Annotated in this window: 43 protein-coding genes and 2 tRNA genes (2 of these 45 cut by a window edge); 26 read left to right on the top strand and 19 right to left on the bottom strand. The window is 45.3% G+C overall.

Annotation, left to right across the window (positions count from 1 at the left end; all coding sequences use genetic code 11):
• From OQJ86_RS03740 to OQJ86_RS03730, 3 genes are all read left to right on the top strand, one after another.
• A protein-coding gene (locus tag OQJ86_RS03740; RefSeq protein ID WP_038878931.1) for a Fe(3+) ABC transporter substrate-binding protein crosses the window boundary here: on the top strand, positions 1-305 show its end. Its footprint begins 709 nt before the window's first position; only the last 305 of its 1,014 coding nucleotides appear in the window; the start codon falls outside the window, past its left edge; its stop codon occupies positions 303-305.
• 99 nt (positions 306-404) lie between these two features.
• Positions 405-2,030, top strand: a complete 1,626-nt coding sequence (locus OQJ86_RS03735; protein WP_038865820.1) for an ABC transporter permease — start codon at positions 405-407, stop codon at positions 2,028-2,030.
• Entirely contained in the window at positions 2,030-3,061 is a 1,032-nt protein-coding gene (locus OQJ86_RS03730) for an ABC transporter ATP-binding protein (protein WP_042603147.1), read from the top strand. The genes OQJ86_RS03735 and OQJ86_RS03730 overlap by 1 nt, the downstream gene beginning before the upstream one ends.
• A 93-nt stretch (positions 3,062-3,154) precedes the next feature.
• On the opposite strand, the gene OQJ86_RS03725 is transcribed toward OQJ86_RS03730, so the two are convergent.
• From OQJ86_RS03725 to hemL, 14 genes are all read right to left on the bottom strand, one after another.
• Positions 3,155-4,567 (bottom strand): phosphoglucomutase/phosphomannomutase family protein, encoded by a 1,413-nt coding sequence (locus tag OQJ86_RS03725; protein ID WP_038878937.1) that lies wholly within the window; start codon positions 4,565-4,567, stop codon positions 3,155-3,157.
• A gap of 125 nt (positions 4,568-4,692) precedes the next feature.
• The gene (locus tag OQJ86_RS03720; protein ID WP_265986541.1) at positions 4,693-7,101 is read right to left on the bottom strand and encodes a GH36-type glycosyl hydrolase domain-containing protein; all 2,409 of its coding nucleotides are present in this window, start codon (positions 7,099-7,101) and stop codon (positions 4,693-4,695) included.
• A gap of 84 nt (positions 7,102-7,185) precedes the next feature.
• Complete coding sequence (locus OQJ86_RS03715) at positions 7,186-9,105, bottom strand: beta-N-acetylhexosaminidase (RefSeq protein WP_063344830.1); 1,920 nt, start codon at positions 9,103-9,105, stop codon at positions 7,186-7,188.
• Between the two features lie 8 nt (positions 9,106-9,113).
• Positions 9,114-10,004 (bottom strand): N-acetylglucosamine kinase, encoded by an 891-nt coding sequence (locus OQJ86_RS03710; RefSeq protein ID WP_038865831.1) that lies wholly within the window; start codon positions 10,002-10,004, stop codon positions 9,114-9,116.
• A 2-nt stretch (positions 10,005-10,006) separates the two neighbouring features.
• The gene (locus OQJ86_RS03705) at positions 10,007-11,746 is read right to left on the bottom strand and encodes a glycoside hydrolase family 9 protein (protein WP_063344829.1); all 1,740 of its coding nucleotides are present in this window, start codon (positions 11,744-11,746) and stop codon (positions 10,007-10,009) included.
• Positions 11,747-11,818: 72 nt separating this feature from the next.
• Complete coding sequence (locus tag OQJ86_RS03700) at positions 11,819-12,814, bottom strand: ABC transporter ATP-binding protein (RefSeq protein ID WP_038878947.1); 996 nt, start codon at positions 12,812-12,814, stop codon at positions 11,819-11,821.
• Between the two features lie 49 nt (positions 12,815-12,863).
• Entirely contained in the window at positions 12,864-13,847 is a 984-nt protein-coding gene (locus tag OQJ86_RS03695) for an ABC transporter ATP-binding protein (RefSeq protein WP_005386550.1), read from the bottom strand.
• A gap of 2 nt (positions 13,848-13,849) precedes the next feature.
• Positions 13,850-14,875 (bottom strand): ABC transporter permease, encoded by a 1,026-nt coding sequence (locus tag OQJ86_RS03690; RefSeq protein ID WP_039976207.1) that lies wholly within the window; start codon positions 14,873-14,875, stop codon positions 13,850-13,852.
• Positions 14,876-14,877: 2 nt separating this feature from the next.
• Positions 14,878-15,864: an ABC transporter permease gene (locus tag OQJ86_RS03685; RefSeq protein WP_038865841.1), complete on the bottom strand. Its 987-nt coding sequence runs from the start codon at positions 15,862-15,864 to the stop codon at positions 14,878-14,880.
• A gap of 170 nt (positions 15,865-16,034) precedes the next feature.
• Positions 16,035-17,717: an ABC transporter substrate-binding protein gene (locus OQJ86_RS03680; protein ID WP_038865843.1), complete on the bottom strand. Its 1,683-nt coding sequence runs from the start codon at positions 17,715-17,717 to the stop codon at positions 16,035-16,037.
• Positions 17,718-18,534: 817 nt separating this feature from the next.
• Positions 18,535-21,921, bottom strand: coding sequence for a response regulator (locus OQJ86_RS03675; RefSeq protein WP_265986535.1), 3,387 nt, complete (start codon positions 21,919-21,921; stop codon positions 18,535-18,537).
• A 229-nt stretch (positions 21,922-22,150) separates the two neighbouring features.
• Positions 22,151-23,176 (bottom strand): 16S rRNA (guanine(1207)-N(2))-methyltransferase RsmC, encoded by a 1,026-nt coding sequence (rsmC, locus tag OQJ86_RS03670; RefSeq protein WP_038865846.1) that lies wholly within the window; start codon positions 23,174-23,176, stop codon positions 22,151-22,153.
• Between the two features lie 76 nt (positions 23,177-23,252).
• Positions 23,253-24,338: an AI-2E family transporter gene (locus tag OQJ86_RS03665; RefSeq protein ID WP_038865847.1), complete on the bottom strand. Its 1,086-nt coding sequence runs from the start codon at positions 24,336-24,338 to the stop codon at positions 23,253-23,255.
• 359 nt (positions 24,339-24,697) lie between these two features.
• The gene (gene hemL / locus OQJ86_RS03660) at positions 24,698-25,993 is read right to left on the bottom strand and encodes a glutamate-1-semialdehyde 2,1-aminomutase (RefSeq protein WP_038865849.1); all 1,296 of its coding nucleotides are present in this window, start codon (positions 25,991-25,993) and stop codon (positions 24,698-24,700) included.
• Between the two features lie 246 nt (positions 25,994-26,239).
• Here hemL and erpA point away from each other — a divergent pair, with 246 nt between their 5' ends.
• From erpA to OQJ86_RS03645, 3 genes are all read left to right on the top strand, one after another.
• On the top strand, positions 26,240-26,581 hold the full coding sequence (gene erpA, locus OQJ86_RS03655) for an iron-sulfur cluster insertion protein ErpA (RefSeq protein ID WP_005439421.1): 342 nt from the start codon (positions 26,240-26,242) through the stop codon (positions 26,579-26,581).
• A 114-nt stretch (positions 26,582-26,695) separates the two neighbouring features.
• The gene (locus OQJ86_RS03650) at positions 26,696-27,811 is read left to right on the top strand and encodes an efflux RND transporter periplasmic adaptor subunit (RefSeq protein WP_038865850.1); all 1,116 of its coding nucleotides are present in this window, start codon (positions 26,696-26,698) and stop codon (positions 27,809-27,811) included.
• Positions 27,812-27,820: 9 nt separating this feature from the next.
• Positions 27,821-30,955, top strand: a complete 3,135-nt coding sequence (locus OQJ86_RS03645) for an efflux RND transporter permease subunit (protein ID WP_265986533.1) — start codon at positions 27,821-27,823, stop codon at positions 30,953-30,955.
• 42 nt (positions 30,956-30,997) lie between these two features.
• Here the strand turns inward: OQJ86_RS03645 and OQJ86_RS03640 are convergent, their stop codons facing one another.
• On the bottom strand, positions 30,998-32,287 hold the full coding sequence (locus OQJ86_RS03640; protein ID WP_042603158.1) for a peptidoglycan DD-metalloendopeptidase family protein: 1,290 nt from the start codon (positions 32,285-32,287) through the stop codon (positions 30,998-31,000).
• A 130-nt stretch (positions 32,288-32,417) separates the two neighbouring features.
• On the opposite strand from OQJ86_RS03640, the gene tyrS reads away from it, so the two are divergent.
• The gene (tyrS, locus tag OQJ86_RS03635; protein ID WP_038865855.1) at positions 32,418-33,605 is read left to right on the top strand and encodes a tyrosine--tRNA ligase; all 1,188 of its coding nucleotides are present in this window, start codon (positions 32,418-32,420) and stop codon (positions 33,603-33,605) included.
• Between the two features lie 421 nt (positions 33,606-34,026).
• Positions 34,027-34,872 carry a magnesium transporter gene (locus OQJ86_RS03630; protein ID WP_039976195.1) on the top strand — a complete coding sequence of 282 codons (846 nt, stop codon included), beginning with the start codon at positions 34,027-34,029 and terminating at the stop codon, positions 34,870-34,872.
• Here OQJ86_RS03630 and dacB read toward each other — a convergent pair.
• Together dacB and OQJ86_RS03620 are read right to left on the bottom strand one after the other, a co-directional pair.
• The gene (gene dacB / locus OQJ86_RS03625; RefSeq protein WP_265986529.1) at positions 34,851-36,275 is read right to left on the bottom strand and encodes a serine-type D-Ala-D-Ala carboxypeptidase; all 1,425 of its coding nucleotides are present in this window, start codon (positions 36,273-36,275) and stop codon (positions 34,851-34,853) included. The two genes, OQJ86_RS03630 and dacB, sit on opposite strands and share 22 nt — an antisense overlap.
• Positions 36,276-36,392: 117 nt before the next feature.
• Entirely contained in the window at positions 36,393-37,397 is a 1,005-nt protein-coding gene (locus OQJ86_RS03620) for a porin (RefSeq protein ID WP_038865862.1), read from the bottom strand.
• Positions 37,398-37,932: 535 nt separating this feature from the next.
• Between OQJ86_RS03620 and greA the strand changes: the two genes are divergently transcribed.
• The gene (gene greA, locus OQJ86_RS03615; RefSeq protein WP_038865864.1) at positions 37,933-38,406 is read left to right on the top strand and encodes a transcription elongation factor GreA; all 474 of its coding nucleotides are present in this window, start codon (positions 37,933-37,935) and stop codon (positions 38,404-38,406) included.
• Between the two features lie 79 nt (positions 38,407-38,485).
• Here greA and yhbY read toward each other — a convergent pair whose 3' ends face one another.
• The gene (gene yhbY / locus OQJ86_RS03610) at positions 38,486-38,782 is read right to left on the bottom strand and encodes a ribosome assembly RNA-binding protein YhbY (protein WP_005380066.1); all 297 of its coding nucleotides are present in this window, start codon (positions 38,780-38,782) and stop codon (positions 38,486-38,488) included.
• Between the two features lie 138 nt (positions 38,783-38,920).
• On the opposite strand from yhbY, the gene rlmE reads away from it, so the two are divergent.
• From rlmE to vmrA, 17 genes are all read left to right on the top strand, one after another.
• A complete protein-coding gene (gene rlmE, locus OQJ86_RS03605) occupies positions 38,921-39,550 on the top strand; it encodes a 23S rRNA (uridine(2552)-2'-O)-methyltransferase RlmE (RefSeq protein ID WP_038878958.1) in 630 nt (209 codons plus the stop codon).
• Between the two features lie 108 nt (positions 39,551-39,658).
• Positions 39,659-41,638 carry an ATP-dependent zinc metalloprotease FtsH gene (gene ftsH / locus OQJ86_RS03600; RefSeq protein ID WP_038865868.1) on the top strand — a complete coding sequence of 660 codons (1,980 nt, stop codon included), beginning with the start codon at positions 39,659-39,661 and terminating at the stop codon, positions 41,636-41,638.
• A 69-nt stretch (positions 41,639-41,707) separates the two neighbouring features.
• Positions 41,708-42,538: a dihydropteroate synthase gene (gene folP, locus OQJ86_RS03595; RefSeq protein WP_265986389.1), complete on the top strand. Its 831-nt coding sequence runs from the start codon at positions 41,708-41,710 to the stop codon at positions 42,536-42,538.
• A gap of 19 nt (positions 42,539-42,557) precedes the next feature.
• Positions 42,558-43,898 carry a phosphoglucosamine mutase gene (glmM, locus tag OQJ86_RS03590; RefSeq protein WP_045420981.1) on the top strand — a complete coding sequence of 447 codons (1,341 nt, stop codon included), beginning with the start codon at positions 42,558-42,560 and terminating at the stop codon, positions 43,896-43,898.
• A gap of 223 nt (positions 43,899-44,121) precedes the next feature.
• Positions 44,122-44,460 carry a preprotein translocase subunit SecG gene (secG, locus tag OQJ86_RS03585; protein WP_010649836.1) on the top strand — a complete coding sequence of 113 codons (339 nt, stop codon included), beginning with the start codon at positions 44,122-44,124 and terminating at the stop codon, positions 44,458-44,460.
• Between the two features lie 17 nt (positions 44,461-44,477).
• Positions 44,478-44,561 (top strand) — tRNA-Leu (locus OQJ86_RS03580).
• Between the two features lie 56 nt (positions 44,562-44,617).
• A tRNA-Met gene (locus OQJ86_RS03575) sits at positions 44,618-44,694 on the top strand.
• Positions 44,695-44,921: 227 nt separating this feature from the next.
• Complete coding sequence (rimP, locus tag OQJ86_RS03570; protein ID WP_038865875.1) at positions 44,922-45,377, top strand: ribosome maturation factor RimP; 456 nt, start codon at positions 44,922-44,924, stop codon at positions 45,375-45,377.
• Between the two features lie 36 nt (positions 45,378-45,413).
• Complete coding sequence (gene nusA, locus OQJ86_RS03565) at positions 45,414-46,901, top strand: transcription termination factor NusA (protein WP_038865878.1); 1,488 nt, start codon at positions 45,414-45,416, stop codon at positions 46,899-46,901.
• Between the two features lie 21 nt (positions 46,902-46,922).
• Positions 46,923-49,607, top strand: a complete 2,685-nt coding sequence (gene infB / locus OQJ86_RS03560) for a translation initiation factor IF-2 (RefSeq protein WP_038865880.1) — start codon at positions 46,923-46,925, stop codon at positions 49,605-49,607.
• Positions 49,608-49,716: 109 nt separating this feature from the next.
• Positions 49,717-50,124 (top strand): 30S ribosome-binding factor RbfA, encoded by a 408-nt coding sequence (gene rbfA / locus OQJ86_RS03555; protein ID WP_005449148.1) that lies wholly within the window; start codon positions 49,717-49,719, stop codon positions 50,122-50,124.
• Complete coding sequence (gene truB, locus OQJ86_RS03550) at positions 50,124-51,068, top strand: tRNA pseudouridine(55) synthase TruB (RefSeq protein ID WP_038865882.1); 945 nt, start codon at positions 50,124-50,126, stop codon at positions 51,066-51,068. The genes rbfA and truB overlap by 1 nt, the downstream gene beginning before the upstream one ends.
• Positions 51,069-51,218: 150 nt before the next feature.
• Positions 51,219-51,488, top strand: coding sequence for a 30S ribosomal protein S15 (gene rpsO / locus OQJ86_RS03545; RefSeq protein WP_005380094.1), 270 nt, complete (start codon positions 51,219-51,221; stop codon positions 51,486-51,488).
• A 319-nt stretch (positions 51,489-51,807) separates the two neighbouring features.
• Entirely contained in the window at positions 51,808-53,940 is a 2,133-nt protein-coding gene (pnp, locus tag OQJ86_RS03540) for a polyribonucleotide nucleotidyltransferase (protein WP_038865885.1), read from the top strand.
• 184 nt (positions 53,941-54,124) lie between these two features.
• A complete protein-coding gene (gene nlpI / locus OQJ86_RS03535) occupies positions 54,125-55,048 on the top strand; it encodes a lipoprotein NlpI (RefSeq protein WP_038878965.1) in 924 nt (307 codons plus the stop codon).
• A 97-nt stretch (positions 55,049-55,145) separates the two neighbouring features.
• Complete coding sequence (locus OQJ86_RS03530; RefSeq protein ID WP_038865889.1) at positions 55,146-55,559, top strand: MarR family winged helix-turn-helix transcriptional regulator; 414 nt, start codon at positions 55,146-55,148, stop codon at positions 55,557-55,559.
• Positions 55,560-55,616: 57 nt separating this feature from the next.
• Entirely contained in the window at positions 55,617-56,963 is a 1,347-nt protein-coding gene (gene vmrA / locus OQJ86_RS03525) for a sodium-coupled multidrug efflux MATE transporter VmrA (protein ID WP_038865891.1), read from the top strand.
• A 71-nt stretch (positions 56,964-57,034) separates the two neighbouring features.
• Here vmrA and OQJ86_RS03520 read toward each other — a convergent pair whose 3' ends face one another.
• Positions 57,035-57,671 carry the 3' portion of a U32 family peptidase gene (locus OQJ86_RS03520; protein WP_265986361.1) on the bottom strand. 242 nt of this gene lie beyond the right edge of the window, so only the last 637 of its 879 coding nucleotides appear in the window; its start codon lies off the right edge, out of view — the gene reads right to left on this strand; its stop codon occupies positions 57,035-57,037.

Below are 57,671 nucleotides of genomic sequence, written 5' to 3'. Positions count from 1 at the left end.
TATACATCAACTTCCCTAACCAAGAGACAACAGGTACGCACGTGAACATCTCTGGTATGGCGATGGCGAAGTTCTCTCCAAACAAAGACAACGCTGTGAAGCTTATGGAATTCCTAACGGGTGACAAAGCGCAGCAAATGTACGCAGAAGTAAACTACGAGTACCCAGTGAAGGAAGGTGTTAAGCGTTCTGAGCTTGTGGAATCTTGGGGTGACTACAAAGCAGATACGATTTCTCTAGATGATATTGCTTCTCACCATGAAGCAGCAATCAAGCTACTAGATGAAGTGAAATTTGACCTTTAATTCCATGTGGGGGTATAACTGTACCCCCATTTTATTAAAGGATATGAGATGTATTTGCAGCCGCATTTGTATTTCATAAAGCCTTGCAGTATTTAGGCAATGAAGAATAAACATTCTCTATGGAAAACCAGTAGTGGGGCTATCACCCTGTTACTGGTTTTGCCGATCTTAGCGATCTTCTATACCGCCATTGGCGAGACAGATGACTTGTTCACACACTTGATGTCGACGGTCATGCCTACCTATATCTATAACACCGTAGTTCTGACTGCAGGTGTGATGCTTCTTTCTTTGATTCTGGGTATTCCAAGTGCTTGGTTTATGGCGATGTGTAAATTGCCAACTGAGAAGTGGTTGCAGTGGGCCTTAGTTCTACCACTTGCGATGCCGGGTTATATCATTGGTTACATTTTTACGGATTGGTTTGATTTTGCTGGGCCAATTCAAATCTTCTTACGTGATATAACGGGATGGGGCCCAGGTGAGTATTGGTTCCCTGATATTCGGACCTTAGGTGGTGCGACCTTCGTTCTTTCTCTTGTTCTTTACCCATACGTTTACTTGCTTTGTCGTGCTGCATTTATGGAGCAGAACGTTTCTCTACTGCAGAGTGCTCGCTTGTTAAAATGTTCCCCTTGGGAAAGCTTTTGGCGTATCTCTTTACCGCTTGTAAGACCCTCTATCGCTGTTGGTTTGTCTCTGGTAGCGATGGAAACCATCGGTGACTTCGGAACCGTCAGCTATTTTGCTGTGAACACGCTTACTACGGCGGTTTACGATACTTGGCTTGGGTATTCGAACCTCAATGCAGCCGCGAAAATCTCAGCAATGATGTTGATGATTGTAGTGTTGTTATTGAGTGCAGAGCGCTACAGCCGTCGTAAGCAGAAGCTGTTCCAAAGTCAGTTTAATAGTCATGAAGACTTCCGTTATGAGCTACGAGGTTGGCGAAAGTGGGGCGCATTAATTTGGTGTTGGGGCTTGGTGGCAATCGCGTTTATCTTCCCATTGCTACAGTTAATTGATTACGCCATCACTTACTTTGCACAAAGTTGGACGCCGGAGTTTCGTGAATACGCATGGAACAGTTTGGTGGTGTCAGTCGTGGCTGCAATCATTGGTGTTGCGATTGCGTTGACTGTGAACTTCAGTCAACGCGTAAATGGCGGCCGCTCTAGCTTGGCGTTTATGCGTTTGTCTTCGTTGGGCTATGCCGTCCCCGGTACGGTACTGGCTATCGGTGTGATGGTTGCTGTGTTGTTTATGGATCACCGTGTTAACGATATTGCGAAAGCGATGGAATGGGGTAGACCTGGGCTTATTTTCTCTGGTTCTATGTTTGCGCTGATTTTCGCGATGGTGGTACGTTTCTCGGCTGTTGCAATTGGCAGTGTGGAAAGTAACTTAAATAAGATCTCTCCATCGTTGGATATGGCTTCCCGTACCATGGGCTGTACGCCAAATACCATGCTTTGGCGAGTGCATTTCCCGTTGGTTAAACGTGGTGCCCTAATTGCGGGTTTGTTGGTGTTTATTGAGTCAATGAAAGAGCTCAATGCTGCATTACTATTACGACCATTTAACTTTGAAACCTTAGCGACGTATGTATACAACTTCGCTTCGGATGAGCATTTAGAGCTTGCCGCACTTCCGGCTGTATTACTGGTTCTCGTTGGGTTGATCCCGCTTGTTGTTGTTAACCGTTCACTGGAGCAAAGTCACTGATGAGCTGCGCATTATCGATTAAAAACCTAACTTGTCAGTATGACGATCAAACCGTCCTTGAATCACTTTCTCTCGAAGTTGAGCAAGGTCAGATTGTCTGCCTACTTGGCGCGAGTGGCTGCGGTAAGACAACGCTTTTAAAAGCGATTGCTGGCCTGCTTCCTCTGAGTTCAGGTCAAATGAGTTTGAACTGTCTTACGATTGATGACGGTAAAAACTGGCTACCACCAGAGCAGCGTAATATCGGTATGATCTTCCAAGATTACGCTTTGTTCCCGCACCTGACAGTCGCTGAGAACATTGCTTTTGGTTTGAAGAACGAATCGGCGCAGCAAAAGCTGATTAAAGTCGAAGAAATGCTCGGCTTGGTTCACCTTAAAGGTTACGGTGACCGTTATCCTCACCAACTTTCTGGCGGCCAGCAGCAACGTGTGGCGATTGCTCGTTCATTGGCTTACAAACCAGACCTTCTGTTGTTGGATGAACCGTTTTCCAATATTGATACCCAAGTTCGTCATGAACTGATCCGTGAGATCCGTAAAATCTTCAAAGAACAGGGGGTTACCGCGATTTTTGTCACCCATAGCCGTGAAGAAGCGTTTGCTTTTGCCGATAAGATGGCCGTGATGAACCATGGTGTGATTGAGCAGTATGGCACGGCATCTGAACTTTACTACCAGCCTTCGAGCAAATTTGTTGCGGACTTCTTAGGTGGTGGTAGCTACCTTGTTGCGAAGAGAATTTCCGACAATGAATATCAAACCCACCTAGGTGTGGTGGAAGCCAATGCTCAGCAGGAAATCCAAGTAGATGATGAGTGTGCATTACTGCTTCGTCCTCAACATGTTCAAATTACTGCGGATGAAGAGAGTGCAATCAAAGTACTTGAACAGCACTTTATGGGGGATCACTGTCGCTACGTGATAGATGTCAATGGTGACCGACTGTTGGCTACTTCAGCTCAGGCGTTGAATGTCGGGGATAGTGTGATAGTAAAAGTTGAAACCCAAGGTGTATTAGCTTTCGCGTAATGTTTACATCTATAAAATAAAAAGGCCCGGCGCTGATGCCGGGCAAGTGTTCTTCACCTATAGGATTGTGCTCAAAGCGAGCACAAGGTTCAGTTATAAAGACAAGAAGTCCTTAAACTGTTGAAGAACACGTTCTGCAGTGTCCTTATCTTGCATTTCTGCAAAAATTCGTAGTAGTGGCTCAGTACCTGAGAAGCGAGCAATAATCCAACCGCCGTTCTTGAAGTACACTTTCGCACCGTCTTCGTAGCTGACTTTCTCGATTTCAAATTCAAACTCAGGCAACTGCTTCTCAACATAAATCTTGTTGAATAGCACTTCTTTTTGCGCAGGTTTGAACTTGCAATCGCCTTCTGCCATGTAGGCATATCCGTATTTGCCGTAGATTTCATCCAGTAACTCAGACAGTTTCTTACCAGTGACTGAAATCATTTCTACTAATAGGCTTGATGCAAATACACCATCTTTGCCTTTAATATGGCCACGAATAGTTAAGCCGCCAGAGCTTTCACCGCCAATTAGTGAGTCGTCAGCTTCCATTTGAGAGCTGATGTGCTTAAAGCCGACCGGAACCTCAAAGCATTTCTCGCCATGATCTTCTGCGACTTTATCTAGCAGGTGAGTGGTTGCGATGTTACGTACCACTGAGCCTGTCCAGCCTTTGTATTCAAGTAGGTAGTAGTAAAGCAGCAGTAGTACTTCATTTGGATGAATGAAGTTACCTTTCTCGTCGATAATACCAAGACGGTCTGCGTCGCCATCGGTACCAATACCGATGTCATAGCCTTCTTGCTCGACAAGATGCATCAAGCGGTAAAGGGTTGCTGCACTTGGTGATGGCATTAAGCCGCCAAAGTCAGGGTTCTTACCGTCGTTGATTACGTCTACTTCACAGCGGCCATTAATCAATACGGTTTGCAGCGCATTTTTAGCAACACCAAACATCGGGTCGACCAAAACGCGAAGGTTCGCTTTTTTGATGGCTTCAATGTCGATAAAGTCGATGATCGAATCGACGAACTCGTTCATTGGGTTAATAATATCAATCAGTTTGTCTTGCACTGCTTGATCAAAATCGACGCTTTTGACATCTTGTGCTGTAAGCGTTGCGATTTGAGACTCAATTTTTTCTGTGATGATTTCATCGGCATCACGACCACCTTCGATGAAGACTTTGATGCCGTTATAATCCGCAGGGTTGTGTGAGGCTGTAATACATGCAGAGTATGCACAGCCCATCTCTTTTGCTTTAAACATCACGATAGGCGTCGGCACGAACTTATCGATAAAGCTAACTACGATGCCATTTGCCGCCAAAACTTCAGCAAACCAGCGACCAGCTTTATCAGAAAGAAAACGGCGGTCATAACCGATAATAAAGCCGCGATCAGCAACGGACTCAGCGTTGGTAATGTTTGCGACTGCTTGAGCAACCAAACGTACATTATCTTTAGTGAACTCCTCACCGATAAATGCACGCCAGCCGCCTGTACCAAATTTGATCATGATTCGATCCTCGATAAGAGCGGCGTCCCACCGCTTCTTAAATCTTTGCTAGCGAACCGATGCACTTATCGAATTCAAGTGCATCGGATAAATCAAAAGGGGAGAAGCTCTCCCCGAAGAGATGATTAACCTAGAGTAACGATAACTTCGTTTACTGAACCTTCCGCTTGAACTGGTACAGAGGCACCATTTACTGCTTCACTGTTCACAGTAATCGACTTAACGCCTTTGCTTACTGAGTCTGGGTTAACGACTTTGATGTTGTACGTTGCACCTAGCCATTGGCGAGTCACTTCGAAGCCTGGCCAGTTCGTTGGGATACATGGATCGATAGTCAGACCATCAAAGCCTGTTCGCACACCAAGGATAAAGTTGGTAACTGCGAAGTATGCCCAGCCAGATGTACCTGTTAACCATGGGTGGTTTGCACGACCGTGGTCTTGGTGGTCACGACCCATGATGAACTGCACGTATGAGTAAGGTTCTGCAATACGTTTTTCGATGATGTCGTTCTGGTTGTATGGGTTAAGTGCATCGTAGAATTTCATTGCACGATCACCACGACCCAGTTTCGCTTCAGCTACCCAAGCCCATGGGTTTGGATGCGAGAAGATTGCACCGTTCTCTTTTACGCCTTGGTAAACACGAGTCACGAAACCGATGTCATCGTTCGGCGTTGCAAATGATGGTGAGTTTAGATGCAGGCCGTACTCAGAGAACAGGTTCTCATCGACTGCGTCCATCGCTTTTTCACCGCGCTCTTGAGAAACCGCACCAGAAAGTACTGCTAGCGTGTTTGACTCAAGGTGCACTCGGCCTTCCGCTTGTTGCGCTGTACCGATCTTGTCACCATTCTTCGTCAGACCACGGATGTACCAACCGCCTTCGTCGTCCCAAAGATGTGTTTCACACGCTTCACGTACGTTTGCTGCCATTTCCGTGTATTTCTCAACATCCGCTTCTTTGCCTAGGTATTTCGCTAGGTCGATAAACTCTTGCAGTGCCCAGAAGTGAAGGAACGATACCATTGAAGATTCGCCACCACCGAGGTTCAGACAGTCGTTCCAGTCTGCGCGCAGACCTTTACAGATACCCGTTTGGCCGACGTATTCAGCCGAGAAGTCTAGCGCTGCTTTCATGTGGTCATAAACGGTTGCATCACCGCCGTCTGCGTAAGGGATCACTTCGTCAAAGAAACTGTGCTCACCCGTTTCCATCACGTACTTACAGATGGTTGGAACTAGCCATAGGTGATCATCTGAACACGTGTCTTCGATGCCGTGGATCTTGTCTTCATCAGAAGGCGTTGGAACGACGGTTGGAGATTTAGATGGCTTAACATCAGCTTTCTCAGGATCGAACCAGTCTGGATCGAACAGGTGCAGACCGTAACCTGCTTTCACTTGGCCACGAAGTAGGTCAACAAGACGCTTGCGGGTCATTGCTGGGTTGGCGTGAGGAACAGAAATCGCATCTTGCGCTGTATCGCGGTAGCCAAGACCAGTACGACCACCCACTTCGATGAACGAAGCAAAGCGAGACCACACAACACAAGTTTCTGCTTGGTATAGGGTCCAAGCGTTGATCATGGTATCTAGACCTTCGTTTGGTGATTTCACTTGGAATTTATTACAACGCTCATCCCAGTGTGCTTTGATGCCCGCAAATGCATTGTCTACTTCAGCGAGATCTTGGTATTTAGCGCGAAGGCGGTCGCCGTTGCCTTTACCGATACCTAGGATGTATGCGAAACGAACTTCTTCACCTGGTTGGATAGTAAATTGCTTGTGTAGAGAGCCACAGTGGTTGTAACACGTTTGTGCGGTGTTAAAACATTTACCTTGTTCTACTGCTAGTGGGTTTGCTTCGTCGCGGTATAGACCTAGGAAGCTGTCACGTTGGCCGTCGTATGAATCTGGGTCAAACGTTGAAGCTAGGTAGTAGAAACCTTCGAAATCGTTGGTGTTATAGTACAAGTCGTATTCAATCACACCTTCATTGTAAGACGTGCCTGCAGAGTACAGAGACATCTGGTGGTTTTGGTTGTCTGATTGAATATGGCTGAACGAAAATTCTACAAACGAGAATGCACTGATTGTGCGCGGCTTGTCTGAAGTGTTCTTGATAACCACATCCCAAACTTCAGCGTCTTCGCCTTTTGGTACGAATAGGGTTTTCGTTGCTGTAATACCGTTGTATTCACATTTGAACTTAGAGTAAGACAAGCCATGGCGAACTTCGTAGTTTGCTTCATCTAGGCTTTTTGCAACTGGTTGCCAAGAGATTGACCAGTAATCACCTGTCTCATCATCACGTAAGTAAACGTAGTGCCCAGGACGATCGAATGTCGCGTTTGGACGGAATTTAGTAACACGGTTGTATTCTGGAGAGTTATAGAACGAGTAGCCGCCTGCGTTGTGCGAGATAACGGTACAGAACTTCTCAGTACCTAGGTAGTTAGTCCATGGCGCTGGTACGTCAGGGCGAGTGATGACGTATTCGCGATTCTCGTTATCGAAATAGCCGTATTTCATTTGTGTATTTCCTTTTTACAATACTGCGTTTGCAGTCAAATTTAATAATTCTTTAAGCAAGATGTATTGTCATCTAGCTTGGTATTACTTCCACGGTTTACGGTAATTCACTCCCTGCAAATCAAGCAGAGGAAGGTGCCCTTTCAAACGTGATAAATAGTCGGTCCAATCGCGGTGTTGTTTTTCAGTCCAACATGCTTCTGCCATGGCTGTTAAGCGAGGGAAAATCATGTAGTCCATACGCGATGGGTTGTTGATGATTTCGCACCACAAGGCAGTTTGAATGCCCCAAATGCGCTTTCTGATTGGGTCATCAGCAGGGACTTCTGCTAATGGCTCATAGTTGTATGCTTTCTCTAATGGCAATGGGTTTGCCCAGTCAACACCTGGCTCTTCTGGTGCATAGTCTTGGGTCATGTCGAGGTAGGTGGTTTGTGCTGGTTGCAGCACTACATCAAAACCTTGGCGAGCGCAGTTCAATGCAGCTTCTTCGCTTAGCCATGAGTAGATCACTGTATCTTTACTCACTTTGTTGCCGTGTTGGGCTTCTTCCCAACCTACCATTCGTTTGCCTAATTTTCGTAGCTTGTCTTCTGCATGACGTAAGAAGTGCCCTTGTAGCTCTTTGTAATCGGTATAACCCAATTGCTCCATAAGAGCTTGGCAAGAAGGGCTCTTAGACCACACGCCATTAGGAACTTCGTCTGCCCCAATATGGACATAAGGCGCTGGGAATAGAGCTGCTACTTCTTCAAGTACTTTGTCGATAAACTCGTAACTACCCGGCAGAGCAGGGTTGATGACATTATCGTTATAGTGCTGAATGCTGCGATATTCGGTTTTGTCTTCCGCTTCAACAAGTAGGTGTGGCAGAGATTTGATTGCTGCGCGGCAATGCCCAGGAACGTCAATCTCAGGGATGATAGTGATGCCACGCTGTGCTGCAAAAGCCACCACATCTTTAATTTGCTCTTGAGTGTAGAAACCGCCGTAACGCTGAGTTAAATGGGTGTATTGCGGTTCGATGGTTTCATCGATACCACGCCAAGCGCCAATGTCTGTTAGTTGAGGTAAGGACTTAATCTCGATACGCCAACCTTCATCGTCCGTTAGGTGCCAATGGAAGGTATTGAATTTGTAATGTGCCAACAAATTGATGAGGCGTTTTACTTGCTCTACCGAGTGGAAATGACGAGCGCAGTCCAACATCATGCCACGGTAGCGAAAGCGAGGACTGTCTTTAATTGTGCAACAGACAACATCCATGGTATTGGTATGTCCATCATGCTTCATTAATTGCAATAGAGTTGCACAAGCGTGAGTAAAGCCAGATGAAGAACCCGCTTCAATCTTGATCGACTCTTCAGATACTTTAAGTCTGTAAGTACCTTCGTCCAGTGTTGGGTTACTTTTGAATAAGATTTTCCCACTGTTAGAAGAAGACAATTTGAATTGGTGAATGCGTTCAAGCTCTTCCAGCAACCATGCTTTTGCTGAATTCGCTAAATCTGTGTATATCGCGACACCAACTTGCTCATCGAAGCTAAACGACAGGTCACTCACTTCAATATGGTTGGGCTTTGGTAATAAAGGCTGTGCATGCGTTAAGCTTGCTGGAATATCACTGCGTTCGCGATAAGGTGAGGCCAAAACGATAGGAGTAACATCAACTTGTGCGCGTTGTGGATTTCCGTCAACGACAAAGTCAATCATGGCTTCATTAAATCCATCCGAGTAATAACGGAATGGGTTTGAACCAATACTGAATTCACAGTAATAGTGATGGTTGGCAGCCAGTACCATACCTTCCGGTTTAAGTGTGCAAAAGCTACCAATTTGAGTCAGTTGACCATTTGAAACGCTGTCTGGAAGAATATAGCGGTCGAAAGCGAAAGTCAGGCTCCAATTGTTTAGGTCTTGGTCGCTCAAATTGTGAAAGGTGAGCCCAAAACGGCAGTTTTGTTTTTGCTCAGAAAGGACCACTAGATCAACACGATATTCCATGCTCACTCCTACTCAACACTCACGGCGTAAAGGTTATGCTCTGGTTTACCAGCAAACATAATAGCTCCTTCAATCGCATCAAATTGAGGCTCTACCACCCATTGTTGAACGGGCGGTGACAGCCAATGCAGGATGCGTTCAGCAATACTGCCCATTAAGCAAATACGAGTCGCCCCGCGTTTGTTTAACGCAACCAGAAACATCTCAATATCGGCAGCGGTCTGCTTAAGCATTTCAATCGCTAGTGCATCACCTTGTTCTGCATGTTGGAAAATTGCTGGAGAAAATTGACCGTAATCGCGAGGTAGAGCTTGTTTAGACCATGCCACTATGTTGTCGATGTCATTTTCAAAATGAGCCATGACATGCGCTGCTAGAGGTGTTTTTTCACGGATGCCATCTTCTGCTAGCAAGACTTGTTGAATCAGGCGTAATCCCATTACTGCGCCACCGCCTTGGTCGGAGATCGGGAACTCACGTCCACCAACAACGTGCTGCTCAAGGCCTTTCAGGAAAATACCGCAAGAACCGGTTCCAGCAATCATGATTGCGCCATCTTTACCGCTGTGCGCGCCAATACAAGCACCGTAAGCATCAGTGTTGAGTGTCATACTGGCAAATGGGTGTTCCAAAGCCATGAATGCTTGCCAAGAGGTTTTGTGTTCAGCTCCCGCAAGAGCTAAGCCAACGTGCATAGAGGCAAAGTCTTGCTGAGTTAGGCCGCCTTGCTGCGCTGCTGAAGCTATTGATTCAAGAATGGATGCCATTGCGACTTCCGCTCCCAGCATGATGTTTGCACTGCCGCTTTTCGCTTCACCAATAAAGTTACCTTGCGCGTCTTTGATACGGGCTCTGCATGAAGTGCCGCCGCCGTCAATACCTACAAAATACATCCCCATGGTTATTGCTCCTTAATTTCTTGAGAGTTCGCTAAAGTCGAGATGTGCTGAGCCTGACTCATTACTGCGAGTAGATACCAAGCACCATGCGGGATCCATTGTTCTCCCCAGCGCCAGTTTTGAAGCATGTCGTCTTTCTGTGCTGGTGGATTAAATGCAATGTCTTCCTCATCTTCGAAACCGCCGGTGATGCCGTTGCACACGCCACCTTTTGCATTGAAGAAACCATATTGAGGAAGGTAGTCCGGATTGTTACGACCATGACCGTCCAACATGCACATGTCGTACGGGTTCAGCCCCACAATCCAGTTGATAGAATCTTGTGCGAGTTTAGAAAGCTGTTGCTTTAGAATTTCTGACTCAATAAATGGTTGTGCCAAATACGCCATGGTTGCCAGTGAACCTAAGCGAGCATTCTCACCTTGCCACCAGTAACCCGATTCATTGTTGTGTGCCACAAAGAACGCATCACGCTTCGCTTCGTCTACGCCTTTTACATATTGGCGTGGGTAACCAAATGGGTTCTTCACTCTATTGGTGATAGAGACTTCAAACTCACAGGCTTGAGTTATGATTTGTTTTGCTACTGAAGCGCGCTCAGAGTCGTCTTCAATCGCCAAGTATTCACATAGTGCGATAACAGGAAGCCCTGCTTCTGCCGCATGGAAGTAAGGGCGGCTGCCATCATGATTGGCAGCCCAAAAATGTTGAATGTGCTCATCACTCATTTGACGAGCAGAAAGACGATTTGCCCATACGCGGCTGTCTTCTAGGTAGCGTGTTTCTTTGGTGGTCTTGAATAGCTCAACGGCTGCAAGCAATGCGCAGTATTCATCGATGATGTTCTCTTCACCATCGTTTAGATATTGGGTGTTGTGCTCTTTTAAGTGCCAGTAGCCGTTTTCTGCTGCATTACGGTATTTTTGTTGGTCGAACTCACCGTGAAACTCCAGACGTGCTGCTGAAGCTAATGCCGCAATGCTAACGCCAGCACCTTGTCGGTAACCGGCTTGGTAGTCATCAAACTTATGACCAAGTTGGGTTTCGTAGGCGCAGATTTCACGTTGAGCTGTGTCTTTACTCCACTTGTCGAACACGGTCATGTAGAAGAAGCCTTTTTCGTTTTGCATACGAACAAGGAAGTCTGCACCGAACAGGGCTTCTTCAATAAGGCGAGTAGAAGTGAATTTAGCCAGTTTGTCGTTGCCTTCAAGCAGAGACAAACCTTTCAATATGTTCCACACCACCATTGGTGTCTGCTGTGGGTTTAGGTAGTTTGCGTATGACAAATGACTCAGATATTTACTGACATCGCCTGAAGCGTCATACCAACCGCCGTGAACATCTGCGGTTTCGTCGGAATTTAGCAGTGGAACTTGACGATCTTGTTGATCAAAAATGCCACCACAACGTTGAGACTTAAAGTAGTGGACCACGTCAGATAGTGTTTGATCGAGAAGAATATGTTCACCAATTTCAAAGTGAGATGAACGCAAATGATCGAAACGAAGGTAGTAGTTACCGGGAGTATTAAATGAAGAAAAGTCTACAAGATAGAAATGACCTTGATGCCAGCTCGCTACTTTGCCTTGCTTTTCCACTGTTAGCGTAGCGACAGTTTGGTGGCTGTCCGCACAAACCAATAAAGCAGTATAAGAAGACAGACGTGGTTGGCTTGTCTGGATGATCGCTTTTTTAGGGCCCAGACGCTCGTAACCAATGTGGTTAGTCAGTAGCAGCATTCAAGTTTCTCCGGGAAACAATAAAATATAAAGGGAAAAAGGGGCCAGGTTTATACCTGACCCTCGTTATGATTAATCTTCAAATAAGTAACAACGAACAAAGTGGTTGTCAGATAGCTGAGTTACAGCAGGCAGTCGCTCACGACATTTGTCTGTGGCATGAACACAGCGTCCTGCGAATGGACAACCAACTGATTCTGGCGTCCAAAGTGGGATTTCGCCTTTGTTGCCTTTCAACTTCTCGTGGATTGACTTTGATGGATCAGGAACGGCAGAAACCAGTAGTTGCGTGTATGGGTGTTGAGGATCGTGAATGATTTCCTCTGTGTCACCCCACTCAACCATGTGGCCGACGTACATAACCGCAAGATCTTCAGCGATGTAACGCGCTGTCGCGATGTCGTGCGTGATGTAAAGCAGAGACATTTGTTTCTCAAATTTCATTTCTTCCATCAGGTTAAGAACACCGGCACGGATTGATACGTCAAGCATTGATGTTGGTTCGTCAGCCAGTACCACTTCTGCTCCAACCGCAATATTACGAGCCAAGTTCACGCGCTGACGTTGACCGCCAGAGAGTTGATGTGGGAACTTTTGCGCCGTTTCTTTTGGTGGAATCAGACCAACTTGTTCTAGTAGGTTGTACACGCGCTCTTCCAACTCTTTTTTGTTGCCCGGTGATACCTTCTTGTGGATCAGAAGTGGGCGAGCAATATGATGGAAGATGTTGTGTGTAGGGTTTAGCGAGCCAAACGGGTCTTGCCATACCATTTGCACACCTTCACGGTAAGTCATCAAATCGTGACGAGAGGTGATGTCTTGAATATCACGACCTTTGTACTCGATGATGCCATCGGTTGGTGCGTACATTTTAGCAATCATTTTTGCAGTAGTAGACTTACCTGAACCAGACTCACCTACCACTGACAAGCCGCGGCTCTTGTACATTTTGAAAGATACGTCGTTGATTGCACGCATCTTAGATTGTTTGATTGAGTTACTGTTTAAAGGGAAGTCCTTAACGACATTTTTACCTTCAATCAGCAGTTCGCCGAATTGTTTGCTCATAATTCTCTCCAGTGTAATTTTTGTTCTTAGCTAGCGTTATTTTTTGTTGTTAAACCTTAGCTTGAGCAATGGTGTCGCCGTACAAATGACAATTTGAGAGACGACCTGGTTCAATTTGACGTAGTTGCGTTGGTACTCGTGTACATGCTTCATGTACGCGGTCGCAACGAGCTTGGAATCGGCAACCTTGTGGCACTTCTAGCAAGTTCAGCGGGTTACCCGGAATACCAGTCAATTTGGTCTTTGGACCAGTTAGTGGAGGGAAAGAGCTACCCAAACCTTTGGTGTAAGGGTGGTAAGGACTCTCCAGAATCTGCTTAGAAGGTGCAACTTCAATTAATTCACCTGAGTACATGATGCCGATACGGTCAGAGAACTCGACCATCAAAGACAAATCATGCGTGATGAACAGGATTGAGAAACCAAACTCTTCTTTAAGCGCGTAAATCTTTTGTAGAATTTCACGTTGAACTACTACATCTAGTGCGGTAGTTGGTTCATCCATGATGATCATTTTTGGATTCAGAGCCAAAGCTATTGCGATTACTAAACGCTGACGCATACCACCAGAGAACTGGTGTGGGTAGTCGCTTAAGCGGCTTGGGTGGATATCAACGATTTCCAGCAGACCTTCAGCTCGTGTTTTTGCTTGAGCACGCGTCATATTGGTATGACGCATGATGACGTCGCAGAACTGTTCTTCCATAGTAAGAACAGGGTTCAAAGCGTTCATCGCACTCTGGAATACCATCGACATTTCGCTCCAACGGAACGCTTGCATACGGTCATCGCTGTACTGGAGGATATCTTCGCCATTGAAGATAACCTCACCACCAGTAATAAATGCTGGCGGCTTATGAAGGCGCATTAGCGAGAAGGCAACAGTCGATTTACCACAGCCTGATTCACCTGCTAGGCCGAATACTTCGCCGGGTGCGATGTCAAAGCTGACGTTGTTACAGGCGCGGACATCGCCCGCATCTGTAATGTAGTCTACGCATAGGTTACGGATAGAAATTAGTGGTGCAGTCATGATTATTTATCTCCGCTCCATAGTGCATTTTGTGGTGCCAGTTCAGGCTCACGCTCTTTCTTGTCTTTTGCTGCTAGTTTCTTCCAGCGCTTCATGCCTTTGTGAGAGCGAAGCTGCGGGTTCGCAATTTCATCAACGGCGAAGTTAAGTAGAGCAAGACCTGTAACCAGTAACGTTAGTGCAATACAAGGTGCTAGAACTTCCCACCATGCGCCAATTAGCATCGCCGATGAGGTTTGCACGTTGTACAGCATGATGCCCCAACTGATGGTGTTCGCATCGCCCAGACCTAGGAACGAGATTACAGCTTCCGTGTTGATTGCTAGCATTACTGAACCGATGAAGCTTGCACCTACGATTGGGATAAGGTTTGGTAGAATCTCAACGAAGATGATACGAAGAGATGACTCACCAAGAACCTCAGCCGCTTTAACAAATTCTTTTTCACGCAAGGCCATGGTTTGAGCTCGAACCACACGTGCACCCCAAGCCCAGGAGGTACCGGCAATGATTAATGCAATGGTGAGTGGCCCAGCCTCCCCGATAAAGGCGGCAAGTACGAACAGTAATGGCAGTTGTGGGATAACTAGCATGATGTTCATGGCAGCACTTAACACGTCATCAACACGACCACCAAAGTAACCAGCAGAGATACCGATAACCGTCGCTAGGAAACACACGATAACACCAGCGCCGAAACCAACACCTAGAGATACTCGCGCGCCGTATGCCACTTGAGACCAAATGTCACGACCCATGCGAGACGTACCTAGAACGTGGTCCGCTTTTTTCGACATGATAAGCGTACGACGGTCGTCGGCTAGATTTTTAGCCACCCAGCCATCAGGGTTGTTTTGCGCTTGTTTTACAACAAAGCCAGGGTATTCATGTGGGTTACCCGTGCGTTTGTCTGGAGCGTGTTGAGTAATTAAAGGAGCAGCCACTGCAACAAAGATAAACAAAGCGATAATGGCTAAACCAACACGTGCGAACGCGTTACCTAAAATCAGTTTAAATAGTTCTTTCATGATTATTTGCCTCCCTTACGTAGGCGAGGGTCTAGAATCATGTACAGCATGTCAGCCATTAAGTTGAAGCACAGCATGAACATCGTCATGATAATTAGCTGACCTTGAAGTACTTGGTAGTCACGTGCGTGAATTGCGTTTAGAAGCACTGTGCCTAGGCCTGGGTAGTTGAAGATCATCTCGATGATAAGCTGACCACCGATTGCCATACCTAGAGACATTGAAAGTGCTGTAACACTTGGTAGTAGCGCGTTACGTGCAGCGTAGTTAAATACAACACGGTTTTGGCTTAGACCCTTACCTTTTGCCATCGTGATGTAGTCTTCAGCAAGAAGGTTGATCATGTTGTTACGCATATTTACTAGGAAGCCACCAATCTGAACAATCGTTGCACAGAACAATGGAAGAACCGCGTGATAACCAACGTCCTTTATGAATTCCCAACTTGTCCAGTCAGGAATGGTACCCGGTGTGTAAGCGTAACCAGATGGGAACCATTTAAGACCGATTGCAAAAATAAACAGCGCTAGCATCGCGATAACCATTTGCGGGATTGCTTGGATAATCAGCGTTCCAGGCGTTACAAATGCATCGTATTTGCTACCACGTTTCCATGCTGCAAAGATACCCAGTACAGATGCAATAGAGAATGAAAGCACAACTGCCGTACCAGCTAGGAATAGTGACCAACCAAATGCACTGCCTAGTAGAGAGTTAACTGAAAGCGGGTAGAACTGGATAGAAGTACCTAGCTCCCAGCTTAGAATGTTTTTAATGTACGACAGGTATTGAACATAAATTGGACCATCTACGAAACCTAACAGCTCTTTCATTGCTGCGATTCGCTCTGGTGTTACCTGTACTGATGCGTTAGCAAACATCATGGTAACTGGGTCACCAGGCATTGCTCGCGGAATAATGAAGTTTAACGTCGCTGCAACCAAGAGCGCGACAAGATAGAACGACAAACGTCTTAAAAAATAACCCATAACTCACACCTTACTCACCCAGATTTTTTCCCTGTTTCTGGTTTCAGGTCGCTCCTAGCGAAATTTAGAGCGAAAAATCCCCTGACGACGAGCGCCATATGTTGGTTTGGTCACAAGGGGATTTTTATAGGCGGCACACGGGATGTGTGCCGCTAGAAATGAACTTCTACTTATTTAACTGGTTTTAGATCCAATACGTGAAGTAGACGCTCTGGGATACCAGCCCAAATGTTTGGACGGCCCTTAGGATTTTCTTCGTTCCACCAACCAGTGAAGCGAGTTGTGTTGTATTGGTACATGTAAGCACCAGACAATACAGGAATAGTCACTTGGTCTTGAGCGATGATTTGCTGGATACCGTGAGCGATTTCTAGCTGTTCTTGCTTATCAGCTGTTTTGTAGAAGCTGTTAAGTAGGCCATCTAGCTTATCGTTCTTGTAGAAGTGCATCGCGAAACGAGGCATACCGTCGCCAGACTGAAGTGCTGAGTTGTAAGCACTGTTCCAGTAAGTGTATGGGTCTGCACCGTGGAAGTAGTTGGTGTACGCAACATCGTAAGTACCTTCAAGCATTGCTTGGTTGTACACAGAGAAATCTGGTGTACGAGCACGTGCTTTGATACCTACTTCTGCAAGTTGCTCAACGGCAAGCTGTACAGTGTTGTTGAAGTCAGTCCAACCGTTTGGAGATTGGATTAGAAGCTCGAAAGACTTACCTGATGGAGTGTCAACAAAACCATCTTTGTTTACGTCTTTGAAGCCAGCTTTAGCTAGAAGCTTCTTAGCGCCTTCAGCGTTGTATGAGTTGTAAGCTTTGAACTTGTCATGAGTCTTTTCGTCAGACCAAGCTTCGAATGCGTAGCCAAGGCCAGATGCGAAGTCGTTCACAGTACCGCCGCCGTAGAAAGCGATATCAATGATAGTTTGACGGTCAAGAGCCATAGAGAATGCACGACGGAAGTCAACGTTAGTTAGTGCTTCGTTTTTCGCTGCATCTGGGTTCTTGAAGTTTACAACGAATGCCTGTGTACCTGCTGGCGGGTACCAGTAGTGGTGTTTAGGGCTCGCTGCTGCGTAAGTACGGTCGATATCTGGAACGAATGAAGAAGTCCAGTCCATCTCACCGTTTACAACTTTACCTAGGAATTGGTCGTTGTTTGCGATTTGTGGAACACGTAGACAGTCAACGTCTAGGTTCGCTGCATCCCAGTAGTTCGGGTTTTCACACTGGATGTACAGTTGAGGAGTGAAAGTGTCGATCACTGTGAATGGGCCAGAACCTACTGGATTTTCGTTAGTGAATGTTGATGGATCTTTCACTTTGCTCCATACGTGCTTAGGTACAACTGGTACTTTAGCAATTTCGTAAGGAACGTTTGAGTTTGCTTCGCTTAGACGGAACTTAACTTTGTAATCGTTAACTTTTTCTACGCCAGTTACCCAAGAGTTGATACCAGATTGGTCTAGCTCTGGCTTCTCTTTAACTAGGTTGAAAGAGTAAACAACGTCATCAGCGGTAAACGCTTCGCCGTCAGACCATTTTACGCCTTTACGGATATCGAAAGTTACGCTCATTAGGTCGTCAGACATTTGGAAGTTTTCTGCTAGACGGAATACCGGTGTGTTACCGTGCATTTCGTTGAAAACAACTAGAGGCTCGTAAATAAAGTCAGTAGTTGTGTGCAGGTTAGTTGCACCCAAGAAAGGGTTAAAGTTACGAACAAAAGTTGTAAACTCTTTAGGGTGGATAGTCAGTTCACTGCGCTCAGCGGCTGTAGCTACTGATGCAAAACCTGTAGTAGCCGTTGCAATAATTGCTGTTGCTAGTGCTGTTTTTTTAATATTGGCAAGCATAGCTGTTCCTTACTATTTGCTTTCATTTCACTAATGGAATTGAATGTCATCAATTGATAAACACTCTCCAAGGCCCACCTCTTCACTACACTTCAAATTGTGTCGCTCTAAGAGTGGCCTGTAGGCCTTAGGCAGGACTAAGAAAACACCTTATCCACAAAATAATCAAACTCGATTCCCGTTAAAAACGTTAAAAACTAAGTCAACTACGTTACAAACGTCATTTTGTTCGTTTTTAAGTCTCTGTAGGCTAAAAAACAAACGTTGATATGTGTCGCAGTTTATATCCGCAAAAATACTGAGTGTTAGTAGTTGCTTACGTCATGGGCCTTTTATTGTATGTTTATTTTGTGTTCTCTTTGCTTTGGCGATCTGGCTCACACACGAAAATTTTGTTAATTAACTAGGTGAAATTTAATCTGCCGTTCTGTTGTGATTGACTTCGCAATCTCCGTTAATTGTTGGTCAATTTTCCCTTTAAAAGTAAAAAATAGCCCATTTCGGCGATGAAATTTGGCGGCTGATTATGCTTTTTTTATAGGGGAAAGGAAGTGTTTTTTCTGCGTATTTGTTCGAAATGACACGATGCTATTTGCCGTCGCTCAACCTAGAAAAAACTTGGTTTAATCGTCTTTTAAAAATGATTCTGATATGTTGCTTCCAAGTCTTATAGGAAGGACTGAGGTGGGAAAGTGGTTCATTATTGAGTGGTGAATGAGGTGAGTACATTTGAGCATTGCTGTGGAAGCTAGGGTGGCTGCTTTTACTATCAAAAAAAGCCCTGCGCGAGGCAGGGCTTGAATTAAAATAGGCATGCTTAGCTCGTGAGGAGCCTTTGCAGTTTGTCCCGCTGTGCTTCGATGTAAGCACGTTCTGGGCTTTGTTCTTTACAGTGCTCAAGAATAAACTCTATCGAGTTTAAAACGGTTCTCCAGCGTGGTGTTTTTGGCAAAGTTTCGATGCGCATGTATTTATCAAGTGTTCGAGTCTGTAATGTACTGCGGTCTAGGTAAACACGCCAAAAGCCGCTTTGCTCAGCGAAAGCAAACTTGGTTTCTCCTGTAACGGACTCCCAGTATTCTAAAGCATGTGTCATCGCATCAACCAGTACTTCACGCATCAACTCTTGTTTATCTTTCTTATTGCCTAATGCTTTGTCGGCAAGACGAGTAAACTCTCCGCCCAGCTCTTTCAGTTTTTGTAGTTGATCTTTGTCTCCATCGAACGCATAGCATGAAAGAACTTCTACTGCGGTTTCCAGATTATGAATACGTGCTGCGTTTGCTCCACCACCAACGTTAAAGATGTACATAACGTCTAAACCAGAGCCTTCTGGCAGTTTGAGAATGTCTGCTTCAATGTTTTGACGAATATCTTCGATGTAGATATCAATCTTGCCACAGTAGTGTGGTTGCTTGACGGTTAAGAATTTTGGCGCAATGAGTTCATCAGCTGATGAGCGTTTTAACTGTTCTAGGCTGCGTTTGAAGAGTTTACAAGCCGCCTCGTTGGCAAAGCGAATTCGTTGGTCTTCTCGCAAACAGATGATGGCCTCTGGAGCAGATTCAAGTTGCTCTAACAAACGTCCTTGTGTTTCAAGTAAACTGGCTTCGACTTCTGCGCGTTGACGCAGCTCAGATTCAAGCAACTTGTTTTCCATGTGACGCATTTCGGCTTTGCTTGCTGTCAAATGCGCTTGGATTCGAGCGGCTAGTTCTTGTTTATTAAATGGTTTGGACAAGTAATCATTTGCACCAGCCTCGAAGCCTCTTACACGATCTTCTGTCTGGCTTAATGCCGTTAACATTATGATCGGCAGTTCTGCGTGGTCGTAAGTGTTACGTAACTCGCTACATACTTGGTAGCCACTCATGCCTGGCATCATGATATCCAATAGTAACAGCTCTGGTTTCTCTTGTTCAATTAACGCTAGCGTATCAGGGCCATCTGAAATCGTACGCACTCGATAGCCTTCCAATCGTAAGAAGCTCTCTAAAACGCGTAAGTTTACTGGTTCATCATCTGCGACGTAGAGTAGTGGACCATCCGGATTTTCTGGCAGAGATAAGTCGTCGGTGTTTTCCAAATTTGCTTCAGGGATTTGGAAGTGACCACGAGCCGCTAGAGTTTGTGTTGCTTTTATTTCCTCTTCTGTTGCAAGAGGTAAAGTGAAGCTAAAGGTTGTTCCTACCATTGGTTGACTACTTACATACAGTGAGCCGCCCATCAACTCGATAAGCTGACGGCTAATGGATAGGCCGAGTCCTGCACCCTGACGGTAACGACTTGCATCTTGGCCCGCCTGAATGAGCGGTTCAAAGATGTGCTCCAAATGTTCCGCTGGGATACCTTGTCCAGTATCAACGACTTGGACGCGCACTTGGTCGTCCACCACATTTGCGGAGATGACAATTTTACCTTCTGAGGTGTACTTAATTGCGTTACCAATCAAATTGTAAAGCACTTGCTCTATACGTTGTGGATCGGCAGAGACCGCTTTTAAATCCGCAGGGACTTGGTTAATGATGCGGATTGTTTTGTTACCTAATAGGTGGCCAGAAAGTTCCAGTACCAAACGTGTTGCACTTGCTAAGCTTACCGCTGATTTTTGGATATCCATGCTGCCATAGCGCATCTTATGATAATCCAATAAATCATCAACGAGATTTGCCAAGCGCTGACCACTCTTAATAATGATGTCTAGCTGGTATTTTTGGCTCGCAGGAATCGCACCGTTTGCGCCAGATACCAATGTCTCTGCAATCCCCACCATACCGTGTAGCGGTGTCCGCAATTCGTGAGACGTAGTTGCTAGGAATTCATCTTTGAGTTTGTCTGCTAATTGCAACTCCTCGTTTTGCTTTTGAATCAACTTAATGTTGCTCTCAAGCTCTTCGTTTTGTTGTTTAATCGTTTGAATCTTTTCTCGAATTGAGCGCTGCATACGTTCAAAGCTGATCGCAAGACGCCCGATCTCATCTTTTCGCTGAGTATTAAAGGTCGTCTCATCTAAGTCACCAGCAGACACTTTCTCTGCTGCCCAAGTAAGCTTGAGTAGCGGCGAAGTGATGAAATTAGATAAGTAATGTGAAGCGATAACGACTAATACAATTGCAATCAACATCGCAATCACAAACAGTTTCTCAAGCTGATGGATACGGGCAAACGCTTCTTTTTCAGGAAGCTGTACGACTAGCGCCCAAGTTAGACCACGAGTTTCAATGGGTGCAAACGCCGCGATCATCTCTTCACCTAAGCGGTTGCTGTAAGTGCCTACTTCGGTTTCGCCCGCGAGTGCTTTGTCGATAATTTCTAGGCTGTTTTGGATGTTGTCTTGCTTGGTGTTAATTGTGCGAGGTTTGTGATCACTGCCAACCAACAAAGTCTCAATAGAAGAATCACGGTTAATTTCTGCAATTAGCTTTGTAATGCCATTGTTTGGTAGTCGGAACATGGCATAGCTGTGCAGGTAACCTTGCTGAACAATCGGTGCACCTAGCCAGGCGACTTGCTTACCGTTTTCGATCTCAAAGTCAGAAAACACAACAGGTGTGTAATCTTCATTGACTTTACGACGCGCATTAACGTCCTCCGACAGACGTTTGAATGTTCTGCCCAAGGCGCTGTCTTTATAGCTGCCAGTCAGTAAGTTTGTGCCGTAATTGTCATCTTTATTGATCGAATAAGTCACGTTACCGTCAATGTCGACCAACAAGATGTCGTTGAAGTCAGAGCGCTTTAACAGTTCTAGATACGCCCAGTGGTAGCGTTTATGTAATAGGCGATAACGCTCACTACCAACATAGTTAGAGGACTCTGGCAAAATTGAAGTTTTTATCTGGTCGCCACTGCCTTGGATATAACGTTGCTGTGCGTTCTCTCTCGCTTCGTCAATATCATGCCCTAGGCGACTGAATGCATTGACTAAACCATAGAATCGACCACCACTGGCATACGCCAATTCTGAGCGAACAAAGCCCATGACCTCAGTTTCTTGAGCCGCAAAGTAGTCGATGATCTGTTGTTGCTTCGTGTCACGCACAGAAAGTAGGTGTGAGGTACTTTGTTCTTGAAGATCTTTACTGTGTGACTGCAGGAAGAAAATCGCAGTGATCGTCAAAGGCGTGATACTAAGAACCAAAAACGCGGTCATTAGCGTGCTTTGCAGGCGCTTAAATTTCTGCTTTTTGTAGAATTTAAACATGAATAAGATTACAACTCATAAAAGGGCAGCGACCAAATTACTAGGGCTTGCCAAGGTTCTCGTTAAAAACGGATAAGAAGTTAGATTCGATAGAATTAACAAAATTAACGAGTTTTTTTTCTTTGACAAGAAAGTTGATTGCAAAGCGTGGGGAGTGACGCAGTTTTTCGAAGAGTTGAATGAAATTTAAGTAAGAAGTGCGCAGGATTTCACCTGCGCAATAGAGAGGCTAAGGTTTTTTCGCGTAGTAAATCGAGAACTTATTGGTCTTATTTAGCGTCTCGCAATTATTGAATGTTTGCTCAATAATTGGAGGGTATTTCAAGAAGCTGTTTGCAACGATGATCATTTCACCATCTCGTGTCATGTAGCGTGGTGCTTGTCCAAGTAAGGTTTCGGCAGCGTTATAGTTGGTGTCTAAACCACTATGGAATGGTGGGTTACTAATGATGAAACGGTAGTCTTTAGCCGTGTCTGAGTAGATATCTGAGGCAAAAACACGACCTGATAACCCGTTCGCTTCGAGTGTTGCTTGGCTTGAAGTGATGGCATACGCGTTGATGTCACACATTTCAATCGCAATTTCTGGATTGGCTTTCGCCATAAATGCACCTAAAACACCTGCACCACAACCGAAGTCGAGCACTTTACCTGACAGGTTTGGCAACGTTTCTAAAAGTAATTGGCTACCCAAGTCAAATTCACCATGGCTGAATACACCTGGAAGGCTTTTTACTTCAACGGATTGTTCTCCAAGAGTAATGGTATAAGATTTAAACCATTCTGCTTGATCAAACGGCTTTGGCTCGCTCAAGCATGTTCCCCAGTAAAATGAACAACGACGAGCCGTGTCGTACTTCTTCACAGGGCCATAGCCTTTAAACATTTTCTCAATGCTTTTCACGCCGGAGCGATTTTCGCCGACGACTACGATCTCAGTGTTGATGCCTAGCTTCGCCATTAACATAGCGAGTAGGTACTCCGCCTCTGGCTTTGCCTTTGGCCAGTACAGTAACACCATGTCTGCCTGCGTATCGGCATCAAACTCTGAACCAAAATGGCTTTTGATTTTTTCAGAAGTACTGATTTGACGGTAATAGCTGTAGTTTGAAGTGAATACTTCAACAGACTCACAGTGATCCACCAGTTCCAGTGGAAATAAGTCTTCTACTTCACCAGCAACTAAAACGTGTTTTCCGTTAAAATACTCGAGTTGACGCTGAGCTATTTGGCTTGGAGCGATATAAGCAGACATAAATTTGGTTCATCAGAAATAATTAGGGCCAGATTTTCGCATAATCTGGCCCAAGCTTGAAGTGAATAAGCGGTTGTTAGCTATTGTCTTGTTGGTTGAGGAAGTCTTTAAACTCTTCTTCGTAGATATTGAATAGAACCATAGTCACGGCAAAGATCAGTGGACCGTAAATAAGGCCAATTAAACCAAATAGATGCAGACCACCCAGCAGCGAGAAGAAGATCATTAGCGTGTTCATGCCTGCGCTGCCTTGCATTAGCAATGGACGTAATAGGTTATCGATCGAACCAACGACAACGATACTCCACACCGTCAAGAAGATTGCCCAAGTGGTGTCACCAGTCAGGAACAAGTAGGCTGCTGCTGGAATCCAGATCAGTGCGGTACCGACCACTGGAATGAAAGAGGCGAAGCCCATCATGGTGCCCCAGAATAAGCCCGGGAAACCAGCAAGCCACATACCGATACCGCCAGCGAAACCTTGCGCTATTGCGGTTAAGAAGGAGCCCATAACTGCAGATTTCGATACTTGCTCAATTTCGGTCAGTATTTTGTCTTCTTGGCTACGAGAGAGCGGCAGAATATGGCGCATCGCCGAGATGATCTTGTCGTGGTCACGCAGTAGGAAGAACAAAACGAACAACATTAGGAAGAAATCCATTAGGAAGTTCGTTGCATCACCGAGGATTTTTGCGCTAATAGCTACAAGGTTTGAACCAAATGATGTGGCGAATTGACCAATCTTCTCTGCGATAGCTTGAGGCTCTATTTTATCGAAAGGTAAGTACTCATTAACCAGTGCTAAACCTTTGACTACCCAAGGGTGTTGGAAGATATCTTGGATTCCACCATTGGTCACCCACTTATAGGTGTTTTGAGAAAAGACGGAACCTTGCTGAACGATAGCAGCAAAGACAAACAACAATGGAATCACAATAATAAAGGTTAGAACCACGCAAGAGAGTAGCGAGACCAAGTTTTTATGGTTAGGCATTTTGCTCTCAAACCACTCATGTATTGGGAACATAAGTAGCGAGATGATAAAGGCCATTACGATTGAGTTTACATAGGGCTCAACCAATAAATAGCAGGCAAAAGCAGCGGCGAGTAGTGCAACAACTAACACTCGGTGACTCGACGTGATTTTTACATTGTTCGGCATGGGATTAATCCAACTTACGGATGATGTTACGGCTAGCGCTTTATACCACAGCGTCAAACCTTTATTACTTTGCACCGACGATTCTTTCAAGCTTATGACATAGCCGAATTGGGAAGGTGCAACGGACCTTGTTATAATGACCACAAATCAGGCAGTTATCAATCAAGAGATAGAAAAATGGGTTGTTGTAACGGTGACAAGAAGTGTCAGAGTGAAAAGAAAACTAAGCGTATTCCGTGGTTTGGTATCGTTCTTGGCGTGTTAGCTATCTTAGTGATTTTTAACTGGCAAGCGTAATGCAGGCAATAAAAAAGGACCGTGAAGGTCCTTTTTAGTATTGATGTTCTGGGGAGAAAAGCTTACTTCGCTTCTTCTGCCAGAATTGCAAAACAGCGATCTGCCGCTTCTAATGTTGCATCGATCTCTTTTGAGCCGTGTGCAAGAGAAGTGAAGCTTGCTTCGAATGCCGATGGCGCTAGGTATACGCCGTGTTTTAGCATTAGGTGGAAGAAACGTTTGAAGCGCTCAACATCGCACTTAGTCACGTCTTCGTAGCACGTTACGGTTTCTTGGTCAGTGAAGAAGAAGCCAAACATACCGCCCACTTGGTTTACTACCAATGGCACGCCGTGTTTGTCGGCAAGTTCTTTGAAGCCTTGTGCAAGTTGCTTAGTTTTTGCTGCTAGGCGCTTTTCGTTCCCTTCTTCTTTTAGAAGGTTCAAACATGCAAAGCCTGCTGCCATTGCAACTGGGTTACCAGAAAGCGTGCCCGCTTGGTAAACAGGGCCTGTTGGCGCTACGTATTGCATGACTTCTTTACGACCACCAAAAGCGCCCACTGGCATACCACCACCGATAACCTTACCTAGTGTCGTTAGGTCTGGTTTGATGTTGTAGTGTGCTTGCGCGCCACCAAGAGCAACACGGAAACCTGTCATTACTTCATCAAATATCAGTAGTGCGCCTTCTTGGTCACAGATTTCGCGTAGACCTTCATGGAAGCCTTCTACTGGTGGAATACAGTTCATGTTGCCCGCAACTGGCTCAACGATGATACAAGCGATTTCGCCTTTGTTTGCAGCGAACAGTTCACGTACTGAATCTAGATCGTTGAATGTTGCCGTTAACGTATGCTTAGCAAAGTCTGCAGGAACGCCAGGAGAGCTTGGTTGGCCTAGAGTTAGTGCGCCAGAGCCCGCTTTTACTAGCAAGCTGTCAGCGTGGCCGTGGTAACAACCTTCAAATTTCATGATCTTGTCACGGCCAGTGAAGCCACGAGCAAGACGGATAGCACTCATGGTTGCTTCTGTGCCAGAGCTCACCATGCGGATTTGTTCCATTGATGGCACGAGCTCAGACACAAGTTCAGCCATTGCGATTTCCATCTCAGTTGGCGCACCAAAACTTAGACCGCGTTGTGCTGCATCGATAACTGCTTGACGGATAACTGCGTGGTTATGACCTAGAATCATAGGACCCCAAGAGCCAACGTAATCAATGTACGCTTTACCATCGGCATCAAAAATCAGGGCACCGTCTGCTCGTTCGATAAATAGCGGAGAACCGCCAACGCCGTTGAATGCACGAACTGGTGAGTTCACACCGCCAGGAATGGTTTGCTGAGCCTTTTGATATAGCTCTGATGATTTGGTCATGGGGTTATCCTCTTTTGATTGCTCGGACCAAGTGGAGCGCATTGTACCTAGCTAATTTCAAGTTAGAAACGTTTTGGGTAATTTATGTGTAGTCTGGCGTTGTAATCTTACATATCAGCATCGGATATAAAGAATCGGCGGTGAATACTTGAACGAGTTGGTCAGGTATTGGATAATCGCTCTAATTAGCACAAATTTGACGTCTTGCTTCAGGCTTGACGCATTACACGAGTGAGAGAGGTCTTCGTGAGCGAAGTAAACGTACCATTGTCTTTTTCTGATGCCGCGGCATCTCGCGTTCAAACGTTGATTGCGGAAGAAGAAAACCCAGCGCTGAAATTACGCGTATACATTACTGGTGGCGGTTGTAGTGGTTTCCAGTACGGTTTCACATTTGATGAGAACGTAAATGAAGGCGACACAACAATCGTAAACAGCGGTGTAACACTGGTTGTAGACCCAATGAGCCTGCAATACCTAATCGGTGGCGTGGTTGATTACACAGAAGGTTTAGAAGGAGCTCGCTTCTTCGTCAATAACCCAAATGCGACGACAACTTGTGGTTGTGGTGCATCATTCAGTGTTTAATTAACACGACAACAGGCAGCCAATTGGCTGCCTGAGTTTTACGTAGCAGGAAGTCACGTAAACGCACTCCCAGTTCCAAAGAGAGCTGCGAGCTAAAAATAAAAAGGACTTTGTATGTCTGGATCTTCTTTTGGACGTCGTATTGTAGAGCGTCCATGGCTAGTCTCTCTAACGCTTGTGATCGCTTTAGCTGCTTGGCTCGCAATGGGTCAACTTAAAGCACAAGACGAAACGGCTTCTCTTTCAAACTCTCAATCTGAAGACACACCTGTTGCTAAGGTGATGTTCAACTCTTTTACCGCCCAACCAACCAGCAAAACCATTGAACTGTACGGTCGCACTGCACCAAATCGACAAGCTCGCCTAGGGGCTGAAGTCGCAGGTAAGATCATCAGTTTGAATGTGCAAAAAGGGCAAAGCGTGAAACAAGAGCAGGTGATTGCCAATATTGATGAACGTGACCTCGATATTCAGCTCAAACGCGCTAAAGCGATGCTGCGTGTTAAAGAAAAAGAGTTTAAAGCCGCAGAGTCTCTGAAAAATCGAGGCTTACAGGGTGAAGTTGCGTTTGCCACAGCACAAGCTGCCTTGGTTGATGCTCGAGCAAGCCTAAGTAACGTTGAAACTGCACTCAAAAACACCAAAGTAAGAGCGCCTTTCGATGGCATTCTTGACCATAGATTCGTTGAAGTTGGTGATTTTGTTGGTGTTGGCGATCCGATCGCCACCGTTATTGACCTTGAAAAGTTAGTCATCGAGGCGGATGTGAGCGAGCGTCACATTCAGTATTTAAAAGAAGGCCAAGTCGCTGACGTTCGCACGATCAACAACGTTCACCATCAAGGCACGATTCGTTATATCGGACGTGTGTCTTCGACTTCAACCAATACGTTCCCCATTGAGATCGAAATTGATAACCGTGAGAGTGTAATGCCGGCGGGGATCAGTGCCGAAGTCGTGTTGTCTTTGAGTGAAGTGTTGGCCGTAAAAGTGACCGCAGCGATGCTCGCGCTCGATGAAGAAGGCAACCTTGGCATCAAGACACTGAGTGATCAGCATGTCCACTTTGTTCCTATTCAACTTGTGAAAGCCGAAAAAGATGGCGTTTGGCTGTCTGGATTGGGCGACCAAGTTGATATCATTGTGCTCGGACAAGGTTTTGCGCGTGATGGTGATTTAGTGATGGCGACCAAGGTGGATGACGCCATCGAAGCCGCGAATCAGCAGTAAGGAGGCAATATGTTTGCTTTGATTGATGCTGCGTTATCGCGTGCACGTACCATGCTCACCTTATTGGTGATGATTTTGATTGCAGGTGTGATCACCTACATCACGATCCCCAAAGAGTCGAGTCCCGACATCACTATCCCAATCATTTATGTTTCTGTTGGGCATCAGGGGATTTCACCAACAGATGCAGAACGCTTATTGGTACGCCCAATAGAGCAAGAGTTGCGTTCGATTGAAGGCGTAAAAGAAATGACCGCTGTGGCTTCAGAAGGTCATGCCTCTGTGACGTTAGAGTTCAGTGTAGGCGTCGATCTTGCTGAAGCTATGGCCGATGTGCGTGATGCTGTCGATCTAGCTAAGCCGAAGTTGCCAGAAGACAGCGATGAACCGACCGTAAATGAAGTCACATTTGCCTCTGAAGAACCAGTACTTACGGTTGTGCTTTACGGGACTGTACCAGAACGCACTACCGTACAAATCGCTCGCGCATTGCGAGATAAGTTAGAAAGCTATCGTCAGGTGCTAGAAGTCGATATTGCGGGAGATCGGGAGGACATTGTAGAGATCGTCGTCGATCCATTGCTGATGGAAAGCTACGGTTTGGATCAAGCGGATATCTACAACTTGATCGCGTTAAACAACCGTGTCGTAGCAGCAGGTTTTGTCGATACGGGATATGGTCGTTTCTCAGTTAAAGTCCCTTCTGTTTTTGATTCTTTAAAAGACGTCTTAGAGTTGCCAATTAAAGTTAATGGCAAAGAGGTGATTACCTTTGGAGATGTGGCGACGGTGCGTAGGGCGTTTCGTGATCCTGAGAGTTTTGCTCGCTTAGATGGTAATCCTGCTGTTGTTCTCAACGTCAAAAAGCGCGCGGGTGAAAACATCATTGAGACAGTTGAGTTAGTCAAACAAGTAATGCTCGAGGCACAAAAGCGTTCAGAGTGGCCGAATAACCTACAAGTCAAATACACGTGGGATCAGTCTGATGACGTCAAACTGATGCTCAACGATCTGCAAAACAACATTCTCTCGGCAATCATTCTTGTGGTGATTGTTATCATTGCAATTCTTGGGGTTCGAACGGCGTTGCTTGTTGGGATCTCTATTCCGGGTTCTTTCCTGACGGGGTTATTAGTTCTGTCGGTATTTGGCTTAACGGTCAACATTGTTGTGTTGTTTGCTCTCATCATGGCAGTCGGCATGCTCGTTGATGGGGCAATTGTCGTGACAGAGTTTGCCGATAGGCGGATGCAAGAGGGTATACCACGTAAAGAAGCCTATCGTGATGCTGCAAAACGTATGGCATGGCCGATTACAGCTTCTACGGCCACCACTCTCGCCGCATTTGCTCCATTACTCTTTTGGCCAGATATTACTGGCGAGTTCATGAAGTATTTACCATTAACCTTAATTGCAACCTTGACTGCTTCTCTTGTAATGGCGTTGTTATTTGTGCCGGTTATAGGCGGAATCATCGGTAAGCCTCAAGCTGTTAACCAGAAAAGCCAGCAAGAGATGGTTGACTTGCACAACGGAGAGTTTGAGAAAGCGACGGGCATTACAGAGCTTTACTATCGTACGTTGTCGATTGCGATTAAGCACCCACTTAAAGTGTTACTTAGTGCGATATTGCTTGCGGGTGGAGTCGGTTTTACTTACAGCAAAGCTGGCTTAGGTGCGGAGTTTTTTCCAGAGGTAGATCCTGCATTCTTTACCGTCAAGGTGCGTTCTTACGGTGATTTATCGATCAACGAAAAAGACGTCGTGATGAAAGAGATCGAAAAAGTCATGCTAGGACACGATGAGTTTGAGAGTGTCTATACGCGTACCGGAACGGATTCAAATGATGGTGATGAGATTGGTCAGATTCAGATTACGCCTGTCGATTGGCAATATCGTCGCAAAGTGAAAGACATCATTGAAGAGCTCAAACAGACTACTAATCAATTCTCAGGTGTAGAGTTGGAGTACAAATTCCCCGATGCTGGTCCGCCAGTAGAGCATGATCTCGTCATTGAAATGTCGGCACAAAACTCAAGCATTGATCAGTTAGACAGTGCGGCCAAAATGGTTCGTTACTGGGCTGATCGCAATCCCGCTTTAACTAACTTGAGTGACACCACTAATAAAGAGGGGATTGATTGGCAGATTGATATCCGCAGAGACGATGCTTCTCGTTTTGCTGCTGATGCGACTTTGGTTGGTAATACTGTCCAGTTTGTGACTAACGGTTTGAAGATTGGTGATTATCTGCCCGATGATGCCGATGAAGAAGTCGATATCTTAGTGCGTTATCCGCAAGATAAGCGGGATATCGGGCGCTTTGATCAATTACGCGTAAAAACGGCGGCTGGCTTAGTTCCGATCACGAACTTTGCGCAGATTAAGCCGGACCATAAGCAAGATACGATTCGACGTGTTGATGGTCGACGCGTAGTGAACATCAAAGCAGACATGGTTGAAGGTTATAACCTTGCTCTTGAATTACCAAAGATAGCTGCAGAAGTAGAGCAGCTGGGCTTGCCTGCTGGTATTGAGTTTAAAATTCGCGGTCAAAACGAGGAGCAAGAAAACTCTTCTGCGTTTTTACAAAGTGCCTTTATGGTTGCACTTGGCGTTATGGCGTTGATTTTGATTACCCAGTTCAACAGCTTTTACCAAGCCTTTTTGATCCTTAGTGCCGTCCTGTTTTCTACGGTTGGAGTATTTGCCGGTTTGCTTATCTTCCAAAAACCGTTCGGTATTATCATGTCAGGTATTGGTGTTATTGCGTTAGCGGGTATTGTCGTCAACAACAACATCGTCTTGATCGATACCTACAACCAAATGCGTAAACGTGGTCTAGACAAGTCGGACGCGATATTACGGACTGGGGTTCAGCGCTTGCGCCCTGTCTTGCTTACCACAGTGACGACCATATTAGGCTTGTTGCCAATGGTGTTAGAAATGAACATCGATTTGGTGAATCAAAAAGTTGAATTTGGCGCACCAAGTACCCAATGGTGGTCTCAATTAGCAACCGCAGTTGCTGGTGGCTTGGCATTTGCGACCGTGCTGACTTTGGTTTTAACGCCTTGCCTGTTAATGCTTGGACGTGAGCATAATATTGATGATTCTCAAACAGAAACAAAAGAGGCAGCCTAGGCTGCCTCTTGGTGATTCAATTTTTACTCGCATCACTCAACATTATTTCATTGCGAGTAACTTACTGTAACGGTCAAGCTTCGCCATGCTGATTTTCGCGTTAGCCATAAAGGTTTGCTTTGCTTTCCCCGTCAAAGATTTCGATTGCGGCAATTTTACCGTCCTTGCGTTCTTGTGTACGCCGTTTACTAAGAACTCATAATGCAGGTGAGGTCCGGTTACTCGTCCAGTACCACCTAGAGTACCAATCGTTTGTCCTTGTTTAACACGTTGACCTGTCTTCACCATGCGTTTGGTTAAGTGTAAGTACTTAGTCACATAGGTATTGCTGTGTTTAATGAAGACGTAGTTACCATTGAATTTGTTGTAAGCCGACTTAAGCACTACGCCGTTACCCGCAGCCCAAATTGGAGTACCAACTGGTGCTGCATAGTCTGTACCACGGTGAGGGCGAACTTTCCCGGTTACTGGGTGAAGGCGACGAGGGTTGAAGTTTGAGGTTACACGGCGGAAATCCAGAGGCGCACGTAAGAAGGCCTTTTTCATTGCTCGACCATTTTCGTCGAAGTACTTACCACTCTTCTCATCTAAAATCGCGGTGAAGGTGTCACCTTGGTTTTTAAAGACTGCGGCGATGATCTTACCACGTCCAATAACTTCGCCCTCGACGACCTCTTCTTGATAAAGCACTCGGAAGGTGTCGTTTTTACGAATATCCAGCGCAAAGTCGATATCCCAACCAAAGATTCCCGCCAGCTCCATGATTTGATTTGCATTCAATCCCGATGAAATACCAGCATTCCAGAAGTTAGATTTAATCGTCGCTTCGGCGTAGTTGTATTGATAGTCGACTTCTTTTTTGTCGACTTCAGAGACGTATTTACTTCCCTGCAACTTGATACGGAAAGTTTCAAAAGCATTCAATGTACGTTTTAGCTGTATAAAATCGTTATTTTCATCAAAGCCAAATTGCAATCGGTCTCCGGGACGAAGCCGAGTAAGCTGCGCTTTGATCTCTTTATCTGAAGTGATGAGTTCGTGAAGAAGACGAGGGGAGAGCCCTACACGATTAAACAGAACGGCAGCGCTTTCGCCATTTTTGACTTTGTAGGTTTCCCAACGCAAAACAGAAGGAAGATTAGAAGAGGCGCTGCGCTCGGGAGATTCTACAGAAATTGGTACCGAATAGTGCTCACCAACTTTGAGTCGGCTTTGCTGCGGGTCGAGGTCTTGCGGATCAGGCAAAAAGAATAGTGCAAAGATGATGAGGGCACTAAAAAAGCCGATCAATACTTTGTGCAAGAGTGGGAGTCTGACAAAAATCGAATGCATAAGGTACTTGATTGCTAAATTAAACGTAAAAATTGACAACTACCTAGTCTAACGTGTTTCAAAATGCATCGCTATTCAAGTAAGATGTTCAGCTATTATATTTTTGCCAAATCTGTGGGAGTGAACAAGAATGGCGAGCATTGAAGCTGCATTAGCCGAGATTAAGCGCGGTGTTGAAGAGCTGATTCCAGAAGAAGAGCTGATCGCGAAACTAAAAGAAGGCCGTCCTCTACGTATTAAACTCGGTGCCGATCCAACAGCACCTGACATCCACCTAGGCCATACGGTTATTTTCAATAAGCTTCGCTTGTTCCAAGAGCTAGGTCATGAAGTGACGTTCCTAATCGGTGACTTCACTGCAATGGTTGGCGACCCAACAGGTAAGAACACAACGCGTCCTCCACTTAGCCGTGAAGACGTATTGCGCAATGCAGAGACATACAAAGAGCAAGTATTTAAGATTCTTGATCCGGCTAAGACTAAGATTCAGTTCAACTCTGAGTGGCTATCTGAGCTTGGTGCCGAGGGTATGATTCGTCTAGCGGCTAACCAAACGGTTGCACGTATGCTAGAACGTGACGATTTTAAAAAGCGTTACGCAGGTGGTCAGCCAATCGCTATTCATGAGTTTATGTACCCACTACTGCAAGGTTGGGACTCAGTAGCAATGGAAACAGACGTTGAGCTTGGTGGTACTGACCAGAAGTTCAACCTACTAATGGGGCGTGAACTGCAAAAATCTCACGGTCAAAAACCACAAGTGGTATTAATGATGCCATTGCTTGTTGGTCTAGACGGTGAGAAGAAGATGTCTAAATCTTCTGGTAACTACATTGGTATTAGCGAAGCGCCAAGCGAAATGTTTGGTAAGATCATGTCTATCTCTGACGATCTAATGTGGAGCTACTACGAGCTACTGTCTTTCCGTCCATTGGAAGAAATTGCACAGTTCAAAGCTGACGTGGAAGCAGGTAAGAACCCTCGTGATATCAAAGTACTGCTAGCGAAAGAAATCATTGCTCGTTTCCATAGTGAAGCGGATGCTGATGCGGCAGAGCAAGAATTCGTGAACCGTTTTGCTAAGAACCAAATTCCAGATGAAATGCCTGAGTTTGATTTTGAAGCGGGCACACCAGTAGCAAACCTACTGAAAGAAGCAGGTCTATGTGCTTCAACTTCTGAAGCAATGCGCATGGTTAAACAAGGCGCAGCTAAGATTGAAGGCGAGAAAGTTGCTGATGCGAAGTTTGCGCCAGAATCTGGAACTTACGTATTCCAAGTTGGCAAACGCAAATTTGCACGTATTACTATTAAGTAATCAATAACTGCCCAAAATGAAAGCGCCTAATCGGCGCTTTTTTTGTATTAAAATTTAGTGAAATCGTATGACATTGACTGTAAAAATAGATGAACTTTGTTACTATACGCGCGCTGCAAAATGAGCAGTTTTATCGGAGATTTACATGAACAATACCGACCATCCTCCCAGTTGCTGGGTGAGTAAGATTAAGGGAGCGAAATAACCCGCTTCGGTATTGGCGATCTCCGCCTTACCTGAGTGGTAAGGCATCTTTTCTATTTTTCCTTCTTGTTATTTCCTTCAACTGATTCTGAACAGACAGTGCAATTGCATTGATGTCTTCACGCATCTTGATTTTGTTATATAGAAAGCAAGCGCGCGAACAACCTTTTGCGTGCGTTGTCGATGGTCGTTACCAATGCCAATCGGGAGATTCGCCATGACGGTAATGAACAACACTTTTATTGAAACAACACCAAACTTCTCAGAGGTTGAAATTGGTGCCGCTCGTAATGCATTTCTGCAATATGAGCAGGAGCAACAGCTACACTTATTGACCGTAATGCCTATCGACGAAGCCGTCGGTATTTTACAGCACTGCTCGGTTGGTTATGTGAACAGCCTAATTGCTCAACTAGAACAAGCAGGGTATGACAAACGAGCGAGACATTATGCGCACCAGCTAGGGCTGCATATGTCAGAGGTTGATACTCCGGACGGTTATTTATCGACGAGTGTTATCGAGCATGTGAAGCAGCGTATTGGCTGGATCATTGCCCTTGCATTACTTGGTATTGTCTCTGGACTTATCATCGCTCAATACGAGGACACACTAAGCCAATTGGTTTTGCTGGCTGTATACATGCCTGTGATTGCTGCTGCTGGTGGTAATACAGGAACGCAGGCGGCTACGTTAGTTATCCGAGCTCTTGCAACTGGGGAGCTTAAGAAGCGTCAATGGCTTGCAGTGCTTTGGAAAGAAAGCCGCGTCGCTTTATGTATCGCGTTTACGATTTCTATCGTGATGATTGGCAGAATTATGCTGTTTAGCGGTAATCAATCAACGGGCGGTTTTGAGCTTGAAACCATCGCATTTGCTATTGCAGTCGCTCTGTTTATTCAGGTGACTATTTCGACGACATTAGGTGGGCTACTGCCTATTATTGCTCGAGCATTTAAACTGGACCCTGCCGTTTTGGTGAGCCCAGTTTTAGCATCAATTGTTGATATCTCAGGTATGTGGATTTATTTTACCGTTGTTAACTACTTCTTAGGTATTGCCTGACTGAAGCTGATAATGTCTTGATAGAAGAGTTTTTCAAAACGCGTAATAGGGGCGACGACAGGTTTGTTATCGTCCCTTTTTTCTGGGAAATAATCCGATACAAACTGAACAAACACAGTGTTTGGTTTACCATTCTTATCTAACCCATACCCTGCCATATTGTAAGTCCCGTATAACGAGCCACTCTTTGCTATCAACTGCCCTTTGATCGGTGCCTTACGCATACTTTTTCGGTACTGCAAAGTCCCAGATTCACCTGACTTTGGCATAATGGCGATTAGGTTGAGTTTCTTCTCATGCTGCCAAATGTAACGCAGGACTGCCGCCATAGAGGTCGCTGAGATTCGGTTGTTACGTGATAAGCCAGAGCCATCTTCTAGTCTTGCATTACGGATATCGACCCCAGTATTGGCAAAAATAATTTGCTTGATCGCTTCTGTACCATTGGCGAAGCTTCCCGCCTGGACAAAAAACTTCGCGCCCAATGTTTTGGTCAGTGTATCGGCAATAAGGTTATCAGAGCGTTTGAGCATTTGATCCAACAATTGAGGTAAAGGCTTCGATTTATGTATCGCGAGCAATTTACGCTGCTTTTCTGGAGGCGTGCCGATACGGATATTGCCTTTCAAGCTGATTCCAACTTGTTTAAGCAACTTCTCTAATTTTTTGCTGGTGTAACTTTCTGGGTCTTGTACGGCAAATTTAAGAGGTAACGGTTTGTCCCCTCGGTCAACGAGGCAGCCGTTAAGTTCATAATGGTTGTCGGGCTTGGCAATTAGGTCTAAATCGCAATGACGGCTCTTTTGAACGCTTCTAGACACGGTTTTTACACTAGTGCTGACATTAATTGGTTGATGCTCAGGAACATAAACCCGCGTTGAACCGTTTTTCTTGGTGTAGATGGAAGCTTGAACACAGTTGTCATTTAGAGTGATCGCCGATGCTGGCGCACTATAACAAACCCCTAGAATGTCCCACGGCCAACCGACCGCGCGGTTGTATCCAGTAAAGGCACTATTATCGAGCCATAGGTCGCCTTTGATTTGCATTAAACCGTTTTTCTTTGCGCGAGTCAGTAGATTTTTGAGATCGCCAGTCAACAACGTTGGATCACCAGAAAAATGAATGACGGCGTCCGAGCTAGAGCTTTCTAGGGTAGTGCAAAAAGCAAAGTTGTTTCCCAGTTCAAGTTTCGCAGCCAAAGCGGTGACGACTTTTAGCGTGCTAGCTGGCGGGAAATATTGGTCGGTTGGATTAATACCGGTTAGCTCACTTTGGTCGTTGAGTTTTTCAGCAATCAAGCTGACACGGGAGCCTTCTGGCAAAACCTCTTGATGAGGATAAGCCATAGATGTGAGTGGGGCGAGACTAGAAAAAAGTAATAAAGACCAAGGTAAGCGCATAGTGACAGTTCGTGAGGTTAGTTATGCAATTGAGTATATACCGAAAAATCGCAGAATTCTGGATATAAAAAATGCCCGCATAGTGCGAGCATTTTATCTTCAAGTCTTAAGACTGAATTAGAAGTCGTAACGTAGGCCTAGAGCTAGCTCGTCTTCTGCGTCAGCTTTAGTCGCTTTGTGGTTAGCGAATTCAGTTGAACCCATTTTATCGCCAGCATCAATTAGGTTGAAGTTGTACGATACGTAACCACGGAAGTTAGGCTTGAAGTAGTAAGACGCGTCGATAGCGAAGTTGTTCGCTGAAGTATCGCCGTTTGTCTCTGCGTTGTTGTACGTAGAAGTGAACACAGTTTGACCTAGAGTGTAAGCACCCGCTAGTTCGTAACCTGTGTAGTCTACAGTGTTTTTGAAGTCAGCTTCTTTTTCGCCGTCAGTGAATACACCAGCGAAGTATAGGTCGCTCATAGTGTAAGAAGCAGCAAGCATGTATTCGTTAGCGTCAGCTTGATCTGCGTAACCAGCACCTAGGTCAAGACCAGTGTCACCTAGAGTGTAGATTGCAGATAGAGAGTAGCCATCTTCGCCGTTGTCTTTGTATGCGCCGTTTTCTTCTACACGGTCAGCAAAACGGTAGCTAGCTTTAACTGCTAGGTTTTCGAATTGGCCTTTGTAAGAGAACATGTTGTCTGAACGGTCAGCCGCAGCTAGTTTGTCAGCAGCTGTGTTACCAGCGTAAGCCATGATATCTGTGAAGTCAGTGATAACGCCTAGCGCACCGTCGTTTTTACCGTAAGTAACTTCACCGAAAGCACCGCCTAGACCAGCGTATGCGTAACGAGTGTCTAGATTGCTGTTGCCGTCTACGCCGCCTTCTTCAGCTGTAGTGAACTCACCTTCCCAGAAACCAACACCGTATAGGTTGTCGTTGATTGCTTGAGTACCAAGGAAGTTTAGACGGATGCGAGAGTTATCCGCTACGTCGCCATCTTTCATAGATAGACGTGCTTCAGCACGGCCGCCCATTTCTAGAGAAGTGCCGTCTTGGTTGTAAAGTTCAGCTGCGTTAACGCCAGTTGCCATAGCTGCTGCAGATACAGAAAGAGCAATTAGAGTCTTTTTCATCTTATTTGTCCTAGTTAGCTGTCCATAATCATTGTTTTATGGGGGAGAGGTTATCTCTCACAAGCTGTTGTTGTGCGTATAGTTTCACTCGTGAGAATCGCCCACATTCGAAAAAGCTATGACGTAACAGCTTGCCGGACATGTTTTACTGCTAAAGTTTCCTTATGAGTTAGTAAAATGATATAAATCCAACTAATGAACAGTGTTCAATTGTTTGGGTTTTTAGTGTAAGTTATTGTATTTAAATGGTTAGGTTGGGGCTGACATTGGTCTGACATTGATTTGTTTTTATCTTTTTTGATGTTTTTAGTGTAATGAACAGTGTTGTTTTCCAATAAACTGCGATGATGGTTAAATCTAAAAACAATTCATGACGAGGTATTTCTTTCGCTGTCACGCTGTGAAATCGAATTAGGGTGATTTCATATCGGAGTTTGTTTAAACTAACTGAAACAAATCTTCGAACGCACTACCTAGCCATTTGGTTGGGTGGGCTTTTTTTGTCCAAAGACACCTTTGGCCTTGAGGTTATATAATGGAAAAAGTTCCAATGACAATGCGTGGCGAACAATTGCTACGCACAGAACTCGATCGTCTACTAAAGCTTCGCCCACAGATTTCAGAAGCAATCGCAGAAGCACGCGAACTTGGTGACTTGAAGGAAAATGCAGAATACCACGCGGCTCGAGAAGAGCAGGGTATCTGTGAAGCACAAATCCGTGACATCGAATACAAACTGTCTGTGGCTCAGGTTATCGACGTAACCAAGATGGACAACACAGGCAAAGTGATTTTTGGTTCAACAGTGACTTTGATCGATTGCGATACAGAAGAAGAAAAAACTTACCAAATTGTTGGTGATGACGAAGCTGATATTAAATCGGGTCGAATCTCTGTTAGTTCTCCAATTGCTCGTGGTTTGATTGGTAAGATGGAAGGCGACGAAGTCGTTATTCAAACCCCAGGTGGTGCGAAAGACTTCGAAATCGATAGCGTAGAATACGTGTAATCACTCGATATGTCTTATCGTTAGATGCAAAAAAGGTCGCCATTGGCGACCTTTTCTTCTTCCATAGGGTAAGTTGAGATTACTTACGAGGAATTTCGATTTTACGCTCTTCAGATTGGCGGTATAGCACAAGTACTTTACCAATAGTCTGAACTTTTTCAGCGCCCGTCTCACGTACGATAGCGTCGATGATTAGCTGTTTTGTCTCACGGTCTTCTGATGCAACTTTCACTTTGATCAGTTCGTGATGGTTTAGAGCGATTTCAATTTCTGCTAGCACGGCTTCTGTAAGTCCATTTGCGCCCATTAGCACAACAGGTTTTAAACTGTGAGCCAGGCCTTTAAGGTGCTGCTTTTGTTTGGTGCTTAGGTTCATTACGCGGCCAATTTTCTTTAAAATAAGGGTTGAAAAAAGCTATTTTAACGCCATCTATTGCTGAAGACTATAATTTATTGAGCAATAGGTTGAGCCTATTAGAACAATAGCTCCTATTTACGCCTTGTTGGGATTAAAATGAGTAAACAAAAACATTCGGCTAGTTCTGGTCGTTGGTTGAAAGAACACTTTGATGATAAATACGCTAACGAAGCTCGTAAAAAAGGCTATCGTTCTCGTGCTTACTTCAAAATTGATGAGATCCAAACGAAAGATAAATTGTTGAAACCTGGTATGACTGTCGTCGATTTAGGCGCGGCTCCGGGGGGCTGGTCTCAATATGCTGCTAAGATATTAGGTGACGAAGGACAAATCATTGCGTGTGACTTATTACCAATGGATCCAATCGCTGGTGTAAGCTTCTTACAAGGTGACTTTCGTGACGATGCGGTATTAGAAGCGTTGTTGGAAAGAATCCAACCTTCGATGGTAGACGTAGTAATGTCTGATATGGCGCCTAATATTGCAGGCAACAACTCAGTAGATCAGCCGCGAGCTATGTATTTAGTTGAATTGGCTTTAGATATGTGTCGACAAGTTCTAGCACCTAATGGTAGCTTTGTCGTAAAGGTTTTCCAGGGTGAAGGCTTCGACGAGTACGTTAAAGAAGTCCGAAACATGTTTAAAGCCGTAAAAATCAGAAAACCAGACTCATCGCGAGCTCGCTCACGAGAAGTCTTCGTTGTAGCCACTGGTTACAAAGGTTAACTATTTCGCTCGTTTAGAGCATGGTTAACACTATAGCTACAGCTAATAAACTGTAGTACCCTACCTTTAATTACAATTAGTTATCGAGAGGCTGACACCTTGAGTGACATGGCAAAAAATTTAATTCTGTGGCTTGTTATCGCTGTCGTGTTGATGTCGGTATTCCAGAGCTTTGGCCCTGGAGAGAGCAACGGCAGAACCGTGGACTACACCACGTTTGTACAGGAAGTTGGCCAAGGCCAGATTCAAGAAGCAACTTTTAAAGACGGTGAGATTAGTTTCGTTCGTCGTGGCGGTGGTGCCAAAATGGTCACCTACATGCCAGTGTATGATCAGAAGCTTCTAGATGACCTAATCAACCAAAATGTGAAAGTACAAGGTACGCCTCCTGAAGAGCAGAGCTTACTTGGTACTATCTTTATTTCTTGGTTCCCAATGATCTTACTGATTGGTGTGTGGATTTTCTTCATGCGTCAAATGCAAGGCGGCGGCGGTAAAGGCGCAATGTCCTTCGGTAAGAGTAAAGCTCGTATGATGAGCGAAGAACAAATCAAGACAACTTTTGCTGACGTCGCAGGCTGTGATGAAGCAAAAGAAGATGTTAAAGAACTGGTGGACTATCTGCGTGACCCAAGCCGTTTCCAGAAGCTGGGCGGTAAGATTCCAACGGGTGTTCTAATGGTTGGTCCTCCGGGTACTGGTAAAACGCTACTAGCGAAGGCCATTGCAGGTGAGGCAAAAGTACCATTCTTTACTATCTCAGGTTCTGACTTCGTAGAAATGTTTGTTGGTGTTGGTGCATCTCGTGTGCGTGACATGTTCGAACAAGCTAAGAAAGCGGCACCTTGTATCATCTTTATTGATGAGATCGATGCGGTAGGTCGTCAGCGTGGTGCTGGTGTTGGTGGTGGTCACGATGAACGTGAGCAAACACTTAACCAAATGCTAGTAGAAATGGATGGTTTCGAAGGTAACGAAGGTATCATCGTTATCGCTGCGACTAACCGTCCAGATGTATTGGACCCAGCGTTGCTACGTCCAGGCCGTTTTGACCGTCAAGTTGTGGTTGGTCTACCTGATGTACGTGGTCGTGAACAGATCCTTAAAGTACATATGCGTAAAGTACCTCTTGCTGGCGATGTAGAGCCTTCTCTCATTGCACGTGGTACGCCTGGTTTCTCTGGTGCTGATCTTGCTAACTTGGTCAACGAAGCTGCACTGTTTGCTGCTCGTGGCAACAAACGCAATGTATCTATGGTTGAGTTTGAACTAGCAAAAGACAAAATCATGATGGGTGCAGAGCGCCGTTCAATGGTGATGTCTGAAGAGACAAAAGAGTCTACGGCTTACCACGAAGCTGGTCACGCTATTGTTGGTCGTCTCGTGCCTGAACATGATCCAGTGTATAAAGTATCTATCATTCCACGCGGACGTGCGCTTGGTGTGACAATGTACTTACCAGAGCAAGACCGCGTAAGCATGAACCGTCAACATCTTGAGTCGATGATTTCTAGTTTGTATGGTGGTCGACTGGCTGAAGAGCTTATTTACGGCAAAGAGAAAGTATCAACTGGTGCATCCAACGATATTGAACGTGCAACAGATATCGCTCGTAAGATGGTGACACAGTGGGGCTTCTCTGAAAAATTAGGTCCGCTTCTTTATGCAGAAGACGAAGGTGAAGTATTCCTTGGCCGTAGTGTGACGCAGACTAAACACATGTCTGATGATACAGCGAAGCTTATCGATGACGAAGTCCGTAAGATCATCGACCGCAACTACGATCGTGCGAAGCAAATTTTGGAAGATAACATGGACATCATGCATGCGATGAAAGACGCGCTAATGAAGTATGAAACCATTGATGCTGGCCAAATTGACGACCTGATGGAACGTAAAGAAGATATTCGTGAGCCTGCTGGTTGGGGGGATAAACCTACTAATAAACCAGAAGACGACGATAAGCCTCAAGCGAAGCCTGAAGTAAAAGCGGAAGAGAAGTCTGTTGAGCCTACTAAACCAGTAGAGCAATCAACGACTCAAGAAGCGACTTCAAGCGAAGTGCCAGAAAAGAAAGACTCTGAATAAAGAGTAGTCTTTGATAATAAACCCCGAGTTAAGCTCGGGGTTTTTGTTTATGTTGTAATTATTAAAGCTATGATCATTAAAGCAAATAATAAATCCCTCAACCTATCCCATCCTCACGTGATGGCTATTCTCAATGTCACGCCGGATTCATTCTCTGATGGTGGCAAGTTTAATAATCTTGATTCTGCTTTGATCCAAGCTGAGAAAATGATTAAGGCTGGAGTGAGCATTATTGACATCGGTGGCGAATCAACACGTCCCGGAGCGCCAGACGTTACATTAGAAGAAGAGTTGCAACGTGTTATTCCTGTGATCAAAGCTATCCGTGAAAAGCACGATGTTTGGATTTCTGTTGATACCAGTAAAGCTGAAGTGATGCGTCAAGCTTATGAGGCGGGAGCCGATCTCATCAACGATGTTCGCGCGCTTCAAGAACCGGGGGCTCTGGAAGTGGCGGCACAAGCAAACCTACCAATTTGCTTAATGCACATGAAAGGTCAACCTAGAACGATGCAGGCAAATCCACAGTATGATGATCTGATGGAAGATGTCTCAGAATTTCTCAAAGAACGCATTGCTGCTTGTGAAGCGGTGGGTATTGATAAGTCTCAACTTATCCTAGACCCAGGTTTTGGCTTTGGCAAAACCATTGAACACAATTATCATATGCTCGCTCATCTCGATAAGTTCCATGAATTCGGTTTACCAATACTTGCTGGCATATCGCGTAAGTCAATGATCTTCAAACTGTTGGATAAACCCGCAGCGGAATGTACTAATGCAAGCGTGGTCTGTGCGACTATCGCTGCAATGAAAGGTGCGCAGATCATTCGAGTTCATGACTTTGAAGAAACCATTGAAGCAATGAAAATTGTCGAGATGACGAAAAATAATATCTAAAAGAATTAAGGAAAGTTTTATGTCTGACAAAAGACGTTACTTTGGTACCGACGGTGTGCGCGGGAAAGTAGGACAATACCCAATTACCCCTGATTTCGTACTTAAGCTTGGCTGGGCTGCTGGTCGTGTACTAGCAAAACAAGGTACTAAGAAAGTGATCATCGGTAAAGATACGCGTATTTCTGGTTATATGCTTGAATCTGCACTGGAAGCCGGCCTTGCTGCTGCGGGGTTAAAAGCGACCTTTACTGGTCCGATGCCAACACCGGCGGTGGCATACCTAACGCAAACCTTCCGCGCGGAAGCGGGGATTGTTATTTCTGCTTCACACAACCCTTATTACGACAACGGTATCAAGTTCTTCTCGTCTGAAGGTACTAAATTACCAGATGATATCGAGCTTGCTATTGAAGCTGAGTTAGATAAAGACATCGAGTGTGTCGAGTCTGCTGAGCTAGGTAAAGCGACACGTCTAAATGATGCTGCTGGTCGTTACATTGAATTTTGTAAGAGCACATTCCCATCGGAGCTTAGCCTAGCAAGTCTTAAGATTGTCGTTGACTGTGCACACGGTGCGACTTACCACATCGCTCCTAACGTATTTAAAGAGTTAGGTGCAGAAGTGATCGCAATGGGTGTAGAGCCAAACGGCACTAACATCAACGCTGAAGTTGGCGCGACTGACGTTCGTGCTTTACAAAAGCGCGTTGTAGAAGAGCAAGCTCATCTCGGCTTGGCGTTCGATGGTGACGGTGACCGTATTATCATGGTTGACCATTTAGGCAACAAGATTGACGGTGACCAAATCGCTTACATCATCGCACGTGATGCTCTGCGTCGTGGTGAGCTAAAAGGTGGTGTCGTTGGTACGCTAATGACAAACCTAGGCATGGAAAATGGTTTGAAACAATTAGGCATTCCATTTGTGCGTGCAGCAGTGGGTGACCGTTATGTCATGGAACAGCTACTTGCTAAAGGCTGGAAAATTGGCGCGGAAAACTCAGGCCACGTTATCTTGCTAGACAAAGTAACTACGGGTGATGCTATCGTAGCAGCACTGCAAGTGATTGCGTCTGTAGTTGGCAGTGATATGTCGTTGCACGATTTGTCGCAAGGTATGACACTTTACCCTCAAGTGCTTGAGAATGTTCGTTTTGCTGGTGATAACAATCCACTTGAAGAGCAAGCCGTACTAGACTCTGTAGCGGCGGTTGAAGCGGAGTTAGGCGATAAGGGCCGTGTGTTGCTTCGTAAGTCAGGCACCGAGCCATTGATCCGTGTTATGGTGGAAGGTGAGGATGCAGAGCTTGTTCAAAGCTCTGCGCTTAAGATTGCGGAAGCTGTAAAAGCGAGTTGTTAATCATTGCTTTAATGCCTTTTGCGAGAGAAAAGGGCAACTTTTGCCCTTTTTTTGAGCGCTTAATGCGTTAGTGCTGATTTTTTGCTAATTTTCCCTTGTCAGCGTTACTGGCTTTCGCTAGTATTGCTCCGCCTCCCGTTAGGAGGTCGCTAGCCTTGTTCTAAAATGAAAGTATTATTTTTGAACGGCGCTGGCTCAACAATTTGGAACATAGGTGGAAAAAATGTTTTCAGTTCTACTTGTGATTTACCTGTTGGCGGCGCTTGGTGTGATTGGCCTTGTGTTGATTCAACAAGGTAAAGGCGCAGATATGGGAGCCTCGTTCGGTGCAGGTGCTTCAAACACAGTGTTTGGCGCAAGCGGCTCAGGTAATTTCTTAACCCGAACAACTGCTATTTTAGCAACCGTATTTTTTATCATTAGCTTGCTACTTGGTCGTATGTCTACGCACAAGACTGAGTCACAATGGGTAGACCCAACGTTAGGTCAACCAGTTGTAGAACAAGTTAAAGATGCAGCGAGTGAAGTTCCAGCACCTACTGGTGATGAGATTCCTCAATAAGCTGTAAAAGTTTATGCGCCGAGATGGTGAAATTGGTAGACACGCTAGCATGAGGTGCTAGTGCCTTTGGTGTGAGGGTTCGAGTCCCTCTCTCGGCACCATGAATTTACAAACTTGTAAATCACTTGTTTGAGGGTATAATGCTCAGCAAGTCGGACGCGGGGTGGAGCAGCTTGGTAGCTCGTCGGGCTCATAACCCGAAGGTCGTCGGTTCAAATCCGGCCCCCGCAACCAATCTCTTCTTTCATTGGAAAGAATGATGCGATTGGCAAGTTTGCACAGTGCTAACCACACTGTGAGTTAAGAAAAGCATTTTTGGCTATTCTTAACGTATCAGGGTCCAGCAGCATAAAACCCCGACTTTCGGGGTTTTTTGTTATCTGAGTTTTTATAATCGCTCAGATACTGCTTGGTTTTTTGATTGGGCTCTGAGCCCTTTTTTTGTTTCTGGAGTGGTTAAAATGACTGGTTTAGAAAGACAACTTACTGAAATGCTTGAAGCTCCAGTAGAGGCATCAGGCTACGAGTTGGTTGGATTAGAATTTATTCGTGCGGGTGCGCACTCAACGTTACGTATTTACATCGACCATGAAAATGGCATCAATGTAGATGCCTGTGCAGAAGTTAGCCATCAGGTAAGTGCAGTATTAGACGTTGAAGATCCAATTTCTGTTGCTTACAGCCTAGAAGTTTCTTCTCCAGGCTTAGAAAGACCACTTTTCAAAGCAGCACATTACGAGCAATTTATTGGTCACGAGGTCAGCATCGTATTGAAAATGGCTGTTGCCAACCGCCGCAAGTGGGCAGGTACTATCCACAGCGTTGATGGTGAGACAATAGCGGTTACTGTTGAAGGGCAACAAGAAGAGTTTGCTCTAAGTAACATTTCAAAAGCTAACCTGATCCCTAAATTTTAGTTCCCTAAAAAAGTTTAAGCTTAGAGGCTAAATACAATGAGTAAAGAAATTTTAGCGGTAGCAGAAGCGGTATCGAATGAAAAAGCGGTACCTCGTGAGCGTATCTTTGAAGCTCTTGAGATTGCTCTAGCAACTTCTACTAAGAAAAAGTACGAGATCGAAATCGACGTACGTGTTGCTATTGACCGTAAAACGGGCGAATTCGAAACATTTCGTCGTTGGTTGATCGTAGAAGATGTTGAAAATCCAACAAAAGAAATCTCACTAGAAGCTGCACAGTATGAAGATCCAGAACTTCAACTAGGCGACTTTGTTGAAGATGATATCCCTTCAGTTACTTTTGACCGTATTACGACACAAACGGCTAAGCAAGTTATCGTACAGAAAGTACGTGAAGCTGAGCGTGCACAAATCGTTGAACAGTTCATTGACAACGAAGGTGACCTTATCACTGGCGTTGTTAAGAAAGTAAACCGTGAAACTGTCGTAATGGACCTTGGTAACAACGCTGAAGCGGTAATCCTACGTGATGACCAACTTCCTCGTGAAAACTTCCGTCCAGGTGACCGTGTTCGTGGTCTTCTGTACAAAGTAGCTCCAGAAGCTCGTGGTTTCCAACTGTTCATCACGCGTTCTAAGCCTGAAATGCTGGCAGAACTATTCCGTGTTGAAGTGCCTGAGATCGCTGAAGAGATCATCGAGCTTAAAGGTGCGGCACGTGATCCTGGTTCTCGCGCTAAGATCGCGGTTAAAACAAACGATAAACGCATTGACCCTGTGGGCGCTTGTGTTGGTATGCGTGGTGCACGTGTACAAGCAGTATCTGGCGAACTTGGTGGTGAGCGTATCGATATCGTTCTTTGGGATGATAACCCAGCACAGTTTGTTATCAACGCAATGGCGCCAGCTGACGTAGCATCAATCATTGTTGATGAAGATGCACACTCAATGGACATCGCAGTTGAAGCAGATAACCTAGCTCAAGCTATCGGTCGTGCAGGTCAGAACGTTCGTCTAGCGTCTCAACTAACTGGTTGGGAACTGAATGTAATGACTGTTGCAGATCTTCAGAAAAAACACGCTGAAGAATCTCAAGCATCAATCGAGAACTTCATGAAGTACCTAGACATTGAAGAAGACTTCGCTCAACTGCTTGTTGAAGAAGGTTTCTCAACGCTAGAAGAAATCGCATACGTACCAGTTAACGAACTGCTTGACGTAGACGGTCTTAACGAAGAACTTGTTGAAGAGCTACGTAGCCGTGCTAAAGACGCACTAACCACTATCGCACTAGCACAAGAAGAGTCATTTGAAGGTCTTGAGCCGGCTGAAGACCTACTAGGTCTTGAAGGTCTAGAGCGTGAAATGGCGTTCAAACTAGCAGCGAAAGGTGTTGCAACACTAGAAGATCTAGCCGACCAAGGTATCGACGATTTAGAAGGTATTGAAGGCCTGACAGAAGAACGCGCAGGTGAGCTTATCATGGCTGCACGTAACATCTGTTGGTTCGGCGAAGAAGCATAATATCAGCAAGGAGGAAGCGGCATGACACAATTAACAGTTAAAGCTCTGAGTGAAGAGATTGGTACTCCAGTCGACCGCTTAATGGAACAACTTGCTGACGCTGGCATGAACAAAGCGAGTTCTGACCATGTATCGGATGAAGAGAAGCAAAAGCTTCTCTCTCACCTGAAGAAAGAGCACGGCGATACGTCGGGCGAATCTGAACCTACTAGACTGACGCTTCAGCGTAAGACTCGCAGCACACTAAGTGTTGCAGCAGGTGGCGGCAAAAGTAAGGATGTTCAAGTAGAAGTGCGTAAGAAGCGCACGTATGTGAAGCGCAGCACTATCGAAGACGATGCAAAACGTGAGGCTGAGGAAGCAGCAAAGCGTGAAGCTGAAGAGCTTGCGAAGCGTGAGGCAGAAGAACAAGCCAAACGTGAAGCTGCAGAGAAAGCACAGCGCGAAGCCGAAGAGAAAGTGAAACGTGAAGCGGATGCAAAACGTGACGCTGAAGAAAAGGCAAAACGCGCACAAGCTGAAAAGGCTAAGAAAGACATGAATGCAAAAAATGCGGATGTTAATACGCAAGCGAAGAAAGAAGCTGACGAGCTAAAGCGTCGTCAGGAAGAAGAAGCCCAACGTAAAGCTGAGCAAGAAGCAGCTAAGCTTGTTGAAGAAGCTCGTAAACTTGCAGAAGAAAACGAAGCTCGTTGGTCTGAAGAAGAGTCTAAGAAGAAAGAACTTGAAAACTCTGACTACCACGTAACCACTTCTACGTACGCTCGTGAAGCTGAAGATGCAGCTGACCGTAAAGAAGAAGGCGGTGCTCGTCGTAAGAAGAAGAAACCAGCTAGAGAAGAGCAGTCACGTGGTGGTCGTAACCAACGTGGTGGTAAGGGCCGTAACAAAGGCAAACTTGCTAAGCCAACTTCAATGCAACACGGTTTCGATAAGTCTGCGACTGTAGCAAAACAAGACGTAGTAATTGGCGAAACAATCGTTCTTTCTGAACTTGCTAACAAGATGTCGGTTAAAGCGACAGAAGTTATCAAAGTGATGATGAAGATGGGCGCTATGGCGACTATCAACCAAGTGATCGACCAAGAAACAGCACAACTTGTTGCTGAAGAAATGGGTCACAAGGTCGTTCTTCGTAAAGAGAACGAACTGGAAGAAGCAGTACTATCTGATCGCGACACTAACGCAGAAGCAGTACCTCGCGCTCCAGTTGTAACTATCATGGGTCACGTTGACCACGGTAAAACGTCAACACTTGACTACATCCGTCGTACACACGTTGCTTCAGGCGAAGCGGGTGGTATCACACAGCACATCGGTGCTTACCACGTTGAAACTGACAACGGTATGATCACGTTCCTTGATACTCCTGGACACGCAGCGTTTACTGCAATGCGTGCTCGTGGTGCTCAAGCGACAGATATCGTTGTTCTTGTTGTAGCAGCAGACGATGGCGTAATGCCACAAACAGTTGAAGCGATTCAGCACGCGAAAGCGGCTGGTGTTCCTCTGATTGTTGCTGTGAACAAGATCGATAAAGAAGACGCGAACCCAGATAACGTTAAGAATGAGCTAGCTCAATACGACGTAATCCCTGAGGAGTGGGGCGGTGAGAACATGTTTGTTCACATCTCTGCTAAACAGGGTACAAATATCGATGGTCTTCTAGAAGCTATCCTTCTTCAGTCTGAAGTTCTTGAACTTACGGCTGTAGCTGAAGGCATGGCGTCTGGTGTTGTTGTTGAATCTCGCCTAGATAAAGGTCGTGGTCCAGTTGCAACCGTACTTGTTCAATCAGGTACGCTAAACAAAGGCGATATCGTTCTTTGTGGCCAAGAATACGGTCGTGTTCGTGCAATGCGTGACGAACTAGGTCAAGAAATCACTCAAGCTGGTCCATCTATCCCTGTAGAGATCCTAGGTCTTTCAGGCGTACCATCTTCAGGTGATGAAGCAACAGTAGTACGTGACGAGCGTAAAGCACGTGAAGTAGCAAACTACCGTGCTGGTAAGTTCCGTGAAGTGAAACTTGCTCGTCAGCAGAAATCTAAACTAGAGAACATGTTCTCTAATATGACTGCTGGTGAAGTTGCTGAACTAAACGTAGTACTAAAAGCAGACGTACAAGGTTCTGTAGAAGCGATTGCAGACTCACTACTGAAACTGTCTACTGACGAAGTGAAAGTGAACATCGTTGGTTCTGGTGTTGGTGGTATTACTGAAACTGATGCAGTACTTGCAGAAGCTTCTAACGCAATCATCCTTGGCTTTAACGTTCGTGCTGATGCTTCTGCTCGTCGTGCGATTGAAGCAGCAAGCGTTGATCTACGTTACTACTCAATCATTTACCAATTGATTGACGAAGTTAAACAAGCAATGGGCGGTATGCTTGCTCCAGAATTCAAGCAAGAAATCATTGGTCTTGCTGAAGTACGTGACGTATTTAAGTCACCGAAACTGGGTGCAATCGCTGGTTGTATGGTTACTGAAGGTCTGATTAAGCGTAACAACCCAATCCGCGTTCTACGCGACAACGTTGTTATCTACGAAGGTGAGCTAGAATCACTTCGTCGCTTTAAAGATGACGTTCAAGAAGTTAAGAATGGCTACGAGTGTGGTATCGGCGTTAAGAACTACAACGACGTTCGCGTTGGCGACCAGATCGAAGTATTCGAAATCGTTGAAATCAAACGTACTCTAGACTAATTGACTAAAATTACTAAACGTCTGAAAGACAAATAGTAATTGGTTGTTGAATACACCATGGGGGGCTGGCTTGACCATCCCCCCATTCTTTCTATTTAAGAGAATGAATATGTCAAAAGAATTTAGCCGCACGCAGCGCGTATCACAGCAGCTGCAAAAAGAACTTGCGATGATCCTTCAACGTGAAGTTCGTGACTCTCGCCTAGGCATGGTTACGATTTCTGATGTAGAAGTATCACGCGATCTTGCTTACGCAAAAGTATTCGTTACTTTCCTATGTGTGGGTGAGCAAACGCCAGAATCATGCCTAGCAGCACTACGTGAGCACGAAGTGCACATCCGTATGATGCTTGGTAAGCGTATTCGCCTACGTCTAACGCCTGAAATCCGTTTCTACTACGACAACACACTAGTAGAAGGTATGCGTATGTCGAACCTAGTGTCTGAAGTTGTGAGCGAAGATAAACGTAAACAGCAAGATTCAGGTCGCGAAGAAGATCAGGCAGGGGAAGAGTAATGGCTCGTCGTCGTAAAGGTCGTCCAATTAATGGCGTTATCTTGTTGGACAAACCAACAGGTATTTCTTCAAATGATGCACTGCAAAAAGTAAAACGTATTTTCTTTGCTGAAAAAGCAGGTCATACGGGTGCATTGGACCCACTAGCGACGGGCATGTTGCCAATCTGCTTAGGCGAAGCAACTAAGTTCTCTCAGTTCTTGTTGGATTCAGACAAGCGCTACCGCGTAATCGCAAAGTTGGGTGAGCGTACTGATACGTCTGACTCTGATGGCGAAGTGGTAGAGACGCGTCCAGTTGACGTGAACCTTGAGAAGTTAGAAGCGTGCATCGACACGTTCCGTGGTGAATCAGACCAAGTACCTTCAATGTTCTCTGCATTGAAGTACCAAGGTAAACCATTGTATGAGTACGCGCGTAAAGGTATCGAAGTACCACGTGAGTCTCGTAAGATCATGGTATACGAAATTGTGCTTCACCGTTTTGAAGGCGATGAAGTTGAGATGGAAGTACATTGTTCTAAAGGCACGTACATCCGTACTATCGTTGATGATCTTGGTGAAATGCTTGGTTGTGGTGCGCACGTGACGATGCTGCGTCGTACGGGTGTTGCTAAGTACCCATATGAGAAAATGGTGACGTTAGAGCAGTTAAACGAACTTCTGGAGCAAGCTCATCGCGATGAAGTTGCGCCAAAAGAGCTGCTTGATCCGTTATTGCTACCAATGGATACTGCGGTTGAAGATTTACCAGAAGTAAACCTCAATGCAGAGCTTACCAATCTTGTTCAGCATGGTATGCCTGTACAGGTGTTCGGCGCACCTGCTGGTACGCCACTTCGCATGACTTCAGGTGAAGAGAAACTTTTCATCGGAGTCGCTGAACTAAACGATGACGGAAAAGTGGCACCAAAGCGTTTAGTGGTTTTCCGTGACGAAGCATAAGCTCACCAATGAATTGAAAATACCGGCGAAATCGCCGGTATTTTTGTATTGCGCGGATAAGGAAACTTCCCTATAATTCGCGCTTCGCGTAGCGGCTGAATCAGAGATTGGCTGCTACAACTTTAAACTTACTCTTATTAGGAGAGAATTATGTCTCTGAATGCAGAAACTAAAGCAGCAATCGTTGCAGAATACGCACAAGGCGAAGGCGACACTGGTTCACCAGAAGTTCAAGTAGCTCTACTTACAGCTTCTATCAACCACCTACAAGGTCACTTCAAAGCACACAAAGGCGATCACCACAGCCGTCGTGGTCTTCTACGTATGGTTTCTCGTCGTCGTAAGCTTCTAGATTACCTAAAAGGTAAAAATCTAGCTCGCTACCAAGACCTAATCAAGCGTCTAGGCCTACGTCGCTAATAAGCGACTGCATAGCAGTTTGTCTAAAAGGGGCTTTATGCCCCTTTTTTGTTGCCCGTTACTTATTTTGGCTGCTATAACTTAGCCAAATCAAACTTATGCCGTTATACTACACGCGGCTAAATCTCGTTTTGAGATTTTCACTAAGCTCATCGTATTACAGTCAACCAAGTCGACCAAAAGGTCGCGACTATTAAAAGTGTACTTCAGTCTGACTCAGTCCATTTTTACTAGTCGCGATTCGTAATACCTTGAGTGTCAATTAACACACTCTGAGGCGCCTTTATTCGTAAAGAACGCTCGGAAACAAGGAATAACAATGTTCGAAAAACCAGTTGTTAAAACGTTCCAGTACGGTAACCACACAGTTACTCTAGAAACTGGCGTTATCGCACGTCAAGCTACGGCTGCAGTAATGGTTACAATGGACGATACAGCAGTATTCGTTTCAGTTGTAGGTAAGAAAGAAGCGGTTGCAGGCCAAGATTTCTTCCCACTAACAGTAAACTACCAAGAGCGTACTTACGCGGCAGGTAAAATCCCTGGTGGTTTCTTCAAGCGTGAAGGCCGTCCTTCTGAAGGCGAAACGCTAACAGCTCGTCTAATTGACCGCCCAATTCGTCCACTATTCCCTGATGCATTCAAAAACGAAGTTCAGGTTATCGCGACAGTAATGTCTGTAAACCCAGACGTTCAGCCAGATATCGTAACAATGATCGGTACTTCTGCTGCGCTTGCTATCTCTGGTATCCCGTTCAACGGTCCTATCGGTGCTGCGCGTGTTGGTCACGTTGATGGCCAACTTGTTCTAAACCCAAGCAACACAGAGCTAGATGCATCTAAGCTAGACCTAGTGGTTGCAGGTACAGAATCTGCGGTACTAATGGTTGAGTCAGAAGCAGACAACCTAACTGAAGAAGAAATGCTAGCTGCGGTTGTTTACGGTCACGACCAACAACAAGTTGTTATCAACGCGATTAACGAATTCAAAGCTGAAGTTGCTACTCCTGCTTGGGATTGGGTTGCTCCTGAAGAGAACACTGCGCTTAACAACAAGATTGCTGAGCTAGCAGAAGCGAAACTTGTTGAAGCTTACCAAATCACAGAAAAGATGGCTCGTTACGACCGCATTCACGAAATCGCGGCAGAAGTAAACGAAGTGCTACTTGCTGAAGATCCAGAAGCGAACACAAAAGAAATCCACACTATCTTCCACGATCTAGAGAAGACAGTTGTACGTCGTAGCATCATCGCTGGTAACCCACGTATCGATGGTCGTGAGAAAGACATGGTTCGTGCGCTAGACGTACGTACTGGCGTTCTTCCACGTACTCACGGTAGCGCGCTATTCACTCGTGGTGAAACTCAGGCGATCGTTACAGCGACTCTAGGTACACAACGTGACGCTCAAATCATTGATGAGCTAACTGGTGAGCGTAAAGATCACTTCCTACTACACTACAACTTCCCTCCATACTGTGTAGGTGAAACAGGTTTTGTAGGTTCTCCAAAGCGTCGTGAAATCGGCCACGGTAAACTGGCTAAGCGTGGTATCGCTGCAGTAATGCCATCTGTAGATGAGTTCCCATACACAGTACGTGTAGTATCAGAAATCACAGAATCTAACGGTTCTTCATCAATGGCTTCTGTATGTGGTACTTCTCTTGCTCTTATGGATGCAGGTGTGCCAATCAAGTCTTCTGTTGCGGGTATCGCAATGGGTCTTGTTAAAGAAGGTGACGATTTCGTTGTTCTTTCTGACATCCTTGGTGACGAAGACCACCTAGGCGACATGGACTTTAAAGTAGCAGGTACTCAATCTGGTATCACTGCACTTCAAATGGACATCAAGATCGAAGGTATCACTAAAGAGATCATGCAAATTGCGCTTAACCAAGCTCAAGGTGCACGTAAGCACATCCTATCTGTAATGGATGAAGCAATCTCTGGTGCTCGTGAAGACATCTCTGAATTTGCTCCTCGCATTCATACAATGAAGATCAGCTCAGAGAAGATCAAAGACGTTATCGGTAAAGGTGGTGCAGTTATCCGTGCTCTAACGGAAGAAACTGGTACAACTATCGAAATCGAAGACGACGGTACTATCAAGATTGCAGCAACTGAAGGTGCTGCAGCGAAAGAAGCTATCCGCCGTATCGAAGAGATCACTGCTGAAGTTGAAGTAGGCCGTATCTACACTGGTAAAGTAGCTCGTCTAGCAGACTTTGGTGCATTCGTTACTATCCTTCCAGGTAAAGATGGTCTAGTACATATCTCACAAATCGCTGAGAAGCGTGTTGAGAAAGTGTCTGACTACCTAGCTGAAGGTCAAGAAGTTCAAGTTAAAGTTCTTGAAATCGACCGTCAAGGCCGTGTACGTCTAAGCATGAAAGAAGCAGTAGAGAAGCCAGCAGAAGAGGCGTCTGACGCATCTGAAGCTAAAGGTGAGTAATCTTAGTTTCGACTTTTGGTCTTTTATTAGCTTAAGAGCCTGAAAGCATGCTATAAAAGGGGAGCATTTTCGCTCCCCTTTTTTTTGGTTTGTTTCGAAGTATTTACCCTCAAATGAGGTTAACTATCCTATAGTGCATAAAAGAGAAACAGACCCAGAGCGGTCCAAACAGGAGTACTAATTAGTGAAATGGTTTCAAACCGCAAGTTTATGTGTTGCTATCGCGCTGACCGGTTGTGCTAATACATCTCAACAATCATCGGAGAAATGGATCTATCCACCGATGGCAGTTCCTCTGCAGCCGAGTGTTCAACAAGAGGTTCAGATCGCGCGTCTGTCTCAGCTTTTACAACGCCCTGACCTAAGTGATGAAGTGCGCGCAAAAATGCATTACGAACGTGGTAACTACTACGACAGTGTTGGTCTTCGTGATCTTGCTCGTTTGGACTTCAACCAGTCTCTACAATTAAACCCTGCTCAACCTGATATATTTAACTTACTTGGGGTGTACTTTACCCAGGTAGGTGAGTTTGATGCGGCTTATGAAGCCTTTGACTCAACGTTAGAATTAGCACCAGAAAACTCTTACGCAGAACGTAATCGAGCCATTGCGTTGTACTACGGCGGTCGAATTGATCTTGCTTTAGAGGACATGACTAAGCACTACGAAGAGATGCCTAGTGACCCATTCCGTGCATTATGGTTATACATCATAGAAGCAGAGCAAAACCCCGAGCAAGCGAAAGCGAACTTAGAAAAACGCTACCAACGTGATCGCAGCGAAGAGTGGGGATGGGTGCTTGTTGCCATTATGCTTCGTGATGTGTCAGATGATGCCGCACTTAAAGCTATTATGGATGGCACGCGTGAAAATTACCGCCTTGCGGAGCGCCTGACAGAAACCTACTTTTATTTAGGTAAGCGCTATCAACTGGAAGGGGATGTGGCTGATGCCATTGCCTTGTATAAATTGGCGATTTCTTTCAATGTGTATGAGTATGTTGAGCATCGTTACTCTTTCCTAGAGTTGGCTCAAATATACGATAGGCTACAACAAGAACAGCTGGCTAAGCTCAAAGCCGAGCAACAAAAAGAAGAAGCAAAATGACAGAAGGCCGCTCACTTAGAGCGGCTTTTTTGTGCTTGAAGATTTTGAACCTCTTCACTAAAATAGTTAGCCTTGCTAACTAAATGGATTGTACTCAATGGCATTAGAAAAAAGCTTGATTGATTTGGAACGTTTTTGTGCAAAAGCGTGGCGTGTTTATGCCAAGGAAGATCCGCTTTCTCATTTGAGCTTTAACGAGTTTGATTATCTACGAGTGATCCAGCTTTACCCAGAGGGAGTTCGAATTACGGACCTTGCTGAGGATCTTCAGGTGACAAAACCTTCCGCTTCTAACATGGTGGTTCGTTTGGAGAAAAAAGGATTAGTACAACGCATTGCTTGTAATGAAGATGCACGTTCAAAGCGTGTTCTTTTAACGGAAGAAGTCATTCAAGAAATGTCGTTAGAGCAAGTGGTTTACAAGGATATTTCTGAACAACTCGTGCGTAAACTTGATAAACAAGAAGCACAGCAACTGAAAGCGCTACTGGATAAAGCGCTCGGAAACTAAACATACATTTTATTCTTTTATCTATTTAGTTAGCCTTGCTAACTATTGGTGGTAGTCATGCAAAACTCTATATATAAACAGTTTTGGAAATACACAATTCCGACCGTTGCAGCCATGTTGGTCAACGGCTTATATCAAGTCGTAGATGGCATTTTTATCGGTCGTTATGTAGGGGCTGATGGATTAGCCGGGATCAATGTAGCCTGGCCGATCATTGGCTCGATACTTGGTATTGGTATGATGGTAGGCGTAGGTACGGGTGCACTCGCCTCTATCAAACAAGGTGAAAAAGACAGTGAAGGTGCTAAACGTATTCTTTCAACTGGTCTTTTGCTTTTAGTTGCTTTGATGCCTGTCGTAGCAACAACTTTGTTCTTCTTCGCTGATGACTTTATTGGTTGGCAAGGGGCTGAAGGGCGAGTATACGAACTTGGTTTGCAGTACCTGCACATCTTAAGCGTGGCGTGTGTGTTCTCGTTAGGTTCAATCGCAGTGCCGTTTTTGCTGCGTAACGATGATAGCCCGAACTTAGCCACCATCTTGATGGTGATTGGTGCCGTGATCAATATCGTGCTTGATTACCTGTTTATTGCTTGGCTTGGTTGGGAGCTTGAGGGCGCAGCTATTGCGACTGCGTTAGCACAGATGGTGGTCACCATTCTTGGTGTGGGATACTTCTTTACTTCCAGAGCCAACATGCGTTTGTCTTTCAGTGACTTGAAGATGCAGTTTGATGTTATCCCTAAAATTGTCATGATCGGCACATCAAGCTTCTTCATGTACGCATACGGCTCAATGATGGTCGCGCTGCACAACGCGCTGTTTGCTCAGTATGGTAGCGCTCTGTTAATTGGTGCTTACGCCATCTTGGGTTATATCGTTACGGTCTACTACTTGATCGCGGAAGGCATCGCTAATGGTATGCAGCCTTTAGTAAGCTATAACCATGGCGCACGCAACCAAGACAATATTCGTAAGCTGTTGAAGGTCGCAATGGGCACGTCAGTGCTCGGTGGTGTCGCGTTTGTTATTTTGATGAACATCTTCCCGTATGAGTTTGTCTCGGTGTTCAACAATGCCGATCAAAACCTGATTGATGCGACAGTAGTCGGCATTCGCCTCCATATGTTTGCATTGTTCTTGGATGGTTTCTTAGTGGTTGCTGCGGCGTACTACCAATCGGTGAACAAAGGCAGCAAAGCCATGTTTGTGACCATTGGCAACATGGTTATCCAATTACCGTTCTTGTTTATTATGCCCAAGCTATTTGGTGTAACTGGTATTTGGATTGCATTCCCACTGTCTAACATTGCTTTGAGCTTAGTGGTGATGAGTATGTTGTGGCGTGATATTAAGAAGTTAATGAATGAGAGTACTGTAGAGCCGAGTGTTCAAGTTTCTTAATCGAAAAACGCAAACGAAAAAGCGAGGTTAACACCTCGCTTTTTTATTGGCTTGAAAACCCTGAGAAGGGCTTAGATGTTCTTCACTTCTAAGCCAGCAAGCTGATGCCAATAACCGTTACATTGGCGGTCTTGGATCTTGCCTGGGTTAGTGCCTTTCTCGTTTGAACGGAATTGGTCTAGTTCAGAGAAGGTACTGATACCGAGTGGGCTTAGACGAACCACATCAACCAAACCTTCCATGCTCGGGAGATCATTGACCAAGTTGTAGCAGTAACCCGATTGAGTCTGAATGCCATTTAGGTTGAAGACTTCTTGACCTTCTTGGCTGCTGACTTGGATACCTGTTGGGTACTTAATACAGCAAGTTTCGCAGTCGTCTTTGGCTTTGTTTTCTGCACGAGCGGTAAAGCAGCGTGCCGAGTAAGCCAGTGGCAGGTAACCATGGCTGAAAACTTCCACTTCAAACTTATTGCGAATACCCAGCTCGTCACATTGAACCAGCGTGTTGCTGAGCCACTCACGCGATAGCTCTACTGGCATACACCAGCGGGTCATGCCTTGTTTTAGGAACAAGTTAAGCGTGTGGGCGTTGTATGTATTAACCGCTGGGCCTACTACGAAAGGCACTTTGTGTTCAGAAGCCAGTTGAACCGCAGATACGTCGTTAGCTTCAATCGTGAAGTCACCGTTGTCGATGTACTTTTTC

This window comes from Vibrio sp. Sgm 5 (assembly GCF_026241575.1).
Classification (GTDB): Bacteria; Pseudomonadota; Gammaproteobacteria; order Enterobacterales; family Vibrionaceae; genus Vibrio; species Vibrio jasicida.
This window is presented reverse-complemented; position numbering and strand designations above follow the sequence as displayed.

Bases quoted from the DNA above. Each gene is read 5' to 3' on its own strand.
- OQJ86_RS03735 (WP_038865820.1), top strand. From the start codon at position 405: ATGAAGAATAAACATTCTCTATGGAAAACCAGTAGTGGGGCTATCACC.
- rsmC (WP_038865846.1), bottom strand. From the start codon at position 23,176: ATGTCTGCTTATATCGCTCCAAGCCAAATAGCTCAGCGTCAACTCGAG.
- OQJ86_RS03680 (WP_038865843.1), bottom strand. From the start codon at position 17,717: ATGCTTGCCAATATTAAAAAAACAGCACTAGCAACAGCAATTATTGCA.
- OQJ86_RS03700 (WP_038878947.1), bottom strand. From the start codon at position 12,814: ATGAGCAAACAATTCGGCGAACTGCTGATTGAAGGTAAAAATGTCGTT.
- OQJ86_RS03695 (WP_005386550.1), bottom strand. From the start codon at position 13,847: ATGACTGCACCACTAATTTCTATCCGTAACCTATGCGTAGACTACATT.
- ftsH (WP_038865868.1), top strand. From the start codon at position 39,659: ATGGCAAAAAATTTAATTCTGTGGCTTGTTATCGCTGTCGTGTTGATG.
- OQJ86_RS03730 (WP_042603147.1), top strand. From the start codon at position 2,030: ATGAGCTGCGCATTATCGATTAAAAACCTAACTTGTCAGTATGACGAT.
- OQJ86_RS03725 (WP_038878937.1), bottom strand. From the start codon at position 4,567: ATGATCAAATTTGGTACAGGCGGCTGGCGTGCATTTATCGGTGAGGAG.
- greA (WP_038865864.1), top strand. From the start codon at position 37,933: ATGGAAAAAGTTCCAATGACAATGCGTGGCGAACAATTGCTACGCACA.
- OQJ86_RS03620 (WP_038865862.1), bottom strand. From the start codon at position 37,397: ATGAAAAAGACTCTAATTGCTCTTTCTGTATCTGCAGCAGCTATGGCA.
- truB (WP_038865882.1), top strand. From the start codon at position 50,124: ATGGCTCGTCGTCGTAAAGGTCGTCCAATTAATGGCGTTATCTTGTTG.
- OQJ86_RS03645 (WP_265986533.1), top strand. From the start codon at position 27,821: ATGTTTGCTTTGATTGATGCTGCGTTATCGCGTGCACGTACCATGCTC.
- OQJ86_RS03630 (WP_039976195.1), top strand. From the start codon at position 34,027: ATGACGGTAATGAACAACACTTTTATTGAAACAACACCAAACTTCTCA.
- vmrA (WP_038865891.1), top strand. From the start codon at position 55,617: ATGCAAAACTCTATATATAAACAGTTTTGGAAATACACAATTCCGACC.
- yhbY (WP_005380066.1), bottom strand. From the start codon at position 38,782: ATGAACCTAAGCACCAAACAAAAGCAGCACCTTAAAGGCCTGGCTCAC.
- OQJ86_RS03685 (WP_038865841.1), bottom strand. From the start codon at position 15,864: ATGGGTTATTTTTTAAGACGTTTGTCGTTCTATCTTGTCGCGCTCTTG.
- OQJ86_RS03530 (WP_038865889.1), top strand. From the start codon at position 55,146: ATGGCATTAGAAAAAAGCTTGATTGATTTGGAACGTTTTTGTGCAAAA.
- infB (WP_038865880.1), top strand. From the start codon at position 46,923: ATGACACAATTAACAGTTAAAGCTCTGAGTGAAGAGATTGGTACTCCA.
- folP (WP_265986389.1), top strand. From the start codon at position 41,708: ATGATCATTAAAGCAAATAATAAATCCCTCAACCTATCCCATCCTCAC.
- OQJ86_RS03675 (WP_265986535.1), bottom strand. From the start codon at position 21,921: ATGTTTAAATTCTACAAAAAGCAGAAATTTAAGCGCCTGCAAAGCACG.
- OQJ86_RS03650 (WP_038865850.1), top strand. From the start codon at position 26,696: ATGTCTGGATCTTCTTTTGGACGTCGTATTGTAGAGCGTCCATGGCTA.
- tyrS (WP_038865855.1), top strand. From the start codon at position 32,418: ATGGCGAGCATTGAAGCTGCATTAGCCGAGATTAAGCGCGGTGTTGAA.
- rbfA (WP_005449148.1), top strand. From the start codon at position 49,717: ATGTCAAAAGAATTTAGCCGCACGCAGCGCGTATCACAGCAGCTGCAA.
- OQJ86_RS03710 (WP_038865831.1), bottom strand. From the start codon at position 10,004: ATGGGGATGTATTTTGTAGGTATTGACGGCGGCGGCACTTCATGCAGA.
- OQJ86_RS03690 (WP_039976207.1), bottom strand. From the start codon at position 14,875: ATGAAAGAACTATTTAAACTGATTTTAGGTAACGCGTTCGCACGTGTT.
- OQJ86_RS03640 (WP_042603158.1), bottom strand. From the start codon at position 32,287: ATGCATTCGATTTTTGTCAGACTCCCACTCTTGCACAAAGTATTGATC.
- OQJ86_RS03705 (WP_063344829.1), bottom strand. From the start codon at position 11,746: ATGCTGCTACTGACTAACCACATTGGTTACGAGCGTCTGGGCCCTAAA.
- rimP (WP_038865875.1), top strand. From the start codon at position 44,922: ATGACTGGTTTAGAAAGACAACTTACTGAAATGCTTGAAGCTCCAGTA.
- nusA (WP_038865878.1), top strand. From the start codon at position 45,414: ATGAGTAAAGAAATTTTAGCGGTAGCAGAAGCGGTATCGAATGAAAAA.
- OQJ86_RS03665 (WP_038865847.1), bottom strand. From the start codon at position 24,338: ATGCCGAACAATGTAAAAATCACGTCGAGTCACCGAGTGTTAGTTGTT.
- glmM (WP_045420981.1), top strand. From the start codon at position 42,558: ATGTCTGACAAAAGACGTTACTTTGGTACCGACGGTGTGCGCGGGAAA.
- hemL (WP_038865849.1), bottom strand. From the start codon at position 25,993: ATGACCAAATCATCAGAGCTATATCAAAAGGCTCAGCAAACCATTCCT.
- pnp (WP_038865885.1), top strand. From the start codon at position 51,808: ATGTTCGAAAAACCAGTTGTTAAAACGTTCCAGTACGGTAACCACACA.
- rpsO (WP_005380094.1), top strand. From the start codon at position 51,219: ATGTCTCTGAATGCAGAAACTAAAGCAGCAATCGTTGCAGAATACGCA.
- rlmE (WP_038878958.1), top strand. From the start codon at position 38,921: ATGAGTAAACAAAAACATTCGGCTAGTTCTGGTCGTTGGTTGAAAGAA.
- OQJ86_RS03720 (WP_265986541.1), bottom strand. From the start codon at position 7,101: ATGAAATACGGCTATTTCGATAACGAGAATCGCGAATACGTCATCACT.
- OQJ86_RS03715 (WP_063344830.1), bottom strand. From the start codon at position 9,105: ATGGAATATCGTGTTGATCTAGTGGTCCTTTCTGAGCAAAAACAAAAC.
- dacB (WP_265986529.1), bottom strand. From the start codon at position 36,275: ATGCGCTTACCTTGGTCTTTATTACTTTTTTCTAGTCTCGCCCCACTC.
- secG (WP_010649836.1), top strand. From the start codon at position 44,122: ATGTTTTCAGTTCTACTTGTGATTTACCTGTTGGCGGCGCTTGGTGTG.